Annotated in this window: 40 protein-coding genes and 2 pseudogenes; 13 read left to right on the top strand and 29 right to left on the bottom strand. The window is 70.0% G+C overall.

Going from position 1 to position 52,087, the window contains the following annotated elements:
• Positions 1-327: 327 nt before the first annotated feature.
• From ACWCQS_RS43940 to thyX, 3 genes are all read right to left on the bottom strand, one after another.
• Positions 328-2,013 carry a ribonuclease J gene (locus ACWCQS_RS43940; protein ID WP_451009718.1) on the bottom strand — a complete coding sequence of 562 codons (1,686 nt, stop codon included), beginning with the start codon at positions 2,011-2,013 and terminating at the stop codon, positions 328-330.
• Between the two features lie 155 nt (positions 2,014-2,168).
• Entirely contained in the window at positions 2,169-3,068 is a 900-nt protein-coding gene (gene dapA / locus ACWCQS_RS43935) for a 4-hydroxy-tetrahydrodipicolinate synthase (protein ID WP_451009717.1), read from the bottom strand.
• A 211-nt stretch (positions 3,069-3,279) separates the two neighbouring features.
• On the bottom strand, positions 3,280-4,029 hold the full coding sequence (thyX, locus tag ACWCQS_RS43930; protein ID WP_451009716.1) for an FAD-dependent thymidylate synthase: 750 nt from the start codon (positions 4,027-4,029) through the stop codon (positions 3,280-3,282).
• Positions 4,030-4,209: 180 nt separating this feature from the next.
• Here thyX and ACWCQS_RS43925 point away from each other — a divergent pair, with 180 nt between their 5' ends.
• Positions 4,210-4,446 carry a hypothetical protein gene (locus tag ACWCQS_RS43925; protein ID WP_450980257.1) on the top strand — a complete coding sequence of 79 codons (237 nt, stop codon included), beginning with the start codon at positions 4,210-4,212 and terminating at the stop codon, positions 4,444-4,446.
• A gap of 88 nt (positions 4,447-4,534) precedes the next feature.
• Complete coding sequence (locus ACWCQS_RS43920) at positions 4,535-5,095, top strand: hypothetical protein (protein ID WP_451009715.1); 561 nt, start codon at positions 4,535-4,537, stop codon at positions 5,093-5,095.
• Between the two features lie 130 nt (positions 5,096-5,225).
• On the opposite strand, the gene ACWCQS_RS43915 is transcribed toward ACWCQS_RS43920, so the two are convergent.
• The 6 genes from ACWCQS_RS43915 to ACWCQS_RS43890 all read right to left on the bottom strand — a co-directional run bounded on the left by ACWCQS_RS43915 (position 5,226) and on the right by ACWCQS_RS43890 (position 11,110).
• Positions 5,226-5,678 carry a tetratricopeptide repeat protein gene (locus ACWCQS_RS43915; RefSeq protein WP_388627758.1) on the bottom strand — a complete coding sequence of 151 codons (453 nt, stop codon included), beginning with the start codon at positions 5,676-5,678 and terminating at the stop codon, positions 5,226-5,228.
• Between the two features lie 13 nt (positions 5,679-5,691).
• On the bottom strand, positions 5,692-6,444 hold the full coding sequence (gene dapB / locus ACWCQS_RS43910) for a 4-hydroxy-tetrahydrodipicolinate reductase (protein WP_451009714.1): 753 nt from the start codon (positions 6,442-6,444) through the stop codon (positions 5,692-5,694).
• Positions 6,445-6,470: 26 nt separating this feature from the next.
• On the bottom strand, positions 6,471-7,850 hold the full coding sequence (locus ACWCQS_RS43905) for a M16 family metallopeptidase (protein WP_451009713.1): 1,380 nt from the start codon (positions 7,848-7,850) through the stop codon (positions 6,471-6,473).
• The gene (locus ACWCQS_RS43900; RefSeq protein ID WP_450980261.1) at positions 7,847-10,066 is read right to left on the bottom strand and encodes a polyribonucleotide nucleotidyltransferase; all 2,220 of its coding nucleotides are present in this window, start codon (positions 10,064-10,066) and stop codon (positions 7,847-7,849) included. The genes ACWCQS_RS43905 and ACWCQS_RS43900 overlap by 4 nt, the downstream gene beginning before the upstream one ends.
• A gap of 343 nt (positions 10,067-10,409) precedes the next feature.
• Positions 10,410-10,697: a 30S ribosomal protein S15 gene (rpsO, locus tag ACWCQS_RS43895; protein WP_031118350.1), complete on the bottom strand. Its 288-nt coding sequence runs from the start codon at positions 10,695-10,697 to the stop codon at positions 10,410-10,412.
• A gap of 182 nt (positions 10,698-10,879) precedes the next feature.
• Positions 10,880-11,110, bottom strand: coding sequence for a hypothetical protein (locus ACWCQS_RS43890; protein WP_451009712.1), 231 nt, complete (start codon positions 11,108-11,110; stop codon positions 10,880-10,882).
• A gap of 211 nt (positions 11,111-11,321) precedes the next feature.
• On the opposite strand from ACWCQS_RS43890, the gene ACWCQS_RS43885 reads away from it, so the two are divergent.
• Positions 11,322-11,651: a DUF397 domain-containing protein gene (locus ACWCQS_RS43885; protein ID WP_451009711.1), complete on the top strand. Its 330-nt coding sequence runs from the start codon at positions 11,322-11,324 to the stop codon at positions 11,649-11,651.
• A 69-nt stretch (positions 11,652-11,720) separates the two neighbouring features.
• On the opposite strand, the gene eccD is transcribed toward ACWCQS_RS43885, so the two are convergent.
• Entirely contained in the window at positions 11,721-13,229 is a 1,509-nt protein-coding gene (eccD, locus tag ACWCQS_RS43880) for a type VII secretion integral membrane protein EccD (protein WP_451009719.1), read from the bottom strand.
• Between the two features lie 335 nt (positions 13,230-13,564).
• Between eccD and eccCa the strand changes: the two genes are divergently transcribed.
• The 4 genes from eccCa (at position 13,565) to ACWCQS_RS43860 (ending at position 19,748) form a co-directional block, all read left to right on the top strand.
• Positions 13,565-17,530 (top strand): type VII secretion protein EccCa, encoded by a 3,966-nt coding sequence (gene eccCa / locus ACWCQS_RS43875; RefSeq protein WP_451009710.1) that lies wholly within the window; start codon positions 13,565-13,567, stop codon positions 17,528-17,530.
• 140 nt (positions 17,531-17,670) lie between these two features.
• On the top strand, positions 17,671-17,901 hold the full coding sequence (locus tag ACWCQS_RS43870; protein WP_451009709.1) for a hypothetical protein: 231 nt from the start codon (positions 17,671-17,673) through the stop codon (positions 17,899-17,901).
• A gap of 880 nt (positions 17,902-18,781) precedes the next feature.
• Positions 18,782-19,168 (top strand): hypothetical protein, encoded by a 387-nt coding sequence (locus ACWCQS_RS43865; protein ID WP_451009708.1) that lies wholly within the window; start codon positions 18,782-18,784, stop codon positions 19,166-19,168.
• Positions 19,169-19,379: 211 nt separating this feature from the next.
• A complete protein-coding gene (locus ACWCQS_RS43860) occupies positions 19,380-19,748 on the top strand; it encodes a hypothetical protein (RefSeq protein ID WP_451009707.1) in 369 nt (122 codons plus the stop codon).
• 29 nt (positions 19,749-19,777) lie between these two features.
• On the opposite strand, the gene ACWCQS_RS43855 is transcribed toward ACWCQS_RS43860, so the two are convergent.
• The 8 genes from ACWCQS_RS43855 to ACWCQS_RS43820 all read right to left on the bottom strand — a co-directional run bounded on the left by ACWCQS_RS43855 (position 19,778) and on the right by ACWCQS_RS43820 (position 29,728).
• Positions 19,778-21,925, bottom strand: coding sequence for a serine/threonine-protein kinase (locus ACWCQS_RS43855; RefSeq protein ID WP_451009706.1), 2,148 nt, complete (start codon positions 21,923-21,925; stop codon positions 19,778-19,780).
• 85 nt (positions 21,926-22,010) lie between these two features.
• Positions 22,011-24,191: a protein kinase domain-containing protein gene (locus ACWCQS_RS43850; RefSeq protein WP_451009705.1), complete on the bottom strand. Its 2,181-nt coding sequence runs from the start codon at positions 24,189-24,191 to the stop codon at positions 22,011-22,013.
• A gap of 13 nt (positions 24,192-24,204) precedes the next feature.
• Positions 24,205-25,191 carry a serine/threonine protein kinase gene (locus tag ACWCQS_RS43845; RefSeq protein ID WP_451009704.1) on the bottom strand — a complete coding sequence of 329 codons (987 nt, stop codon included), beginning with the start codon at positions 25,189-25,191 and terminating at the stop codon, positions 24,205-24,207.
• A 112-nt stretch (positions 25,192-25,303) separates the two neighbouring features.
• On the bottom strand, positions 25,304-25,603 hold the full coding sequence (locus ACWCQS_RS43840) for a WXG100 family type VII secretion target (RefSeq protein WP_388627778.1): 300 nt from the start codon (positions 25,601-25,603) through the stop codon (positions 25,304-25,306).
• A gap of 78 nt (positions 25,604-25,681) precedes the next feature.
• A complete protein-coding gene (locus ACWCQS_RS43835; RefSeq protein WP_450980271.1) occupies positions 25,682-25,975 on the bottom strand; it encodes a WXG100 family type VII secretion target in 294 nt (97 codons plus the stop codon).
• A 199-nt stretch (positions 25,976-26,174) separates the two neighbouring features.
• On the bottom strand, positions 26,175-27,407 hold the full coding sequence (locus tag ACWCQS_RS43830; protein ID WP_451009703.1) for a S8 family serine peptidase: 1,233 nt from the start codon (positions 27,405-27,407) through the stop codon (positions 26,175-26,177).
• A 99-nt stretch (positions 27,408-27,506) separates the two neighbouring features.
• Complete coding sequence (locus ACWCQS_RS43825; RefSeq protein ID WP_451009702.1) at positions 27,507-29,306, bottom strand: hypothetical protein; 1,800 nt, start codon at positions 29,304-29,306, stop codon at positions 27,507-27,509.
• Between the two features lie 2 nt (positions 29,307-29,308).
• Entirely contained in the window at positions 29,309-29,728 is a 420-nt protein-coding gene (locus ACWCQS_RS43820) for a hypothetical protein (RefSeq protein ID WP_451009701.1), read from the bottom strand.
• A gap of 408 nt (positions 29,729-30,136) precedes the next feature.
• Here ACWCQS_RS43820 and ACWCQS_RS43815 point away from each other — a divergent pair, with 408 nt between their 5' ends.
• Positions 30,137-30,856, top strand: a complete 720-nt coding sequence (locus tag ACWCQS_RS43815; RefSeq protein ID WP_451009700.1) for a hypothetical protein — start codon at positions 30,137-30,139, stop codon at positions 30,854-30,856.
• Positions 30,857-30,922: 66 nt separating this feature from the next.
• On the opposite strand, the gene ACWCQS_RS43810 is transcribed toward ACWCQS_RS43815, so the two are convergent.
• Genes ACWCQS_RS43810 through ACWCQS_RS43800 form a run of 3 tightly spaced genes read right to left on the bottom strand, consistent with a single transcriptional unit; the run spans position 30,923 to position 33,094 of the window.
• A complete protein-coding gene (locus ACWCQS_RS43810) occupies positions 30,923-31,435 on the bottom strand; it encodes a hypothetical protein (protein WP_451009699.1) in 513 nt (170 codons plus the stop codon).
• A 35-nt stretch (positions 31,436-31,470) separates the two neighbouring features.
• The gene (locus ACWCQS_RS43805; protein WP_451009698.1) at positions 31,471-32,769 is read right to left on the bottom strand and encodes a putative T7SS-secreted protein; all 1,299 of its coding nucleotides are present in this window, start codon (positions 32,767-32,769) and stop codon (positions 31,471-31,473) included.
• A gap of 19 nt (positions 32,770-32,788) precedes the next feature.
• The gene (locus ACWCQS_RS43800; RefSeq protein ID WP_451009697.1) at positions 32,789-33,094 is read right to left on the bottom strand and encodes a hypothetical protein; all 306 of its coding nucleotides are present in this window, start codon (positions 33,092-33,094) and stop codon (positions 32,789-32,791) included.
• 359 nt (positions 33,095-33,453) lie between these two features.
• Here ACWCQS_RS43800 and ACWCQS_RS43795 point away from each other — a divergent pair, with 359 nt between their 5' ends.
• Positions 33,454-33,792, top strand: a complete 339-nt coding sequence (locus tag ACWCQS_RS43795) for a DUF4333 domain-containing protein (protein ID WP_451009696.1) — start codon at positions 33,454-33,456, stop codon at positions 33,790-33,792.
• A gap of 28 nt (positions 33,793-33,820) precedes the next feature.
• Positions 33,821-34,333 (top strand): hypothetical protein, encoded by a 513-nt coding sequence (locus ACWCQS_RS43790; protein WP_451009695.1) that lies wholly within the window; start codon positions 33,821-33,823, stop codon positions 34,331-34,333.
• Positions 34,334-34,402: 69 nt separating this feature from the next.
• Here ACWCQS_RS43790 and mycP read toward each other — a convergent pair whose 3' ends face one another.
• Complete coding sequence (gene mycP, locus ACWCQS_RS43785) at positions 34,403-35,683, bottom strand: type VII secretion-associated serine protease mycosin (RefSeq protein WP_451009694.1); 1,281 nt, start codon at positions 35,681-35,683, stop codon at positions 34,403-34,405.
• 25 nt (positions 35,684-35,708) lie between these two features.
• Positions 35,709-37,229: a type VII secretion protein EccB gene (eccB, locus tag ACWCQS_RS43780; protein ID WP_451009693.1), complete on the bottom strand. Its 1,521-nt coding sequence runs from the start codon at positions 37,227-37,229 to the stop codon at positions 35,709-35,711.
• A 207-nt stretch (positions 37,230-37,436) separates the two neighbouring features.
• Here eccB and eccE point away from each other — a divergent pair, with 207 nt between their 5' ends.
• From eccE to ACWCQS_RS43765, 3 genes are all read left to right on the top strand, one after another.
• Entirely contained in the window at positions 37,437-38,798 is a 1,362-nt protein-coding gene (eccE, locus tag ACWCQS_RS43775; protein WP_451009692.1) for a type VII secretion protein EccE, read from the top strand.
• Positions 38,798-39,562, top strand: a complete 765-nt coding sequence (locus tag ACWCQS_RS43770) for a hypothetical protein (RefSeq protein ID WP_451009691.1) — start codon at positions 38,798-38,800, stop codon at positions 39,560-39,562. Before eccE ends, ACWCQS_RS43770 begins: the two co-directional genes overlap by 1 nt.
• Positions 39,563-39,844: 282 nt before the next feature.
• A complete protein-coding gene (locus ACWCQS_RS43765; protein WP_451009690.1) occupies positions 39,845-42,832 on the top strand; it encodes an SCO5717 family growth-regulating ATPase in 2,988 nt (995 codons plus the stop codon).
• An 85-nt stretch (positions 42,833-42,917) separates the two neighbouring features.
• On the opposite strand, the pseudogene ACWCQS_RS43760 reads toward ACWCQS_RS43765, so the two are convergent.
• The 6 genes and pseudogenes from ACWCQS_RS43760 to infB all read right to left on the bottom strand — a co-directional run.
• Positions 42,918-43,853, bottom strand: a pseudogene (locus tag ACWCQS_RS43760) (bifunctional riboflavin kinase/FAD synthetase); the annotation flags it as partial.
• Positions 43,854-43,993: 140 nt separating this feature from the next.
• On the bottom strand, positions 43,994-47,689 hold the full coding sequence (locus ACWCQS_RS43755; RefSeq protein ID WP_451009689.1) for a trypsin-like peptidase domain-containing protein: 3,696 nt from the start codon (positions 47,687-47,689) through the stop codon (positions 43,994-43,996).
• Between the two features lie 269 nt (positions 47,690-47,958).
• Positions 47,959-48,864, bottom strand: coding sequence for a tRNA pseudouridine(55) synthase TruB (truB, locus tag ACWCQS_RS43750; RefSeq protein ID WP_451009688.1), 906 nt, complete (start codon positions 48,862-48,864; stop codon positions 47,959-47,961).
• On the bottom strand, positions 48,861-49,313 hold the full coding sequence (rbfA, locus tag ACWCQS_RS43745) for a 30S ribosome-binding factor RbfA (protein WP_388627812.1): 453 nt from the start codon (positions 49,311-49,313) through the stop codon (positions 48,861-48,863). The genes truB and rbfA overlap by 4 nt, the downstream gene beginning before the upstream one ends.
• Before the next feature lie 51 nt (positions 49,314-49,364).
• Positions 49,365-49,658, bottom strand: coding sequence for a DUF503 domain-containing protein (locus ACWCQS_RS43740; protein ID WP_365718710.1), 294 nt, complete (start codon positions 49,656-49,658; stop codon positions 49,365-49,367).
• Between the two features lie 189 nt (positions 49,659-49,847).
• Positions 49,848-51,995: pseudogene (gene infB / locus ACWCQS_RS43735) on the bottom strand (translation initiation factor IF-2); the annotation flags it as partial.
• Positions 51,996-52,087: the final 92 nt, after the last annotated feature.

Raw genomic sequence — 52,087 nt, 5'->3', positions numbered from 1 at the left:
TGAGTTCTCAAGGAACGGTCGCTTCCTTTGTACTCACCCTCTCGGGCTTTCCTCCGGGCGCTTCCCTTCGGTGTTTCCGACTCTATCAGACCTTTCTCGATCCGATTTCCTCGGCGCTTTCCAGGTTCCCGCTTTTTCTCGCGGTTTCCTTTCCGGCGGTTCCGACTTTATCAGAAGTTCTGAGTCGGGTTTCCCGCCCCCTCCGGGCACCCGTGTCCAGCGCGTGAAGTGCTGGGGTTCCCGGTTGGGCGGAGCCGTAAACGTACTGGAGCGGGGCGCCTCGATGCAAATCGAGGCGCCCCGCTCGGGTGATGCTCCGACGGACCGTCAGACCTCCACGACCACAGGCAGGATCATCGGCCTGCGGCGATACGTGTCCGAGACCCACTTGCCGAGAGTGCGCCGAATGAGTTGCTGGAGCTGGTGCGGCTCCACGACACCGTCCTGGGCGGAGCGCTCCAGCACTTCCGTGATCTTCGGGATGACGTCGGCGAAGGCCGAGTCCTCGATGCCGGAGCCGCGCGCCTGGACGTGCGGGCCACCGGTGATCTTGCCGGTGGACGAGTCCACCACCACGAAGACCGAGATGATGCCCTCGTCGCCGAGGATCTTGCGGTCCTTCAGGGCCGGCTCGCCGACATCGCCGACGGAGAGGCCGTCGACGTAGACGTAGCCCGCCTGGACCTTGCCGGAGATCTTGGCCTTGCCCTGGACCAGGTCGACGACGACGCCGTCCTCGGCGATGACGATCCGGTCGTGCGGGACGCCGGTGAGTGCTCCGAGCTCGGCGTTGGCGCGCAGGTGGCGCCACTCGCCGTGGACCGGCATGAGGTTCTTCGGGCGGCAGATGTTGTAGAAGTACAGCAGCTCGCCCGCGGAGGCGTGGCCGGAAACATGCACCTTGGCGTTGCCCTTGTGGACGACGTTGGCGCCCCAGCGGGTCAGGCCGTTGATCACGCGGTAGACCGCGTTCTCGTTCCCGGGGATGAGCGAGGACGCCAGGATGACCGTGTCGCCCTCGACGATCCGGATCTGGTGATCCCTGTTCGCCATCCTCGACAGCGCCGCCATCGGCTCGCCCTGGGAGCCCGTGCAGACCAGGACCACCTCGTGGTCGGGCAGGTCGTCCAGTGTCTTGACGTCGACCACCAGGCCCGGCGGGACCTTCAGATAGCCGAGGTCACGGGCGATGCCCATGTTGCGGACCATGGAGCGGCCGACGAAGGCGACCCGGCGGCCGTACTCGTGGGCGGCGTCCAGGATCTGCTGGATGCGGTGGACGTGGCTGGCGAAGCTCGCCACGATGATCCGCTTACTGGCGCCGGCGAAGACCTGGCGCAGCACGTTGGAGATGTCGCGCTCGTGCGGAGTGAAGCCCGGGACCTCGGCGTTCGTGGAGTCGGTGAGCAGGAGGTCGATGCCCTCCTCGCTCAGCCGGGCAAAGGCGTGCAGGTCGGTGAGGCGGTTGTCCAGCGGGAGCTGGTCCATCTTGAAGTCGCCGGTGTGCACCGCCATGCCGGCGGGGGTGCGAATGGCGACGGCCAGCGCGTCCGGGATGGAGTGGTTGACGGCGACGAACTCGCAGTCGAAGGGGCCGATGCGTTCACGGTTCCCCTCGGCCACCTCAAGGGTGTACGGGCGGATCCGGTGTTCCTGGAGCTTGGCCTCGATCAGGGCGAGGGTCAGCTTGGAGCCGATCAGCGGGATGTCCGGCTTCTCGCGGAGCAGGAACGGGACACCGCCGATATGGTCCTCGTGGCCGTGTGTGAGGACGATGCCCTCGATGTCGTCGAGACGGTCCCGGACGGACGAGAAGTCCGGCAGGATCAGGTCGATTCCGGGCTGCTCCTCCTCGGGGAAGAGCACTCCGCAGTCGACGATCAACAGGCGGCCGCCGTACTCGAAGACCGTCATGTTTCGGCCGATCTCGCCGAGACCGCCGAGCGGGGTGACCCGAAGACCGCCCTCGGGGAGGGGCGGGGGCGGGCCGAGTTCAGGATGCGGATGACTCAAAAGACTCTCCTCACCACACGCGCCACGTACCGGTCGGGCACGTGGCGCGTGAGACGTTCGTGCAGAAGCAGTTGTCGTTGTGGGGTGCGGGCACCGGTGGCCCGTCTCTTCTGTTGATCTTCAGTTGTGAAGCCTGGGTGGTGCCAAGTCTGTTGTCAGAGCTGTACCCCGCCGGCAGCAAGATCGATCTTGAGCTGGGCGATCTCCTCGGGCGAGCACTCCACCATGGGTGAGCGCAGCGGGCCCGCGGGCAGTCCCTGGAGGGCGAGCGCGGCCTTGGTGGTCATGACGCCCTGGGTGCGGAACATGCCGGTGTAGACCGGGAGCAGCTTCTGGTGGATCTCGGTGGCCTTGACGACGTCGCCGGAGACGTACGCGTCGACGAGGGCGCGCAGGTCGGGGGTGACGACATGGCCGACGACCGAGACGAAGCCGACCGCGCCCACGGAGAGCAGGGGCAGGTTGAGCATGTCGTCGCCGGAGTACCAGGCGAGGCCGGACTGGGCGATGGCCCAGCTGGCACGGCCGAGGTCGCCCTTGGCGTCCTTGTTGGCGACGATCCGGGGGTGCTCGGCGAGCCGGACGAGGGTCTCGGTGTTGATCGGGACGCCGCTGCGGCCGGGGATGTCGTAGAGCATGACCGGCAGGCCGGTGGCGTCGGCGACGGCCGTGAAGTGCCGGTACAGGCCCTCCTGCGGGGGCTTGTTGTAGTACGGCGTGACGACCAGCAGGCCGTGCGCGCCGTCGCGCTCGGCCTGGCGGGCCAGCTCGATGCTGTGGTGGGTGTCGTTGGTGCCGACGCCGGCGACGACGTGGGCGCGGTCTCCGACGGCCTCCAGGACGGCTCGTACGAGGTCCGATTTCTCCGCATCGCTGGTGGTGGGGGACTCGCCGGTGGTGCCGTTGATGATCAGGCCGTCGTTGCCTGCGTCCACCAGGTGGGCGGCGAGCCGCTGCGCGCCGTCGAGGTCGAGTGCGCCGTCCGCCGTGAAGGGCGTGACCATGGCGGTGAGGACCCGCCCGAAGGGGGTCTGCGGAGTCGAGGTCGGAGCCATGGGTAACACGCTACTCGGTGCTCCCTGCGGGGTCTGCCCTCGGGGGGTCGGGAAAGTCAGGACAAATGCGGAGCCCGGCACTGCCTGCTCGGGGGTTCAAGCAGTGCCGGGTCCGTTTGATCAGGCTAGATGAACTTCTCTAAATGCCGCAATACGGACACTTCGCGAGGCTGATCCGTACATCCGTTCCGCGCGGGGGAACGGGGCTTCGCTACGGGGCCACCCGTCCGTTGGCATTGAAGGCTGCGTACGTCAGCGGCATGAGCTTCGCCCACTCCGCCTCCATCTTCTCGCCGACCATCTCGATCTCCCGCTGCGGGAAGGACGGCACCTTGGCCAGCTCGTGCTGGGTGCGCAGGCCGAGGAAGTGCATCAGGGAGCGGGCGTTGCAGGTGGCGTACATCGAGGAGTAGAGGCCGACGGGGAGGGCCGCGCGGGCGACCTCTCGGGCGACGCCTTCGGCGAGCATCTTCTGGTACGCCGCGTACGCCTGCTCGTACGACTCCCGCAGGGTGCCGGTGACCGCCTCGTGCTGGGCCGGGGTGCCCTCGACGAAGACGTACTTGCCGGGGCGGCCCTCCTGCACGAGCTTGCGCTCGGCGCCGGGGACGTAGAAGACGGGCTGGAGCTCCCGGTAGCGGCCGGACTCCTCGTTGTAGGACCAGCCGACCCGGTGCCGCATGAACTCGCGGAAGACGAAGATCGGGGCGCTGATGAAGAACGTCATCGAGTTGTGCTCGAACGGGCTGCCGTGCCGGTCGCGCATCAGGTAGTTGATCAGGCCCTTGGAGCGCTCGGGGTCCTTCTTCAGCTCGTCCAGGGACTGCTCGCCGGCGGTGGAGACCCGCGCGGCGAAGAGGACGTCGGCGTCCGAAGCACTGGACTTCACCAGCTCGACGGTGACGTCACTGCGGAACGTGAGCGACTCGGGGGTGGTCACGGGGGTTGGGGTCCTTCCCATCACAGCTGTGGTTCGCGCCCACCTTACGGGGCACCCGCCCGGGCCACGGCAGTACCTCGACGGTACCTGGCCTCAAAAATCGCACCATGGATTTTTTCCGACATGGGCACCTTTTGTGTCACTCGAGCGTCTGTATCGGTGAGGCCTACACGTTCGACCCCGAAAGGAGACGTTCCCCCGATGTTCCGTCGGCGCGAGCCCGTACCCTTCGCCTTCCTGGCCGAGGCGGACAGGTTCCGCAGCAATGTCACTCCCCCGCCCCGTCCGCGCGCTTCCCTCGGGGAGATAGCCGGGCGCTGGCTGCTGGGACTCACCCTCGTCGCCGGGCTGGTGGGAGCCCTGATCCTCGGCATGCCGGCGATGTCCACCCCGTCGAGTACGCCGACGCAGCAGTCCCAGGCCTCCCAGGGGCACTGACTCTTCCGGCCACCCAAGGGTGGTGAGCGGGCACAGCGGCGGATAGCCTCACCGGCACAGCCACGCATGCACCGAGTGAGGAACAGCCGTGCCCCTGTCCTTTCTGACGGCCGACCGCACCTTCGAGGCCGCTTCCGAGAGCGCGCTGCCGTACGACGACCGGGAGCGCTGGCGGCGCCCCTACCGTCCCGGTCCCTGGCGGGTGGCTGTGGCGGCGCTGGCGCTGCTGCTCGCCTCCTTCGTGCTGTTCGCCGCGGTGGCCATCGCCCTGACCGGCTCGGTGTCCTCGGCCGGGGCGATTTTCGTCGGGGCACTCCTCGTCATCGCGGGCTCGCTGCGGCTGCTGCGCATGGGCGTGTGGGTGAGCGGGCGCGGGCTGCGCCACGTCGGCTTCCTGGTGACGCGTACGGCGCCGTGGGCGCGGGTGCTCTCGGTGCGGACGGTGCAGCAGCCGGTGCGTTGGCTGGGGCTGCCGCGGACGGTGCAGGGGCAGGCGCTGACGCTCGTACGCAGGGAGCGGGCGGCCGAGGACACGTCTGAGTTGCTGACGACGCACACACTGGACTTCCTGGGCCGCCCGGCCGCGTTCGATCGCGCGGCGGACACGGTGGAGGCTTGGGCGGCGGAGTACGGCGGCAGGCGACGCTGACCGGACTGCGGCCCTGTGCTGGTGCGGGCCGGGGGTCGGGGCGGGGTGCCGCGCGCTGGGAGGTGCCGCCGTGCCGCCCCCAGCGGCACGCGACTGCCCGTAGCCAGGCGGGTACGGCCGCCGGCCGGCGTCAGGCCTCGACCGGCCTGCCGTCGTGCAGGGCGATGGCCCGCTGCATCGCCTTGCGGGCGCGCGGGGTGTCGCGGGCGTCGTGGTAGGCGACGGCGAGGCGGAACCAGCAGCGCCAGTCGTCGGGGGACGCCTCGGTCTCGGCCTTGCGCTTCGCGAAGACCTCATCGGCCGAGTCGCGGTCGATCCGGCCGCTGGGCAGGCGCTTCAGCTCGTCGACCGGCAGGCCGCCCTCGGCGTCGAGTTCGGCGGCTAGGGCGTTGGCCCTGCGGACGAACTGGGTGTTCTTCCACAGGAACCACAGGCCGATGACCGGCAGGATCAGTACTGCCACCCCGAAGGTGACGGTCAGGACCGTGCCGGACTGGATGAGCAGCACGCCGCGGCTGCCGACCAGGACGAAGTAGAAGACCAGGACGGCGGCCGTGACGAGGTAGGTGATCTTCGCGCGCATCGGGGAGTCTGTCTCAGCTCAGGTCCAGGAAGTGTTCCAGGCCGAAGGTCAGGCCCGGAGCGGTCACCACGCGGCGGGCGCCGAGCAGGATGCCCGGCATGAAGCTGCTGTGGTGCAGGGAGTCGTGGCGGATGGTCAGGGTCTCCCCCTCGCCGCCGAGCAGCACCTCCTGGTGGGCCAGCAGGCCGCGCAGGCGGACGGCGTGGACCGGGATCCCGTCGACGCTGGCGCCCCGCGCGCCGTCCAGGGCCGTCACCGTGGCGTCCGGCGCCGGGGCCGTACCGGCGGCCCTGCGGGCCTCGGCGATGAGCTGAGCCGTGCGCGTGGCCGTACCGCTCGGCGCGTCCACCTTCTTCGGGTGGTGCAGCTCGACGACCTCGACCGACTCGAACCACGGCGCGGCGATCTGCGCGAACTTCATCGTCAGCACGGCCCCGATGGAGAAGTTGGGCGCGATGAGCACACCGGTCTCGGGAGACTCGGCCAGCCAGCCCTTCAGCTGCGCGAGGCGCTCCTCGGTCCAGCCCGTCGTACCGACGACCGCGTGGATGCCGTGGTGCACGCAGAAGTCGAGGTTTTCCATGACGGAGTCGGGAGTGGTCAGCTCGACGGCGACCTGGGCGCCGGTCTCCGCCAGTGTCTGGAGCTTGTCGCCCCGGCCGAGGGCGGCGACCAGCTCCATGTCCTCGGCGGCCTCGACCGCCTTGACCGCCTCGGACCCGATCCGGCCCCTGGCACCGAGGACCGCCACGCGCAGCTTGCTCATCTCTTGTGCTTCCTTGTCAGGAGTGGTTAGGCGACGGCGTCGTGCAGCCGCGCGGCCTGCTTGTCCTTCAGCGGGCCGATGACCGACAGCGACGGGCGCTGTCCCAGGATGTCGCGGGCGACCGAGCGGACCTCGTCCGGGGTGACCGCGGCTATCCGGTCCAGCATGTCGTCGACGGACATCTGCTCGCCCCAGCACAGCTCGCTCTTGCCGATGCGGTTCATCAGCGCCCCGGTGTCCTCCAGGCCGAGGACGGTGGAGCCCTGGAGCTGGCCGATGGCGCGGGCGATCTCGTCGTCGGTGAGGCCGTTGACGGCGACGTGGTCGAGTTCGTCGCGGCAGATCTTCAGCACGTCGTGCACCTGGCTCGGCCGGCAGCCGGCGTACACCCCGAACAGGCCGCAGTCGGCGAAGCCGGAGGTGTACGAGTACACGCTGTAGGCGAGGCCGCGCTTCTCCCGGACCTCCTGGAAGAGACGGGAGGACATGCCGCCGCCGAGGGCGGTGTTGAGCACGCCCATGGCCCAGCGGCGGTCGTCGGTGCGGGCGAGGCCCGGCATGCCGAGGACGACGTGCGCCTGCTCGGTCTTGCGGCCGAGCAGCTCGACCTTGCCGGAGGTGCGGATCGTACGGCTGCCGTCGCGCGGGCCGATGGGCTGGGCTTCGAGGCCGTTGAACGCGCCCGCCTTCTCGAAGGCCGCGCGGACCTGTCGTACGACCTTGTTGTGGTCGATGTTGCCGGCGCAGGCGACCACCAGGTGGGTGGGGTCGTAGTGCTTCCGGTAGAAGCGGCGGATGCGGTCGGCGGTGAGGGCGTTGACCGTGTCGACCGTGCCGAGGACCGGGCGGCCGAGGGCGTTGTTGCCGAACATGGTGTGCGCGAACAGGTCGTGCACACAGTCGCCCGGGTCGTCCTCGGTCATGGCGATCTCTTCGAGGATCGCGCCGCGCTCGACGTCGACGTCCTCCTCCAGGATCAGCGAGCCGGTCAGCATGTCGCAGACGACGTCGATGGCCAGCGGCAGGTCGGTGTCGAGCACGCGCGCGTAATAGCACGTGTACTCCTTGGCCGTGAACGCGTTCATCTCGCCGCCGACGGCGTCGATGGCGGAGGAGATGTCCAGCGCGCTGCGCTTCTGCGTGCCCTTGAAGAGCAGGTGCTCCAGGTAGTGCGTGGCGCCGTTCAGAGCCGGGGTCTCGTCGCGGGAGCCGACGTGCGCCCAGATGCCGAAGGTCGCGGAGCGGACCGAGGGCAGGGTCTCGGTGACGATGCGCAGGCCCCCCGGGAGGGTGGTCTTGCGGACCGTGCCGATGCCGCCTGTGCCCTTGATGAGGGTTTGGGTACGGGCGACGGCCCGCGCCTCCGAAGAGGGGCGGGCCGTCACCTTGGGGCTACGGGACGTCACTGCTCGGCGTCGTCCTTGTTCTCGTCGTTGCCTTCCTCGCCCTCGATCACCGGAACAAGGGAGAGCTTGCCGCGGGAGTCGATCTCGGCGATCTCGACCTGGACCTTCTGGCCCACGCCGAGGACGTCCTCGACGTTCTCCACGCGCTTGCCGCCGGCCAGCTTGCGGATCTGCGAGATGTGCAGCAGACCGTCCTTGCCGGGCAGCAGGGAGACGAACGCACCGAAGGTGGTCGTCTTGACGACCGTACCGAGGTAGCGCTCGCCGACCTCGGGCATCGTCGGGTTGGCGATGCCGTTGATCGTGGCGCGGGCGGCCTCGGCGGAGGGGCCGTCGGCGGCACCGATGTAGATCGTGCCGTCGTCCTCGATGGTGATCTCGGCGCCCGTGTCCTCCTGGATCTGGTTGATCATCTTGCCCTTGGGGCCGATGACCTCGCCGATCTTGTCGACCGGGATCTTGACGGTGATGATCCGCGGGGCGTGCGGGCTCATCTCGTCGGGCCGGTCGATGGCCTCCATCATCACGTCGAGGATGTGCAGGCGGGCGTCGCGGGCCTGCTTGAGGGCCGCGGCCAGGACGGAGGCGGGGATGCCGTCCAGCTTGGTGTCGAGCTGGAGGGCGGTCACGAACTCCTTGGTGCCGGCGACCTTGAAGTCCATGTCGCCGAAGGCGTCCTCGGCACCGAGGATGTCGGTGAGGGTGACGTAGTGCGTCTCGCCGTCGATCTCCTGGGAGATCAGACCCATGGCGATACCGGCGACCGGGGCCTTCAGCGGCACACCGGCGTTCAGCAGCGACATGGTGGAGGCGCAGACCGAACCCATGGACGTCGATCCGTTGGAGCCGAGGGCCTCGGACACCTGGCGGATCGCGTACGGGAACTCCTCGCGCGTCGGCAGCACCGGCACGAGCGCGCGCTCGGCGAGGGCGCCGTGGCCGATCTCGCGGCGCTTCGGGGAGCCGACGCGGCCGGTCTCACCGGTGGAGTACGGCGGGAAGTTGTAGTTGTGCATGTAGCGCTTGCGGGTCACCGGGGAGAGGGTGTCCAGCTGCTGCTCCATGCGGAGCATGTTGAGGGTGGTGACGCCCAGGATCTGGGTCTCGCCACGCTCGAACAGCGCGGAACCGTGCACCCGCGGAATCGCCTCGACCTCGGCGGCGAGCGTACGGATGTCCGTCACGCCGCGGCCGTCGATGCGCTTCTTCTCCTTGATCACACGCTCGCGGACCAGCTGCTTGGTGAGCGAGCGGTACGCGGCGGAGATCTCCTTCTCGCGGCCCTCGAACTCCGGCAGGAGCTTCTCGGCGGCGAGACCCTTGACGCGGTCCAGCTCGGCCTCGCGCTCCTGCTTGCCGGCGATGGTGAGCGCCTGGGCGAGCTCGGGCTTGACCGCGGCGGTCAGGGCCTCCAGGACGTCGTCCTGGTAGTCCAGGAAGATCGGGAACTCGCCGACCGGCTTGGCGGCCTTGGCGGCGAGGTCGGACTGGGCGCGGCACAGGACCTTGATGAAGGGCTTGGCGGCCTCCAGACCGGCGGCGACGACCTCCTCGGTCGGCGCCTCGGAGCCACCCTCGACCAGCTTGATGGTCTTCTCGGTGGCCTCGGCCTCGACCATCATGATCGCGACGTCGCCGTCCTCCAGGACGCGACCGGCGACCACCATGTCGAAGACGGCGTCCTCGAGCTCGGTGTGCGTCGGGAAGGCGACCCACTGACCGCGGATCAGCGCGACGCGGACGCCGCCGATCGGGCCGGAGAAGGGCAGACCGGCCAGCTGCGTGGACGCGGACGCGGCGTTGATCGCGACGACGTCGTACAGGTGGTCGGGGTTGAGCGCCATGACCGTGCAGACGACCTGGATCTCGTTGCGCAGGCCCTTCTTGAAGGACGGGCGCAGCGGGCGGTCGATGAGGCGGCAGGTGAGGATGGCGTCCTCAGAGGGGCGGCCCTCACGGCGGAAGAAGGAACCGGGGATCTTCCCGGCCGCGTACATCCGCTCCTCGACGTCGACCGTCAGCGGGAAGAAGTCGAGCTGGTCCTTGGGGTTCTTGGAGGCGGTGGTGGCCGACAGCACCATGGTGTCGTCGTCCAGGTACGCCACGGCGGAACCGGCGGCCTGCTTGGCCAGGCGGCCCGTCTCGAAGCGGATCGTACGGGTGCCGAAGGCGCCATTGTCGATGACGGCCTCGGCGTAGTGGGTCTCGTTCTCCACTAGCGTTTTCTCCGTTACATATCGTCTTTCGTCCCTTGGCTGCCCGTGTGGCAGGGGGACGGCGGTGGAGAAGCGCGCCGTGCGGTGCGGGCCGGTCTTCGATCGAAGCACCCGGGGCTCGCTTCCCCCCGGGGGCCACTACCGAGGACCGGCGGCGGCTAGGTGCGCTTCTCCTCGTTCTGTGTCGTACGTCGTTCTGTGTCGTACGTATTGCGTTGTGCTACCACACTACAAAGCGTGAGTGACACTCCGCACGTTTCCGCACGTGCGAGGAAGGTTTCCGCACGTACGACGAAGGGAGCGGCCCCCGGGTCCTTCCGGGAACCGCTCCCTTCACGGCGTCTTACTTGGCGCCCGCCGCACCACGGCGGATGCCGAGGCGGTCGACCAGCGTACGGAAGCGCTGGATGTCCTTCTTCGCCAGGTACTGGAGAAGGCGGCGGCGCTGACCGACGAGGATCAGCAGGCCACGACGGGAGTGGTGGTCGTGCTTGTGGGTCTTGAGGTGCTCCGTCAGGTCGGAGATCCGACGGGAGAGCAGAGCGACCTGGACCTCGGGGGAGCCGGTGTCACCCTCCTTGGTACCGAACTCGGCCATGATCTGCTTCTTCGTAGCGGCGTCGAGCGACACGCGTACTCCTCATAGTCTGTTGAATGCCACCGAGTGCCCCCGGTCTACGTCTCGGGGGAGCTTCCGTTACTCGGGAGGCGGGGATCCGCTGGGCGCGGCCACCAGAGCCCTTTCAGTGGGCTCCGGAGGTGCGTACACAAACGGCCGTCACTCAGGGTACCAGTACGGTTCGGCCGTCCGTGTCACCCGTCGCGCCGGGCGTTCCAGATGAGGACGGCCACGATCACGAGGACCAGGACGATGACCGTGATCCACACGAAGCCGCCGCCACCGGATCCGTGGCTCCCGTAGTGGCGGTGGCCGCTGGAGTAGCTGCCGTGATAGATGCTGCGGTGACCGCCGCCCCGGCCGCGCCCCAGGGCGAGGGCATCGGTCGACGGGAGGGACCACGGGGCGGTGCCAGGCATGCTCATGCCCGGGAATTTACGTGCCCATGGCATGCCATGGGCACGCGCGTTGCGTGCCTGTGACGAAATCTCCGCTCTCCGGGCACAAGCGGCCGCCCGGTGAGATCGGCCGTCCCTCCTCCAGGCGTTGACCAGCCGGTTTCACGGTACGCGTGCGTGGTCTCCCAGTAGGGTGACGGCGCAACGCTGTCCGTATGCCGAAGGGGGCCGCTTCACCATGGCCGAGACACAGGGCACGAGCGCCGGGACACCGGCGCCGGAATCGCAGGAAGACGTCAAAGCGCGCAAGGAGCGGGAACGGGACGAGCTGTACGCGCTCGACATCTCCGGCGTGGAGTGGCAGTGCGCGCCCGGCACGGAGGAGCACGAGGAGCGGGTCGAGATCGCGTACCTGCCCGGCGGGGCGGTGGCGATGCGCTCCTCCCTCGACCACGACACCGTGCTGCGCTACACCGAGGCGGAGTGGCGTGCGTTCGTGCTGGGGGCGCGGGACGGGGAGTTCGATCTGGAGCCGTCGGAGCGCAACGGGGGGCTTTCGGCGCAGTGAGCGGAAGACGAGAAAGGGCGGCACGCATGCGTGCCGCCCTTTTTCCGTGGCTTTCCCCGGCGTCGGTCCTCAGCTGGTCATCGCCCGTGCACGCGCGTACACGTCGAACACGGCCAGCGCCAGCGGGATCAGCGTGAGCAGGACGAAGCTCTCGGCGATCTCCAGGAAGCGGCCCCAGAAGGGGGTGACACCGCGGCGCGGAGTGATCAGACCGATCGCGGTGACCAGGGCGGCGGCCGCGCCGACCGCCGCGGCGAGCCAGATGCTGCGGATGTCGAGCGCCGAGGTGTCGCCCTGGAAGGCGTCGATCAGGTAGCCCCGGGGCGGGTTCAGGGCGAGTCCGAGGCCGAGGAAGACGAGGGCGGCGAGGCCGGCCGCCAGGGTGGCACCGACCTGTGCGGTGTAGCGGAAGAGGTGGGCCCGCATCAGCATCGCCACGCCGGTCGCGAGGGCCAGGAGCTGGGCCCAGACGTTGCTGGAGAAGCCGAGGACGATCGACGCGCCCACGGCCACCAGGGCACATCCTCCGACGAGGCCGACGAGGAGTTCATGGCCGCGCCGGGCCTGGGCGGCCACCCGCTCGGCGTCCACGGGCTCCTGCGGGGCGGGCTCGCCGGTGTCGTAGCCGCCGCGGGAGGGGTTGGGCGGTTCGAAGCCGATGGGCAGCCGCGCGAAGCGCATGGACAGCCCCGGCAGGAAGGCCAGCGCCACGACGGACAGCGGGGCGCAGATGGCGGCCGTCTCGATGGGCTTCAGATCGGTGAGGGTCGCGATGAAGGTGGTGACCAGGCCGATGGTGGAGGCGAAGAGGAACGCCACGAAGGGTCCGTCACCGCCGGGCGAGACCAGGGTGAGCACCAGGGAGGCGACGAGGACCGCCGTGCAGGCGAGGAGGAACTGGAGCCGTCCGATGCCCTCGTGATGGGCGAGCGGCAGCAGTCCTGAACCGGCCACGCCGATGTTCGGCAGGGCGCCGAGTCCCAGCGCGACTGCGGAGCCCCGGTCGTCGTACACACGCGCGCGTACGCAGGCGATGGTGACCAGCAGGATGCCGGTGACGCCCGCGATGATGCCCTGCAGGCTGTGCATGTCGTGGTGGATCTGGGCGCTCCAGGCCACGAAGGCGAGCAGCGCGGGCAGGATGCCGCCCGCGACGAGACCGGCGGCGCGGGTGAGGTCGCCGCTCCACAGGGTGCGGTCGCGGGTGACGGCGGAGGCCACCGCCTCGGAGACGTCGTCGAGGACGGCGGGCGGCAGCGACTCGGCGAACGGGCGCAGGGTGAGCAGCTCGCCGTCGAGGATGCGCTGCGCCGTGAAGGACCGGGCGCCGTCGAGGACGGTGCCGTCGCGCCGTACGAGGTGATAGCCGACCGGAGCGCCCTCGGCGGGGCTCTGCTGGGACAGGCGCAGTATCTCCGGGTACAGGTCGGCGACCGGTACGTCGTCGGGCAGCGCCACGTCGATGCGGCTGTCGGGCGCCACGATGGTGACCCGGCAGAAGCCGAATCCCATGCCCGCCCCGGAAGGGGCTCCGGTGCCGTGTCCGCCGGTCGCGCCGGCCGGCGCGGAGGCCGTCATGCTCACCTGCTGTTCCCCCTCGTCGGTGGTGGGGCGGCCGCGGTACCGCCGCGCACCTTCCGCCCGTAAAAATCCTGTGTAGGTTGTGCGGCGCCACACGCTCCACCGGTCAACCGAGCGGTCGCATCCGGGGTTTGCGGGGAGGCGCCTCCTTCGAACCGTTGCGGATTGCCCGAGTTTTCCCGGAACGATTCGCAACTGCTCACGCGTCTCACCGGCACCCTACCGCCAGCCGTTGTCAGTGGTTGTCAGTAGGATCGCGCTTCGCGATCGACGTTCGCCTGACACGGGGCGGCGGACGAAAAATCTCGGTCCGGCAAGGGAATTGGTGCGTAGTGAGCCACATCGTCGTCAAGCGCCCACCGCGGGCACTGCCGAAGGAAGTGCCCACGGACGAGGTCCTGCTGCAAGCTCCGCCGGAACTTCCGCGCGGCCAGCAGGAGAGCGCTTGGATGCAGCTCCTGCCCATGCTCGGCATGGGCGGGTCGGTGGTGTTCTTCTTCAACCCGCAGGCCCAGCCCTTCATGAAGATCATGGGCCTGCTGATGGTGGCCTCCACGGTCGCCATGGGCATCTCGATGCTGGTCCGCTACCGGCGCGGCAACCAGGGGCAGATGGCCGACATGCGCCGTGACTACCTGCGTTATCTGTCGCAGACCCGGCGCGCCGCCCTGGACACCGCCAAGGCCCAGCGCGACGCGCAGTACTACCTGCACCCTTCGCCGGAGCAACTGTGGGCGCTGGTCGCCGAGGGCAGCCGGGTGTGGGAACGGCGCACCGGGGACGAGGACTTCGGACAGGTGCGCGTGGGTCTCGGTCCGCAGTCCCTGGCCACTCCCCTGATCCCACCGGAGACCGCTCCGGTGGACGAGCTGGAGCCGCTCACCGCGGGAGCCATGCAGCGCTTCCTGGCCACGCACAGCACCCTCGACGAGCTGCCGATGGCGGTCTCGCTGCGCGCCTTCTACCACGTGACGATCAGCGGCGAGCCCGGCACCGTGCGCGGCGCCGCCCGTGCCGTCACCGCCTCCCTCGCCTCGCTGCACTCCCCCGAGGACCTGGTCATCGCCGTCGTCGCCGAGCGCCAGTCGGCACCCGAGTGGGAGTGGGCCAAGTGGCTGCCGCACGTGCAGGCCCCTGGCCTCGCCGACGGCGCCGGCAGCATCCGTCTGATCACCACCGACCCGGTGGAGCTGGAGGACCGGCTCGCCTCCCGACTCCAGGGCCGCCCGCGCTTCCACCCCGGCGGCCCCCCGGTCCCCGAGCAGCCGCATGTGGTGGTCGTGCTCGACGGCGCCTCCCTGCCCCCGACCTCCTTGCTGGCCAGCCCCGAGGGCATGCAGGGAGTGACGGTCCTGGAGATCGTGCCGGGCGACCTCACCATCGGCCGCGGCGACCTGTCCGTCATCGTGCAGCCCAGGGAGCTGCGCCTGGAGTCGGCCCACGGCATGGTCTACGAGGGAACGCCGGACGTCCTGTCGTACGAGGCCGCCGAGGCGCTCGCCCGCCAACTGGCGCCCCTGCGGGTGGCGTCGGGCGGGGACGACGACGAACCGCTGCTCGCGAACCTGGAGTTCACCGACCTGCTGAACCTGGGCGACGCGGCCTCGGTCGACCCGAAGCGGACCTGGCGGCCGCGCTCGCAGTCGGAGCGGCTGCGGGTGCCGATCGGTGTCGGCGAGGACGGCCGGCCCGTCATGCTCGACCTCAAGGAGGCCGCGCAGGAGGGCATGGGCCCGCACGGCCTGTGCGTCGGCGCCACCGGTTCCGGCAAGTCGGAACTGCTGCGCACGCTGGTTCTCGGCCTCGCCGTGACCCACTCCTCCGAGACGCTGAACTTCGTCCTCGCCGACTTCAAGGGTGGTGCCACGTTCGCGGGCATGGCCCAACTGCCGCACGTGGCGGCCGTGATCACCAACCTGGCCGACGACCTGACCCTCGTCGACCGCATGGGCGACTCGATCCGCGGTGAACTGAACCGCCGCCAGGAGCTGCTGCGCGACGCGGGCAACTACGCCAACATCCACGACTACGAGAAGGCCCGCGCGGCCGGCGCCCCCCTGCAGCCGATCCCGTCCCTCGTGCTGGTGATCGACGAGTTCAGCGAGCTGCTGACCGCCAAGCCGGACTTCATCGAGATGTTCGTGCAGATCGGCCGTATCGGCCGTTCGCTGGGCGTGCACCTGCTGCTGGCCTCGCAGCGCCTGGAGGAGGGCCGGCTGCGCGGCCTGGAGACCTATCTGTCGTACCGCATCGGCCTGCGCACGTTCTCGGCGGCCGAGTCCCGCGCCGCGATCGGTGTCCCGGACGCCTACGAGCTGCCGAACGTGCCGGGTTCCGGTTTCCTGAAGTTCGGCACCGACGAAATGACGCGGTTCAAGGCGGCGTACGTCTCCGGCGTGTACCGCACGAGCTCTCAGCAGGCCGCGGCGTTCGGCGGCCCGCTGCCCGTCGACCGCAGGCCGGTCCTGTTCACCGCGGCGGAGGTGCCGGTGCAGTATGCGCCAATCCCGCAGCAGCGCAAGGAGGTGGCGACCGAGCAGCAGGACGACGCGCTCGCCGACACCGTCCTCGACGTGATCGTGCGGCGCCTGGAGGCGCAGGGGCCGGCCGCCCACCAGGTATGGCTGCCCCCGCTGGACAGCCCGCCGTCGCTCGACGCGCTGCTGCCGGGCCTCGCTCCGGTGCCCGGCCGTGGCATGACCCAGCCGGGCTACGAGGGCGCCGGCCGGCTCGTCGTCCCCGTCGGCCTCATCGACAAGCCCTACGAGCAGCGGCGCGACCCGCTGTGGCTCGACTTCGGCGGCGCGGCCGGCCATATGCAGATCATCGGCGGCCCGCAGTCCGGCAAGTCGACACTGCTGCGCTCGATCATCGCGTCGTTCGCCCTCACCCACACCCCTCGGGAAGTGCAGTTCTACGGCCTGGACTTCGGTGGTGGCGGTATGGCCGCGGTGTCCGGCCTGCCCCATGTGGGCGGCGTGGCCTCACGCCTCGACCCGGAGAAGGTGCGGCGTACGGCGGCCGAGGCGTACGGCGTCATGACCCGGCGCGAGGAGTACTTCCGCTCGGCGGGCATCTCCTCCATCGCGGAGTTCCGCTCCCGTCGGGCGCGCGGCGACATCTCGGTGACCGACCAGCCCTGGGGTGACGTCTTCCTCGTCATCGACGGCTGGGGCAACTTCCGCACGGACTACGAGGCGCTGGAGCCGCTGGTCCTGGACATGGCCCAGCGCGGTCTCGGCTACGGCATCCACGTGATCATCACCGCGTCGCGTTCGATGGAGGTCCGGTCGAACCTCAAGGACCACCTGATGAACCGCCTGGAGCTGCGGCTCGGTGACCCGATGGACTCGGACATCGACCGCAAGGTCGCGGCCAACGTGCCCACCGGGGTGCCGGGCCGCGGCCAGACCCCGCAGAAGCAGCACTTCATGGCGGCGGTCCCGCGCATCGACGGTCTCTCCTCCGACACGGACCTGGCGGAGGCCACGACCGCGCTGGCGGCCGAGGTCACCCGGCACTGGCAGGAGCCCGGCGCGCCCGAGGTGCGCCTGCTGCCCCGCGAGTTCCCGGCGGCCCAGCTCCCGCCCGGCGACCGGTTCCCGAACCGGGGTGTCTCCTTCGCCCTCGACGAGGACAACCTCGAGCCGGTGTTCGTGGACTTCGAGCAGGACCCGTTCTTCCTGGTGTTCGGCGAGAGCGAGTCCGGCAAGTCGAACCTGCTGAAGCTGCTGATCAAGCGCCTCACCGAGCGTTACGACGGCCAGAGCTGCAAGCTGTTCGTCGTCGACAACCGGCGCTCGCTGCTCGGGGTGACCCCGGACTCGCACCTGGCCGAGTACATCCCCATGTCGAACCAGATGCAGCACCACATGGACGCGCTGGCCGACCTGATGCAGCGCCGCACGCCGACGGCCGACGTGACCCCCGAGCAGCTGCGCAACCGCAGCTGGTGGCGGGGCCCCACGGTGTACGTCGTCATCGACGACTACGACCTCGTGTCCACATCGAGCGGCAACCCGCTGGCGGGCCTGACGGAACTCCTCCCCTTCGCCCGCGACGTCGGCGTCCGCTTCATCATCGCGCGCTCGACAGCGGGCGCCGGCCGCGCCGGCTACGAGTCCTTCATGCAGCGCATCAAGGAACTCGGCGCCCAGGGCGTGGTCCTCGCCGGCGACCCGGCGGAGGGCGAACTGCTCGGCGGAGTACGGCCGCGGCCGATGCCGGCGGGGCGGGGGATCTTCGTTTCTCGGAAGCGGGGGAAGCCTGTGGTGCAGGTGGGGTTGGTGGAGTCCTAGGAGGCCTTTGCTTTCGGAGTCGTTGTCGGGCTGCTGCTGTTGGCCCGACCTGGATGCCGCGGACCTTGCCGGTCCGCGGCATCCGGCGTTCTCGGGCAGCTGCGGGACCGAAGTGGAGGTTTCGGGGGTACTTGGGGTTGATGCTGCGCCTGTTCCAACGCTTCGACGAGTACGGCGGCCTCCAGCGCAACCTGAGTCTGACGCTCGCCGGCACCTCGCAGAGCGACTCGACCGCCATGACCGAGTGGAAGAGCAAGATGATCGTTCTCGGCAACCAGCCGATCGGCGGGCAGACCGGACCCATGGGCTTCCAGGCCATGAGCAACCTCATACGGGCGGGCGACTACGACGACCAGTTCCTCAAGAGCTAGGGCACCGCTCTCATGTCCACCGAGCGCAAGCTCACCGGCAACGGCGGGCATGGCAACCTGGCCTGGCAGCACATGGGCGTGGACCCGTGGCTCAACCGCATGGGCGACGACAGCGGCGACGACCCGTTGACGGGGTACCTGAAGGCACTGTCCAACAGCCCGGACGCGGCCACGGACTTCTTCAACGAGGAGTACCTGCCAAAGGGGAGAGACCACAAAGAGGCAGTCCCCACCTTCACGTACCTCTTCGAGGACCGTGAGTGGCCCAAGGAGACCGACGCCAAGGGCGACGACATCCACCCCGGGCAGAACAACCTGGCCATGGCGATCGAAGCAGCCACGACCGGGCACCCGGCAGGCGAACTGCCGACGGCGGACACCCCGGCACACAACGATCAGCAGGCCAAGCTCATGGCGAGCGTCGTCGCCTCCGTCAGCGACGACCCCGACCGCCTGACCAAGAACGGTTACATGTCCGACAGCATCGGCCAGATGGCGTCGGAATATCTCCCGGACATCAACCGTGCCTCGACCGGCGTCAAGCCGGATGCCAACTCCGAGGAATGGCAGCAGATCGAGAAACTCTTCCCCGTCGCCGGGGCGTCGGCACAGATGGACCACGCCGACGTGTCCCGATTCCTGATCGCGGTCGGGCAGAACCCCGAGGGCTACTCAGCGGTGGAGGTCGGCCAGAAGGCCCTCATGGGCTACCACTTGAATCCGGACCTGCCCGAGGACCAGCGGTACGGGCAGAGCATGGAGAACACAGTCACGGAGATCTCCCGGCGGTCGGCGGAAGTAAGGAGGCTGCCTGGCCATCGGGCGCCAAGAGGCCGTACTGGGTCCCGCGAAAGAAGCGGACGAGGACTACGACCACGCCGTGTCGCAGTGGCAGAACGTGGCGAACGGCGTCATCGGCACCGGTGTCGGAGTGGGGACGAGTTTCATCGCGTCCCCTGTCGCAGGTGCCGCTGTCGGTGGCGTCGTCGGCACTGTCAGCGGTGTCGTACTCGGCGAACTGTTCAACGGTGTCGAGGGCAGCAATCTGGAGGACAAAGGCGTCACCTCCGCCCAGCTCTGGGAGGACAGCCGCGAGCGCAATATCGCGCTGGCGCAGAAAGCCGCCATCGAGGCGGCCAAAGCGCATCACTCCCCGTATGCGGGCCAGGTGAGCGAGTGGGCACGCTACGGCACCCAGGACGGCTTCAACGACGCTTCCACGGACGGGCGACGCATGGCCGACGACCTCCATCCGGAAATCTCCTGACGAGGAAACGAATCCGATGTCGCGCGTCCGTCCTCATTCCCTCTCGGCCCGCGTCGCAGGCCTCTTTGCCGTCAGCCTGACACTGGCGAGCTGCTCTTCGCGATCTTCGGAGGGCAACCGGGAGTACACCGTTCCCTCGTCGCTGTGCGGAACGGCCGTGTCCGCATCGGCTCTCCAGCCGCTTCTGCCGGCGGGGAAAAGGATCTCATCCGTGAAGAGCGGCCCTATCGGCTTGACCCGTTGCCGACTGATGCTCGACGGACAGGTCGTCGTCACCAGCGTCACCGAACAATGGGAGCCGGGGACGACGCTCAGCGACGTGGCCTACACCGCTTACCACCTGCCCGCCGGGAGTGTGAAGAAGGAGAGCGCCCGGTACGTCGTGTCCGACTCGGTGGGAGTGGGGCATGCCTCGTGCGGCAGGCTGCAGAAGGAAGGCCATGAGATCTTCACCATGATCCGCGAGGAGCACGGCACGGTCGGCACGGCGGCCATGGAGAAGGCCATCACGAAGTTCACCGAGGCGGTGTCCTCGTCCAGGCAGTGCGCCGGGTCCACCCACGCGAGCGGGGATGGGTGAGGGGCGGGAACACCGCCGCGGGGTGCCGCTCAGAACGTCGTCAGGGCCTCGACCCCGCTGTCGTGCATGAGGAAGACGCGGTTGGCGGCGGAGGCCAAGTGACCATAGGTGAATTGGTCGACGTCGTACGCCCATCCCTGGCTGCCGTCGGTCGCCTTCGCTGTCTTGAGCTCCATCGGGTCCGTCTCGGAGTAACCGTTGTCCAACGCCCAGACGCCGTGACCGCTCAGCACCACGCGGCTGTTGGTCAGCGCGGTCATCGGTGAGGTGTACGACCCCGTGCGCTCGGGCGTCCACATGTCACTGCCGTCGCGCTTGTCCAGGCGCGTGCAGTAGCTGCCTCTGGTGGCGTAAACCGCGTCCGCGGAGACCGCCGGCGCGCCGAAACCGTCTTCCTCGCCGGGCTTGGCGGCCCACGTGACCTGTCCGTCGCTGAGCCGACGGGCTTCCAGCGTTTTGCCGTTGAGATACACGGTGTCGCCGTCGGCCGCCGGGCGGACCGCGAAGTCATCGCTGTTGAGGTGAGCCGTCCGGCTCCACACCGTGCGGCCGTCGCTCGTCCGTACGGCGAGGACGCTTCCGTTCGTCGACGCGGGGATGATGAGCCTGCCCTGGCTGACGGCGCCGGGCGGGATGACCTTCTGACGGAAGTCAGTGGGGACGGTGGCCGTCCAGCGGACCTTCGCATCCGCGCGGCCGATGCTGCGCACTCTGCCCTCCTTCGTGAGGACGTACACCGCCTCCGCGTCGGCGGCGAGCAGCGTCATGGCTTCGGCGCCGGGGCATGTCCACTTGGGCTCTCCGGTGGACGGGACGAAGGTCCGCAGCACCCCCTGGCTGTCCGCACCGACGACGAGCCGGTCCGACAGGGACAGATAGCCGGCCTTCGCCACGATGCCAGGCGCCGTCCAGCGCTTCCTACCGTCCCTGACGTCGTACGCGGCGATGCCGCCACTCGCGGCGCCGAAGACGAGGACATCGCGTACAGGCAGCAGCTGGGGCGAGTAGACGTCCGCCACGTCGCCCAGTGACCAGATGTTGGCCGGTTCCCCGGTTTTGCTCGGATCCTTGTCGGGGTCGGCGTTCAACGGCTGCACGGGGGTACGCACGGCCGGCGGGATGTCGAAGGGGTCCCTCTTCTTGATGGTCCGGGACGTGGTGCCTCCTCGGGTACCGAACCACCAGGCCGTCGTACCGCCCCCGGCCGCGACGACGACGCCCGCCGTGGAGAGTCCGACGAGCAGGCGCCGCCGACCGACGGACGGTGCTCCGGCCATCGAGTGCGCCGTGATCTGCGTGGTCAGGCGATGAGCTTCGGCTTCCCGCTTCTTGATCGCATCGGCGACCTTCCCGCGCCGCCACGCCCGGTCCGCCCCCCTCGGCGCCGACATGGCCTGCGCGATCTGAGCGGGCAGCGGGCGGGCGGCCGGGTCCTTCGCGAGGCATGGGGCGATGAGCTCCTGCAACTGCGGTGGCATGTCACCGAGCCGGGGCTCACCGTGCACCACCTCGTACTGCAGCGCCGCCACGTGCCCGCCGTCGAAGGCTCGTCGGCCGGTGGCGGCGTACACGAGCACGGCGCCGAGCGAGAACACGTCCGCGGGCGGGGCGACTCGTCGCCCGAGTACCTGCTCGGGTGCGCCGTAGCCCGGCGTGACCGGGATCTGTCCTGTGGTCGTGAGAGTGAGCCCGTGTTCCGGCCGGGCGATGCCGAAGTCAATGACGCGCGGCCCGTTCGAGGTGAGCACGATGTTCGGAGGCTTGAGATCCCGGTGGATGAAGCCCGCCGCGTGGATGTCGGCGAGGGTGAGCGCCAGGGAGGTGGCCAGCGCCCGCAGCGTGGGCTCGGCAAGCGGGCCGTAGGTGTCGACCACCTGGTCCAGGGTGAGTCCCGCGAGGAACTCGGTGGCGATCCACGGCCGCGCGCCCTCGGTGTGTGCCCCGAGCACGGCAGCAACGCCCTTGCTGCGCACGGCCCGTGCGGCCTGTGCCTCGCGCACGAAGCGCTGGGCCAGGTCGGTGTCGTGGGCGAGTTCGGGACGCAGCACCTTGACGGCGGCCAGGGTGCCGGCGCCGTCCTGCCCGACGTAGACCTTGCCCATGCCGCCCTCGCCGAGGACGCCGAGCAGGCGGTAGGGGCCGAGGCGGATCGGGTCACCGGTGCCGAGCGGTTTCATCGTGGGTTTGTCTTTCTGCCGAGAAGGACGGGACGGTTTCCGGGCGGCTGTCCGGATGGTGACCCGCTCCGCGGTCTGCCTGCGGTCAGTTGAGCGGGTAGGCGGAGATGTAGTCGGTGTCCATACCGAGGACGAGTTCCGACTGGGTGTCCGCGTGGAACTGCACAGCAGTCGTCTTGTACGTCAGGGCAATGGCGTGAGTCGCCAGCGAAACGGCCCGCAGCTGCAGCCCGTTCTTGTAGTACGCGCAGCGGGTGCCGATGATCGGCTGCCAGCCGGTGTACGCCTCGTCCACTTCCGCGGTCGCCTCGGTCCACAGGACCTTGCCGTGTGCCGTGTCCACCGCCGTCAGTCCGATGCCCTCTCCCACGGCGTACAGCACACCCTTCCCCAGCGCCGGCGGACTGTACCGTTGCCCGTTCTTGGTCGCCCACACCTGGGCCCCGTCGCTCAGTCGCAGCGCCCGGAGTTGCGCACCACCGACGTAGATGTGATCGTCGTCCGCGGCGATCTCGCTCCTGAGGGAGTCGACATCCTCGATGTCGTAGGGCTTGTCCCACAGCACGGCTCCGCTGCGGATGTCCCGTACGACGATGTGCGGTTTCTTGTCCTCCACCTCCTGGAAGGTCACCAGGCGCTCGCCGACCACCTTGGCGGCGAGGAAGTGCAGCCGCTTGCTCTTGTTCGACCGCTTCGGCAACGGCTTCGTCCAGAGAGTCCTGCCCGTCTTGAGGTCGGCCGCGCGCAGGGTCCAGGTCTGCGAGGGCTGGAATCCCGCTCCCTCGTTCTCTGCCTTCTTTCCTGCCCCCAGCGCCACGTACACGACGTTGTCCGCCAGGCAGAGCAACTGGTTGGGCAGGATGCTGAAATCAGCGTCCGCCAGACGGGTGGAGCTCGGCTTCACGTAGTCCTGGCCCTCGTCCCATGTGGAGATCGCCATGGCGGTTCCGCTTCCGTGGTGGTCCCAGTCCCGATCGAGCATGTACAGCCGACCGTCGGCCGCCGTTGCCTGCCACCAGTTCCCGTCCATCGCCATTTGGCGATTCGTCCCGTTCGACGGGTTGATGCGCTGAAACTCCGCGTTCAGCGCAAGCCAGATCGATCCGTTGGCGTGGTAGGGAACGACAATCCCCCAGTTGTCGTATTCCATGCCGCCCTTACCGCCGTAGTTCCACAACGCGGAGAGGTTGCGTGTCTGCCGGGGCGCCTTCTTGGCCGGAGCCGTGGCATGCCCGCGGTACCACCACACGCCCCCGCCCGCTGCGGCGGTCACCGCCAGCGCTCCACCCGCCGCCAGGAACCCGCGGCGCGAGAGCCCTCGCTTGGACGGCGAGGTGACCGTGGTGGGGCCCGCCTCATCGACCGGCGCCGGCAGCCGCTGTGGCGTCAGCCGCCAGACGTCGGCGGCCCGGCGCCCGATGTCCGCGAGCAGCCCGGGCGGCAGATGATCGGCGAACTCGCCGCTGCCGTCGTGGAGTTGGGCGACGAGTTGGGCCGTGGTCGGCCGGGCCGCCGGATCCTTGGCCAGGCACTGGGTCAGCACCGGAGCGAGGGAGGCCGGTACGCCGCTGAGGTCCGCCTCCGCGTATCGCACCCGGTACAGCAGGTCCGCGGCCTGCCCGTGCCCGAACGGACCGCGTCCGGTGGCCGCGTACACCAGCACTCCGGCGAGCGCGAACACATCGCCGGCCGCGTCGTGGTCCTGCCCGGTGGCCTGTTCCGGGGACATGAAGGCCGGTGTGCCGACGGCGGCACCGGCCCGGGTCAGGTGGTCGTCACCGATCGCCCGCGCAACGCCGAAGTCGATGACCTTGGGCCCGTAGGCCGTGAGGAGGATGTTGGACGGCTTGAGGTCGCGGTGCACGACGTCCGACCGGTGCAACTGGCCGAGTGCCGAGCACAGGGCGGCGCCCAGGGCCCGTACAGACTGTTCGGGCAGCGGCCCACCGGCTTCGACGGCCTCGTCGAGCGGGGGTCCGAGTACGTACTCCGTGGCCAGCCAGGGCGTCTCCGCGAGCGGATCGGCGTCCATCACCCGCGCCCCGAACTGCTCGCCGATGACCCGGGCCGCGTCCACCTCCAGCCGGAAACGGGTGCGGGCCGCGGGATCGGTGGCGATGGCGGCGTGCATGGTCTTCAGGGCGACGGTACGACCGCCGGCGGAGCGTGCCGCATAGACGGTACCCATGCCTCCGCTGCCGAGCCGGGCGATGAGCCGGAAGGGGCCGAGGGCAACGGGATCGTCATGGTTGAGGGGAGTCGGCATGGGGTTCTTGTCGTCAGTGGCTGGGGTGGGTGACGGGGGCCGGGCGTGGCGCTGCGCCGGGCGGCCCGGACACGTGCGCCGGTGCCGGCGTGGGCAACTGCACCTCGGCGGCCAGGACGGAGGCCGACTGGTGGACGACGGCGGCGATGAGCCGCGCGGGCAGCCAGCCGGGGGCGAGGAGGGCGTCCGCACGCGAGGGCGGAGCGAAACCGGCCGGAGTGTCCGGTGGGGCGCCTCCCGCCAACTCGTCGATGACCTCGGTGAGTTGTGGGCGATGGGCTGGGTCGCGGGTCAGGCACCGCGAGACCAGCGAGCGCAAGGCGGGCGGAAGTTCCTCCCGTTCCGGCATCGTGTACCCGGTGGCGGCGTAGGCCAGTGTCGCCCCGAGGGCGTACACGTCCCCCAGCGGGCGCGGCTGCCCGCCGGCTGCCTGCTCGGGCGACAGGGAACCGGGGTCGAGCCCGGGCACCTCCTGCCGCGAGGCACCGTCCGGCGCAGCGGCCCGTACCGCCCCGAAGCAGGTGAGCCGGGGCCCGTCCGCGGCGATCAGCACGGCGGCCGGGCAGAGCCCAGCGTGGGTGAGGTTCTGCCCGTGGATGACAGCGAGGTTCTCGGCCAGCGCGATGCCGAGCGCCCGGACCGTCCGCTCGGGCAGCGGGCCGCCGTGGACGGCGAGGGCGACGGGCAGCGGAAGCGCGGGCAAGTACGGACGCGCATGCCACGCCGGCTCACCCGGGGCGGCGAGTTCGGCGGCCGGGAGGACCCAGGACCCCAGGAGATAGCGGGAGACATCGGCTTCGGCCATGAAGCGCTGCGGGTCGACCGTAGCCAAAGGGCTGCTGAGCAGTACCGTGCGGTCACCGTCGGCGCTGCGGGCGATGAAGCGGTGCTCGGGTACGGGTGTGTGCGCGGGAAGGCCGGAGTCGAGCCGTGTGACAACCGTGTACGGGCCGATCTGCCGAGTGCTTCGGGCACTCGGTCCGGTGGCTGACGCGCGCATGCTCACTCTTCGTTCCTCTGATTCAACCGCTCGGCCTGCGTCGCTCGGCACAACAGCAGGGTGGGCGCCTCCCGCGCGCGCCCACCCTGGAGTTGCTTCTGCGAGCCGTGTCCTACTGGAAGTAGGAGGCCGCCTTCTTGTCGCCTTCCATGTACGTACCGCCGGACTGACGGACGACGTGACCGATGCCCTGCAGTGCCTGGTGGATGTCGTTCGCCGCCTTGTCCCAGTGCTGCAGCTTCTCGTGGAAGGTGCCCTGGGCCTGGCCCTCCCAGTACTGCAGGCTGTTCACCACCAGGCCGCGCAGGTCCTGCAGATCCTGCTCGAGCTGGCTCGCCTGGTTACCGATGCTGGTAGCCGCGGTGTCGAGCCCGTCGTAAGTGACGGAAAGCCCCTCAGCGTTGTTGGCCATGCCTGTTTACCTCGTCTCGCTGGTGTGTAGCTGATGAGTGCGCCGGTTGCCCGGCAGATGTCCTGCGTCTCGCTCGACTCAGTAGGAGCTCAGGGACGACGTCGGAACGGTGGAAGCGCCGTCCTGGAGGCTGATCTTGTTGACGGCCGCGCGCACCTCGTCTTCCTTGCTGTCCTTGATGTTGCGCGTCGTGGTCATGGCCTCGATGACGTCGCCCAGGATGTTGCCGATGTTGCGCAGCGACAGGTTGATCTCGTACTGCTTCTTGTCGAACGCGGCACGGCCGATGCCCTGCCACTGGCCCTCGAGGCTGTCGATGACGCCCTGAAGCGCGTGCACGCGCTTCTGGATGTTCTCGTACTTCTCGAGCATCTGCTTCTCGAGACGGATTACTGCATCATCGTGGAGCTTCTGCGTTCCGCCGGCCATGATCGGCCCTGCCTTTCGTGTGTCCGATGTTGATCTGATGGGTTCGGCTCACCGTTGTTGCTTGTCACTTCCGGCGGTGAGCACGCAGTGCCTGTCCTGTTCGAACTGCACAGGGCTGCTACGGCTGTTGATGCCGAGGAACTCACCTGGCGCGTCGTGCCCGCGCGATGGCCAGAGCGCCGCCACCGATCACGACGACCGCGCCAACGGCGCCCAGTGCGATCCAAGTGGTGTTGCTGCTACCGCCGCTTGACGACTCCGCGCTCGATCCTGCCGCTGAAGTTCCACCGGTAGAACCCTTTTCCGGGGCTTGTGACGGGGTTGATGCAGAGTCAGAGGAGGACGAAGCGGCAACCGGGGAACCGGACTTGGCCAGCAGGTCGCCACCATTGTCCTTGGCGAGCGGGTCGACGTGCGCCGGTCCTGGGTTGTAGTTCGGATTCGCGAGAACCAGACGAGGACGAATGAGCCCGTAGCCGGCGTACTTGCTCGGGTTGTTCTTCGGCCACGTGCGACCGGCCGTGTCGATCAGGGCGCGGGTTACCTGGTTCACCGTCCAGTCGGGGTGGGCGGACCAGATCAGGGCGGCAGCTCCCGAGGTGATGGCTGCTGCCGAGCTCGTGCCGTTCATGTTGTCGCAGTACGAGTGGAAGGTCGCGTCACACCAGCCGGGGAATCCCTGGCCTGGGGCCGAGAGATCGACGTAGTTTCCAGAGGAGGAGAACTTCGATACGGTGAGGGACTTATCCGCTGCCGCTACGCCGACTACATAAGGGAAAGCAGCCGGATAACCGATCGTGTCACCCGATTTCTGACCGTCATTACCGACTGCAGCGATCAGCAACTTCCCCTTCGAGGCAGCGTATTCGACCGCAGCCTTTTCCTCGGAGCTCGGCCCCTCTGCACCAAAGGACATGTTGATGATCTTTGCGTCGGTGTCGGCCGCAGCCCTGATCGCCTGCGTGGGGTCAGGCGTTTTCTTCAACTCGGACGCACTGCCCTTGAGGTCATCGAACTTGACCCGGAACGGGATGATCCTGGCTCCAGGCGCCAGGCCCTTCAGGCCGCCACCTGCTCCCGTCCCGGCGATCAACTCTGCAATGGTTGTGCCGTGGCCGTCGTAATCGTCGGTGGTCCGATAGTCGACCGATTCCGGGACCTCGTCTGTCAGGACCTGCCCCTTGAGCGACGAGGTGTTCACGTTCACTCCGCTGTCAATGACAGCGACTTTCACGCCTTTCCCCGTGCTGGCCTTCCACATCTTCTCGGCCTGCATTGGCCCCAGGTACCACTGCTTCGACTGGGCGTCGGCAGCGGACACACTCGGGGCCAGGCCCACAGTCGTGGCGGCCAGGGCGCCGACGGCCGCGGCCACAGCACACACTCGTCTACCGCGGCGTGTTCTGAGAACCGTGGCCTGCTCGGCTCGTCGGCTGATCCCTGACTTCATCGTCTTTTCTGTCCTCGCTCGCGCTCAGTTGACCACCGGCGGCACATCACGCCGGGGTTTGTCGGGCAGGTGTGTCTCTTCGTCCTCGACGAGGTAGTCGGGCCGCGGCGATCCCTCCGTCTTTCGTTCGTCGCCGGGCTTTCCGTTGTGGCCGGCGCCGCGAGTGAGACCGGCACCACCACGGGTCATGCCGTTGCGCTCAGCACCTGCCGCGGAGTTGCGCGAGGTGGGGCTGCCGGTGACGGGCTCGGATGTTCCCTCACCAAGTCGGGAGCCGGTCGCTCTCGCACCGGGTCGCGCCGTGGACTCGGGCGCTCCGATGACACCGCGCTGGCCGAGCCGACCGGTCGTGGACCGGGAGTTGGCCTCCTCCTCCCCCCCAATGACCGTGCCTCGTGGCAGCCGGGACCCGTTCTTCGACGACGGATTCGTGGCGGAGGGCCGCCCCCCGACGACTCCGTTGGACCGTCCGGCGCCGGTGGCCGGCCCTCTGCTCGTGCGTGCTGCCTCGGCACCTCCGGGCCGTGGCGTACCGCCTGTGACCCCTCGGCCCATCGGCGACGACGGCCTCGGCCCGGAAGCGGTGCCCTTGACAGTTGACTGGCCCTCCGACGCCGCGCGGCCCATCTCGTCCACGGGCCCTCTCGCGGTGGCACGCCCGGATCCCGGGTTGGTCAAACGGGACGTTCCCGTTCGCCCCTGGGCGGACGACGGCGTACGGAACCCGCCGGCGCCGCTCAGACCGCGGCCCGAGGTGGCATTGGGCATCGGAAGCCGGTATCCACCACCGTCGAACGCATTGGGCTGACCACCAGTCGTGGGAGGAGTGCCCGTGACCGGCGGAGTATGGCTGGGCCCAGGGGCGTTGGTCGTGGGCGGAGGCAGCGTGCCGGTGTGGTCGATGTGTGTGCCCACAGGCTGGTCGGGATGCGACGGAATCCGGTCGGGTATGTGCTGGGCAGGTGTCGGGCCGTCACTGGTGACGTGCCTGGGAGCGTCACTGTTCGGAACCGTCGCCGTCGCGTGATCACCGCCACCGGATACCGGTCCGGTGCCTCTGTGAGCGCCTGACCCCACAGACGAGACCGGCTGGTCAACGCCATACCTCTTCGAGGGCTGTGGAACACCCACGTCGGGCATCGACGTGAACGACGGAGTCTTGTCCTTCTCAGGAAGGAGCGACAGCACCTCTTCGGACACCGCGTAGTACGACGCCAACCGGTTCATCTGGTTGATCGCCTCTTGACGGTCCTTCTCCACCTTTACGGCAGTGGCGTACCCCTCTTTGTCCGCCGCCTTCTCGGCCGCCGTGAACTTGTCGGGCCGCGTCCGGTTCGCCTCCGTGTCACGAGGCGGCATGGCACCACGAACGGCGGCAAGACCGACGGCGGCGGCCGTGATCTGGTCACCCGCAGCTCCGGCGAACTCACTCAAATAATGAGTATGTGTGACGAGCTTGCCACCCCATTCACGGAAAGAGTCACCCGACTTTCCGACCCAATGGACCTTCTGGATGTGACCGTCGAGCTCATCTGCTGCCGCCTTGATGGCGTCGCGCGCGTCCCACAACGCCTTGCCGGAGGACTCGAGGTCCTCAGAGTCGGTCTGCTCAACCAGGTCGATCATCTTGTTGAGAGGGAGGTCGAGGTGGCCGAAGTCTGTCCGAGCGGCGACCCCTGCCCCGACAGGCGTGGCCCTGATTGCTGTGTCAACCCAACCGAGAAGCAACCCGCTGTGTGGGCTGCTCTCGTAGCCCCGAACCCAGTCAGTGGCTTTGTTCTGATCGCCGACTCGCTGCAGATCGGCATCATGCTTGTCGGTCATCGTCACGCCTTCATCTTTGTGCCGGTGCCGGTGCGCTGCTTGCCGTCATTGGTGTCCTGCGTGCCCTGGATGTGCTGCTGGATCGCCCAGAACCGCTGACGCTGTTCCTCTTCGAGGTTGTCGAAGCCAACGCGCGCCCCCTGCACCGCGATACCGATCGCCTCGATCTGCAGATGCAGATCCCTGGACAGCTTCGTCAGCTCGCCGTGGACCCGCGTGTACTGGTAGTACAGGCCGTGCGCCTCAGGGAAGATGTCGGCCCCGCCCGAGGTGAGAGACGTCTGCCTGATCTTCTGCGCCTCGACCTTCGCCGGGTTGCCCGCGGACCCCTCAAGTGTCTTCAGGACGTTGTCCACCCGCTTCACGAACACATCCAGCGCCTCACCGCTGGCTTCCAGGTTCGCCGCCCTGGTCGCCGACACGCCCCCCACCATGTCTGCCGGAAGCACGACGCTCCTCCCCGTTTCCCCGTACATCCATCGGTCGCGACCGGATCGAGACCGACCAACCGCTCGCCGTACGATCGCAAAGCGAGCCGCGCCTCACAACGCCTTTACCACTGTAGTCATCCCGTACAACGGGTCCAACCGGCCTGTGTGTTAACTGAGTTACGGTGGCGGACCCGATGCCGCGCTTTGCCCGTTTTGCCCAGCCGAGGAGAGGGGTTCGCCAGCTCCTGGCCAGCGACGCCAGAGGGGGTGCCACTCCATCTTGGCCGCGGCCGGCTGCGCCAACACCGCATCGTTTGCGATCTTCATCGAACTTCTACACAAGCATCAACCGGATTGATCCGTTCCCGGCGCCATCCGCGTCCGCCATACCCTGGGGCCATGTCGCAATGGGCTGGGATTCTGGTGCTGGCGTTGCTGTTCGCCGTCATCGTGGGCGTGTTCACCCTCGTGTTCGCGGTTTCCGCGCACGGACGCAAGAGGGATGCGCAAATCAAGGAGGACTACGCACAGCTCGCCCGGATCGCTCTGGAGCGCGGCTGGACGTACGAGACACGTACGCAGGGACGTATCGACCAGCACTGCGGCCTGCGTCCGTTTCCTGTCCGTGGGAGCAATCTGCGTGCCTGGCACTACACCACGGGAGAGTTCCGAGGTCGCCAGTTCACGTACTTCGAGTACCGGTACATGAGTGTGCCATCGGGCGCCGACACCGGAGAACGCAAGCAGCCAACCATCGAGTCCGTCTTCGTCGTCACGACTCCCGGTCCGGGGCCGTTCCTGCAGATACTGCGTCCGAACGTGCTGGACACCCTGTTCGACCGCCGGCACAAGATGAAGCTTGGGGTACCGGAGTTCGATCAGGACTTCCGGATCATCACGGAGGACGAGGAATTCGTCCGCAACGCCCTGTGCGACACGGTGGTGCCCTACCTGCTGGCGGGCACCAGGACCAAGAATTCCCCGCTCCAACTGCGCAACAGCGAACTGTTCACGTGGTATAGGGGCACCTTGTCTCCGCAGACCGTCGACGAGAAGCTCAACTACCTGTGCGATGTCCTGGACCGGATTCCGAAACAGGCGTGGAGGACTGCCGTCTGAGCAATCGGAGTGCCTCTGGCCCGAGGTCATAGAATCGTTGGGGCGAGGGGCACGGCACCTTCACGTTCAACCAGGGTCTTCCTCGGCCGGGCGTACCGTCCGCAGGAAGGTCTTGAAGTCATCGAGCACCGCGTCGAGTTGGGTCGGCTTCGCGGTCAGCACGAATGCGAGGACGGCACGCTGCGCCGGATTCCTTACGTCCTCCATGCCGAGGTACACCTGGGTCTGTAGCAGTTCCAGCGGCTCTCCCTGCAAGGTGGTGTGAAGGCGAAGCTTCTGAACCACACCAGGGGAGTCCGTGAGGCCCGGAATGTCCGGCGTGCCGATTTCCGCCTTCTTGACGACCTCCACGGTGCCGCCCTGCTCCAGCCGCCGTACCGACTCTTCGGCGATCTTCCACATCGTGGCGCTGTCGTTGCGCATCCGCCCGGCGATGGTGATGTTCGCCGTGAAGTCATCGATGGAGGCGGGGTGGAGTGCGACGAAGGCGACGCCGGGTGCCCCCACCTCGTCCGGCGGCGCCGCCTGCCAACCGTCCGGCAGTGAGAAGGAGATCTTGACCGGCAGCGCGGTCGTCATGGTGAATCCACTTCCTTGATGAGCTTCGGTTGGGACTAGAGCCAACTGCCGACGCTGTCGTCCCAGGTGTCGCCCACCCAGTCGGCTGCATCACCGACCGAATCGACCATCTTGTGGGGATCGACGGTGACGTCGCAAGAGAGCTTGCCGCCCACACCGAGACCGACTCCTAGCTCGCCACCAATGGTGAACTTGCCGTCCTTCATGCCCAGGTCGGCATCGGCGGAGGCACCAACCCCCGCCCAGGCCTCGCCGCTCGCACCGGCACCGACACCGCCGACATCGGCGGAGAGCGACCCTGTGGCCTTGGCTCCGGCGAACGCCTCAGCGCCGGCGTGCAGGCCGTCCTTGCCGACGCCGACGGTCGCTGAGGCATCGGCTCCCGCGTACGCCTTCGCCTCGCCCTGGACCGCGGCCATTCCGTACTCCGCATTGCCACTCGAGGACACCTGGGCCAGATAGGCACTAGCCGAAACGCCAGCCTGCAGCCGACCGTTGGTGACGCTCGCGCCTGCGCTCCCGTCCACCCCGAGAGCGGCAAAGCCCATTGAACCCTTGATCTTGCCGTCACCCAGGAATGAGGTTTCCCAATCGTCCCCTGTAGACCATGCGTTGGCCCCACCCGACCACTCGGCAAGCTTGATGTTCGTGTTGGTCTTCTTGCCGGGCGTGGCCCTTTCTTCCCCGTCCTCCCCTGTATCCGCAGGCTTGTCCCGGACAAACCAGTTGCCGTTCTCGTCCTTGCCCCAGACTTTCTCGGTGCGGTGCTCACCGTCACCCTTGGGCGCCCAGTGCTCCGTCTCCCAATTCCACCGGTTCTGACTGGTCCTGCCGACAGAATGATCCTGGAGCCACTTCCAGTCGTCGACCTGTTGTCTGGCTTCCTTGAGCCAGGCAGGACTATGGGCGGTACCTCCCGCCAGGTCATCCAGCTTCTTCGTCAGCGCCTCAACCTCAGGCTTGAGCTGCTTCTGCGCCGCCTTCAGCGTCGTCTCCGCCGCGGCGTGATCCCCGGAACTCCACTGCTTGATCGCCGCGGAGGCCTGCCCCTGAGCCCATCCCAGGGTCGAGGAGTACGAGGAGATCTGCTTGGCCGCGCCCGACATCGCGTCGGCCGCGAGGTACCAGTTGGTCTTCTCCTTGCCCAAGGTGGGCCAGAACGCGTCGCTGGCCTGACCGGTCCAGCCCGGGATTTTCAGGTCGCGCAGGCTGTCACCGATCTTCTCGAACTTCTTGGACCAGCCGTTGAGCGTGGTGGCGAGATCATGCAGCTTTCCAGGGTCGCCCGGAATAAGGTCCTTTGGGTCGCTCGTGGACCCCAGCTCGCTTGCCATGGCTGCGAATTCCCCACCCTTACCTCAAATCCGACTTGACCGATTTCACAGCGTCACGGATCGCCTCGTCCGTCTCCGCGTAGTTGCTGTTGGCCTTGTTAAGACCGCCCGCCAGGGTTGCCGCGGAATCCGCGAGAAACTGTGCTCCCAACTGCCAAGTGCCGCAGAAAGTGACCAGCGCGGCAGTCGCCGAATCGTCCCCGAAAGACGACCCTTGCTCGGCAGGATCCTTCAGATCCACCTTCTGGACCGGTGTAAGGCATTCCAGAATGGCCGATGCGCCTTTCTTGAGGACCCCTGGCCCCACACCAAGTTCAGCCGACACGAGGCCCCGTCCCCTTTTCCTTCAACTCAGCCTGCTCATTGGCGCCTTGACGGCCGCCGCCCGTTCACGCTAGCAGCAACATCATCATGCGATGGTGGGAGATTCGGCGCAGTTACCGTCCCCGACCAACGCCGAATTCACCCTCTTGAGTGAAACCATGGATCTCGTTGACCAGTCGGGTGGGTTTCGGGGCAGCGAGGATTGACTGGGAAGAAAGTGAAGGAAACCTGAAGCATCGGTTGGTGACCGCAAATACCCTGATGCGACTTCGGTATGACCACAGGGCCTCGCCAAGTATGCTCTCCAGGCCTTCTTTTCATCACCAGTCAACGCGGGGTGTCACAATGTCCCAAGCCCGGATGAGCACAGCTGTTTCGATTCTCTCGGCCGTGGCCGCCGGCACGCTTCTCGCCGGCTGCTCGGCTTCCGTGAGCGTCGGGAAGTCCGAGCCGAAGGTGTCCGCCGGCAAGCTGGCCACCACGGTTTCCGAGCGGCTCGCCGAGCAGTCGGGCCGGCCCAAGCCGCACATCACCTGCCCCGAGGACCTCACCGGAAAGGTAGGGAGCAGCACCCGCTGCAAGCTGACCGCGGATGACGGCAGCACGCTGGGCGTGACCATCACCGTCACCTCCGTCAAGGGAACCCAGGTCAACTTCGGCATCGAGGCCGACGACAAAGCCTCCCCGGCCCCGAACTGACCGCGGCGTCCTTCGTAGGGTTGACCCCATGGGCCTCTTCGACAAGCTCACCGGCACCCAGCACCCCCCGGAGGGGGTTACACCCCTCCCGGGCGAGGAGCTGCGGGCGGCGCTCCTCGGACTCAGTCAGCCCGATGTGCCGTACGTCATCCGCTACGGCGGCGGTGAGGGGTGTGACCTGCTGGCGGAGTGGCGGTTGACGGAGCCCGCCTGGCAGCACGTCTTCGTCCAGTCCCAGACGAGTCATGCGGTGCGGATCCGGATGCGGCTCGACCACAAGGGGCACGAGGTGCGTGCTCTCGAGGAGCAGTGGGAGGTCAAGCGCGTCGGGCACCCGACGAGGCTCGAGGTGACGTCCGCATACACGCGCGGGCCCAGCCGGACCGTCAGCCGCTCGGGGACCATCAGGCGGGGAGAGAACGGTCGGCTGGAAGTGACCGAGACCTTCCGCTTCGACAGCTCCCAGCTCCGCGCCCCTCTCCGCGACACCGTCCTCAAGTCCGGCTGGACCTGGCGAGGAGTGGTCTTCGGCAAGCTGTGACGTCAGCCGGTCCGTCTTCGCCCGCACCCCATGGCCGGCAGCACGGCGGACCGGAACAGGCCAGGGCGTTCAGCGCCCCGTCTGCAGCCTGCCGCGCCTGCGCCGCGCGTCCCGTACCGCCACCGCCGTACCGCTCAGGCCCGCCACCAGGACCAGGGCGCCCACGATCACGTAGGTGGCCATGCGGCTGTCGCGCTGCTCCGCCGTCTCGCCGAAGTGCAGGGGCGTGACGTCCGGGGCCTCCGCCTTGGACACGCCGCCCTCGGGTTGCGGGGACTGGACGGGGTGCTCCGGATCCACGTCCGACAGGGCCTTCACCGGGTCCACCACGCCCCAGCCCACGAGCCGGTCGTGCCCCGGGATCGAGCGTTCCGCGGTCTGTTCGATCTGGGCGACAACCTCCTGGGCCGTCCAGTTGGGGTACTTCGCCTTCAACAGGGCTGCCACGCCCGCCACATAGGGGGCCGAGAAACTCGTGCCGTTGTCCGAGCAGTGGCCGCCGCCCGGGACGGTGGAGATCATGTCGACACCGGGAGCGGCGACTCCCACGAAATAGCCCGACTGTGAAAAGGGCGCCCGTTCGTTGTTGCGGTCCGACGCCGCCACCGCCAGGACGCCCGGGTACGACGCCGGGTACGTCACCTTGACGTTGCCGCCGAGACCGTCGTTGCCGGCCGAGGCCACCACCACGACCTTCTGCCGCAGGGCGTAGTCGATGGCGTCCTTCAGCTTCGAGTCCTGCGGGTCGAGCGCGTTGGCCGTGTCCTGGGAGATGTTGATGACGCCGGCGCCGGCCTGCACCGCGTAGGTCACCGCATGGGCCAGTGTGTCCGCCGTGCCGTCGCCTTCGGCGTCGTTCTGCTTGATCGGGATGATCGTCGCGTCCGGGGCCAGGCCGACGAAGCCCGTTCCCTTCAGCGGGCGGGCCGCGATGATGCCCGCCACGCGGGTGCCGTGGCCGACCGTGTCCGTGGTGCCGGAGCTGTTGCCGCGGTCGATCTTCTCGCCCTTGGAGTTCGTGGGCGGCAGCAGGTTCTTGCCCTTGGCGGCGTCCACGGCCTTGGTGAGCTGCCGGTTCTTGACGTCCACCCCGGTGTCGATCACGGCCACCCGGACGCCCTTGCCGGTCGACAGCGCCCACAGCTCGTCCAGGTTGACGCGCTGCAGCGCCCACGGCCGGCCCGTGTAGGGCTTCGACGGGAACGTGCACTGGCCGTCGTCCGCCAGGGCCGGGGCGGCGGGAAGGGCGAGCACCGTGGTCGTGGCGGTGAGGGCCAGCGCGGCGGCCAGGGCCGCCGTTCTGGCCGCGGTGCCCGAGGTCCTGGTCACCGGCGTCCTTGCCTTCAGCATGATTCCGTTCTCCTCCACCCCGCCGCTAGGAGCCCTGCGGCTGCCGCGCCGCCGCCTCCGACAGGCGCGGGCCCGTCGGCAGGAACGTCGACCACTCCATGGGGACGGGGGTGGGAGACACCTTCTCGTAGCCGAGATGGGTCTGGGCGATCCTCGCCTCCTGCAGTTCCTCCTTGCGCTGCTTGGCGGAGGTGCCGATGCCCTCGTTGTTGCTGTCGCTGTCGCTGTTGGACTGCAGGGCGTAGCGCAGTCCGGTGTCGGTCACCAGGAAGACGCCGCCGACCGAGGTCTCCGTGCCCTGGAACTGGCGGTAGAGCTGGCCGGAGCCCGGGGTGACGTAGCCGCTGGAGGAGCCGGTGGGCAGCTGGGCGGGGAAGTCATCGCCCGCCCAGGTCGACAGGGTGGTGCTGCCCTGGGCGCCGACCGAGCGCAGGACGTTGCAGACCGTGTTGCGGCCGCTGGTGGCGCTGGAGCCGTCGTTCACCGTCCTCGGCTTGTACGCCGGCCAGTTCTTGTCGCCCTCGAACGTGCTGCTGTCGGCGATCGCCCCCGGGGCGACCTGCTGCGCCTCACCGGCCTGGCCGACGTCGACGAGCTGTCCGCTGTTGAGCAGGAGCGTGGCGGTGAACTCGGAGATGCGGGCCACCTTGCCCTGCAGCACGACGTAGTACCGGAGCATATGGCCGTCGTACGCCTTGATGACCTCGCCGACCTTGTCGTACTGCGCCGGCAACCCGGCACCGGCCTTCGCGCCGGGAGTGCCCTGGATGCGGGGGATCGAGACCGGGCTGCCCTTGTGCAGGGTGGCGAGCCACTCCTGGGAGACGCGCTGCGGGGCGCGGCCCTGGGTGTCGAGGGCCTTGAGCAGTTCCTTGTCGTCCGGTTTCCCGATCGGGTACGCCGTGCCCTGTGCGTCGACGACGTACTGGGTCTTGCCGTCCGGGGCGACGACGTACATCAGGTCGCCGCCGGTGAGCCGGTCGGGTCCCTCCGTCTTGGGCCATTCCTTCTTCGCGAGGACGAAGGCCGACTTCTGGATGGCCCGGCCGCCGGCGCCGGGCCGTTCGCAGACCGCCCAGCGCTTGGCGGCCGAGGCCTCGCCCGCGGAGGGAAGGCGGTCGGGGGCGTAGGGGATGCCGATGGTGACGCCGTGCGGGGGCTTGCCGCTGTCCAGGACCTTCTCGTCGACGGTGATGACGCTGTCGTTCTCGGGGCTCAGCAGCAGCTTGGCGGAGGCCATGTTGAGGACCGGGTGCAACTGCACCTGCCTGCCCGTCTTCAGGACGACGTACCGCGTCGTCGACTCGCTGGCGACGATGACGTGTTTCCCCGGGTCGTCCCAGCCCTTGGGCGCCGTCGGACTGAACATGCCGATCCCGCCGAACACCGCGAGGACCACGGCGCCGACGACGAGACCGGGCACCAGTGCGCCCAGCGGCTTGGGGGCGCCCTCCTCCGAGCCGGAGGGCGAAGGCTGAAGGAATGCTGCGAGCGTGCGGCGCTTCGCGAAGGTGTAGGCGTTGAGTTCGTCCCGCCGTGATGCCATCTGTGTCCGCTCTCTCCCCGTTGCGGAGCCGTGGGGGACCTGTGAAGATCCGTCCCCCGCCCTCGGTTGCCTCTGGTGCCTCGACTGTCAGACCCGCCCCCTACTATGCCTGTTGCGTGGGTGTGGTTGTGGCACGGGTAGGGTGCTCACGGCTTGAAGGGACCGGAGCTCAAAGGGTTTCCGGGTGAGTTCGGGGGTTTTGGAGTGATGGCTTCCGCAACGCGGACCCGGTCGCGATCGCAATCGGGATCACGACCTGGTCGCACACGCCGGTCGGGTGCCCGCGGTTCGTCCGCCTCTCAGCCCACCACCCAGCAGGCACCGACCGTTTACCAGGGTTCCTTCGCGCCGCATCTGGAGTCCCGCTCGGGCCGTGGCGGTTCGCTCGTGCTGCAGCGGCTGGTGCTGCTGGAGATCGCGGGCGCGCTCGTGCTGTGCGGGTGGCTCGTCGGGACGGTCGCGCTGATCGCCGTCGCCCCGGTGGCCGTGCTGTTCGTGGTGCTCGCGGTCGTACGCCGCCGGGGACGCTCCCTGCCGGAATGGCTCAGCACCCTCCTGGCGCTGCGGGCCCGCAATCGGCGGGCGGCGGGGACACCGGTGCCGGCGGGCACCGACGCCGGACTCGCGCCGGCCGTGGAGTGCGACCCGACCCTGCGCACCTACAGCTACAGCCGCGGCGACGACCGCGACCAGCGGCCGATCGGCATGGTCGGCGACGGCGGCTTCCTGACCGCGGTCCTCCAGGTGGAGTCGGACGCCGGCGCGCTGCGTGCGGAGCGCGGCCGCAGACCGCTGCCGGTGGGCCTGGTACGGGACGCCCTCGAAGTCGACGGAATCCGGCTGGAGTCGGCGCAGATCGTCGTGCACACCCAGCCCGCGCCCGCACTGCACCTGCCCCAGCAGTCGGTGGTCGTCAGCAACTACGCCCCGCTGCAGGCCCAGACCGGCTCCCCCGCGGTCCGCATCACCTGGATCGCGCTGAAGCTGGATCCCGAGCTGTGCCCGGAGGCGGTGGCCGCGCGCGGCGGCGGGCTGCAGGGCGCCCAGAAGTGCCTGACCCGCTCGGCCGAGCATCTGTCGAGCCGGCTGACCGGTGCCGGCTTCCGGGCGAGCGTGCTCACCGAGGAGGAGCTGACGGCCGCCATCGCGACGTCCGCGTGCGCCAACCCCATGGTGACGGCGCAGGCCGGGCGCGGCGAGGCGCCGCAGCGCCGCACCGAGGAGTCCAGCCGCAGCTGGCGCTGCGACAACCGCCGGCACACCACCTACTGGGTGCGCCGCTGGCCCCAACTGGGCGGATCCGGCGGCTCGCTGGCGCAGTTGGTCGCGCAGCTGACGGAGGTGCCCGCCCTGGCGACGACCTTCAGCCTGACCCTGGCCAAGGGCGCGCAGCAGGATGTGGCTCTCACCGGCCATGTCCGCATCACCGGCCGCAACAACCAGGAACTGACCGACGCCCGGCGCAGTCTGGAGCAGGCGGCTCGGCAGACGCGGACCGGACTCGCCCGCCTGGACCGTGAACAACTCCCCGGCGTTCTGGCCACTCTGCCGCTCGGAGGTGCCCGCTGATGGCCCTGTCCACCTCTCCCACGCCGTCGCGCACGGCCTCGCCGACGCCCGGCCTCGGCGAACGGCTGCGCACCGGCTTCGGCCTCCTCGGCCCACGCCACCCGCGGCACGTGCTGCCCGTGGAGCAGGCCGACGCGCTGTCGTTGCCCATCGGCGACGACGGCGTGGTGGTCGGCGTCAACGCCGAGGGCCAGCCCGCCGTGCTCGGCGTGAACCGCCCCACGCCGTACGACATCGTGCTCATCGGCGGCCTGTGGACCGCGCAGGTCATGGCGCTGCGGGCGGCGGCGACGGGGGCGCGCGTGGCCGTCGAGACGGGGCGCGCGCAGGCCTGGATGCCCATGGTGCACGCGATGGGCGGCGGGCAGAACGGCCTCGCGGTGTACGACGTCGGCCGGGTGCCCCCGCAGGGCGCCTCGGCCGGCACGCCCGTGCTGGTGGTGCGGGACTGCGGCATGCGGCCGCCGCGCGGACGCGTGGTGTCGGCTCCCTGGCAGTCGGTGCTGACGCTGCTGCCGTATCTGAGCCCGGTCGCGCCGCGGTTGATGCGTCAGGCGCGCCTGGTGGGCGTGCAGCGGGTGTCGCCGGACGAAGCGGTGGAGATCGGGCGGGTGATGGGGCTCCCGCGCCCCGAACTCGACACGCTGCCCACACTTCCGGACGGGGTGACCCTCTGGTGCACCGAGCGGGACCGGCAGTACGTGGTGACCCGGGCGACCGACGCCGAGACGGGACTGCTGGGCGTGGCGCGCCGGATGGACTGACACGTCCAACTTGCCTGGTTTTTCACGAGCGCTGTTGTCACGGTTTGGTGTACGTCCGCATGCGCCGTGGCCGTCTCGGGCCCGGTGTGACGCGTCGGACGGGCAGGAAGGGGCAGCCGGACCTGCCAGTTGCGTCGCTTTGGTGATTAGGCTGGGGTCGGGCGGTGCGCGCGCTGCGACGCAGGGGTCCGTCGACCCAAGGGGGAAGCCCGGCGAATCGTACGACAGGAACGGTCGCCCCCAAGCACGGCATGAGGGTGTTCGACCACACCAGGAGGAACTGTGAACAGCGATCGGGACGGGATCCGCGGGGGCTGGGACACACCCGACGACGATCAGACCGACGCGGAGTCCGCCATCGAGATGACGGGCGAGTTCACCATCGACTATGCGCCGCCCGCCTGGTACACGCAGAACGCGCAGGGTTCGTCCGGTGCGCCCGCGACGGCTCCGGTCCCCCCGCCGCCCCCGCAGGGCGCTCCGTTCACGCCGCCCCAGGGGACTTCGTACGCGCCGCCACCGCCCCCGCAGGCCCAGGGCGCTCCCTACGCCGCGCCCATACCGCCCGCGCCGCCGGCGCCGCCCGTCGGAACTCCTGTCCCGATGCCGCGGTTGCCGGAGGGTTACGAGGCGCAGCAGCCGCAGGCCGCGCAGCCGGCTCAGCAGGCTCAGCCTGAGCCGCCGGTGCCCGCGGTCGAGCCGGAGACGAGCAACGGGGACCTGGAGAGCGGGGCCACCATGCGGTTCTCCGCCGTGGCCCTGAAGCGCGAGATGGCCGAGATCGCCGAGCGTGCGGCCGCGATGCGGGACGGCGCGGGCGACGAGGGCGCGACGGAGGGTACGGACACGGGCTGCGCCGGTGCCGAGAGCGACGCGGTCGAAGCATCCGCGCCGGAGGGCTCGGCCGAGGACGCCGAGGGTGCCGAGGAGCGGTCGGGTACGGAGCCCGCGGAGGTGGTCTCCGCGGAGGCCGGGTCCGGGGCGGACGCGGCTGTCTCCGATGCCGACACCGATGAGGACGAGGGCGAAGGCGAGAGCAAGGCCGAGGTCGAGGACACGACCGAGGGCGACGCCGGTGCCGAGGCCGGAGCCGGGGACACCGACGGTGCCCGGCACGCATCCGTCGACGATGCCGACGCCAAGTCCGACGACGCCGAGGCCGACGCCTCCGCGTCCGTGGACGCCGCCGTGCCGCAGGACGCCGCGCCCCAGCCCGGCGTACCGGAGAGCGGCGCCCAGCCGGACGGCTCGCCGCAGACCGGCGCGCCCCAGGCCGCCATACCGCCCGCTCCCGCCCAGGACGCCCAGCCCGGCTGGACGCCGCCGCCCGCGCCGCAGAGCGGGGTGCCCCCACTGCCGCCGTCCTACCAACCCGCGGCGCCCGCTCCGGCCGCCCAGTGGCCCGCGCAGCAGCAGCCCGGCCCGATGCCCGGCCAGCAGCCGCCGTTCCAGCCGCAGGCTCCGCAGCCCGCGCCCGCCGCCTGGCACCAGCCCAACCAGGGGAACGAGGCGAACCAGCCCGGCGTGCCCGCCGCACCACAGCCCGGTCAGCCGAACCCGACGGGCCCCGCCGCGGCGGGTGGTTACGGCTTCCCGCAGCCCCCCGCGCCGCAGCCGAGCCCCAACCACCCCAACGCGGCAGGCGGTTACGGCTTCCCCCAACCCAGCGCCCCCACCCCCCAGCCCCAGCCGGGTGGTTACGGCTTCCCGCAACCGCCCGCGCCGCAGCCGAACCCCAACGACCCCAACACGGCAGGCGGTTACGGCTTCCCCCAACCCAGCACCCCCGCCCCCCAGCCCCAGCCCCAGCCCGGCGGTTACGGCTTCCCGCAGCCGCCGCAGAACCCGCAGGGTCCGGACGGCGCGCCGGCGGCCGGGGCCCCGCAGACACCCGCACCGCATGCCCCGCAGGCACCCGCACCGCAGCCCCCGCAGGCGCCGGTCGATCCGCGGTCCGGTGCCGCGTGGCCGCAGCCCGTCCAGCACGACCAGCGCCAGCCGACCAACCCCGGTGCCGCGCCGCTCGGTTACACGGCCGCCGTGGAGCTGTCCTCGGACCGGCTGCTGAACAACAAGAGGCAGAAGGCGAAGAGCGGACGGCCCGCGGCGGCGGGCGGCCGGTTCAAGCTCGGCGGCAAGAAGGAGGAGGCCGAGCGGCAGCGCAAGCTGGAGCTGATCCGCACGCCGGTGCTGTCCTGCTACCGGATCGCGGTCATCAGCCTCAAGGGCGGCGTCGGCAAGACGACCACGACCACCGCGCTGGGCTCCACTCTCGCCACCGAGCGGCAGGACAAGATCCTCGCGATCGACGCGAACCCGGACGCCGGTACGCTCGGGCGGCGCGTGCGCCGGGAGACGGGTGCGACGATCCGTGACCTCGTGCAGGCGATCCCGTACCTCAACTCCTACATGGACATCCGGCGGTTCACCTCGCAGGCGTCCTCCGGTCTGGAGATCATCGCCAACGACGTGGACCCGGCCGTCTCGACCACGTTCAACGACGAGGACTACCGGCGCGCGATCGACGTCCTCGGCCGGCAGTACCCGATCATCCTGACCGACTCGGGCACGGGTCTGCTGTACAGCGCCATGCGCGGGGTGCTCGACCTCGCCGACCAGCTGATCATCATCTCCACGCCGTCCGTGGACGGCGCGAGCAGCGCCAGTACGACGCTGGACTGGCTTGGCGCGCACGGCTACGCCGACCTGGTCTCCCGCTCGCTCACGGTGATCTCCGGTGTCCGGGAGACCGGCAAGATGATCAAGGTCGAGGACATCGTGGCGCACTTCGAGACGCGCACGCGCGCGGTCGTGGTCGTGCCCTTCGACGAGCATCTGGCCGCCGGTGCCGAGGTCGACCTCGACATGATGCGGCCGAAGACGCGCGAGGCGTACTTCAACCTCGCCGCGCTGGTGGCCGAGGACTTCGTACGGCACCAGCAGGCGCACGGCCTGTGGACCAGCGACGGCAACCCGCCGCCGGTGGCCGCCCCGCCGATGCCGGGCCAGCCGATGCCGGGCCAGCCCTATCCGCCCCAGCAGGGCCAGCCGTACCCGCAGGCACCGGGCCAGCAGCCGTACCCCCAGGCCGCCCCCGGCCAGCAGCCCTACCCGCAGGCCGCGCCGGGTCAGCCGCCGTACCCGCAGGCCGCGCCGGGTCAGCAGCCGTACCCGCCGCAGCAGCCCGGCCAGCCGTACGGCTACCCGCAGCCGCCGCAGCCCGGCTACCCGCAGCAGCAGCCGCCGCAGGGCCCGCCCCCGCAGCAGTAGCAGCGGTGAACGAGAGGGGGGGCGGGGGGGTGAGCACCGGCCCCCCGCTCGTGGGGTTTATCCCGCCCAAGGGCGAGACCAACCCCGCCACGATCTCCCGGGCCCCCGTAAAATACGCGGCGGTATTCTCCAGCAGGGCCTCCAGCGAGTCGAACTTCGCCTGGCCGCGCACGTAGGCGAGGAAGTCGACGGCGACGTGCAGGCCGTACAGGTCGAGGCCGACGCGGTCGATGGCGTACGCCTCCACCGTGCGCTCGGTGCCGTCGAACTGCGGGTTCGTGCCGACGGAGATCGCGGCCGGCATGGCCTCGCCCTCGACGTGCAGATAGCCGGCGTACACGCCGTCGGCGGGGATCGCGGTGTGCGGGAGCGTCTCGACGTTGGCCGTCGGGAAGCCCATGTCGCGGCCGCGCTGGGCACCGCGGACGACCACGCCCTCCACGCGGTGGGGGCGGCCCAGGATCTCGCGGGCGCCCTCCACGTCGCCCTCGGCGACCAGGCGGCGGGTCAGGGTCGAGGAGAACGGCAGGCCGCCGCCCGCCTCGCCGGTGACGTACAGGTCGACGACCTCGACCTCGAAGTCGTAGGTCTTGCCCTGCTCGGCGAGGAACTCGACGTTGCCGGCGGCCTTGTGGCCGAAGCGGAAGTTCGGGCCCTCCACGACCGCCTTCGCGTGCAGCTTGTCCACCAGGACCTTCACCACGAAATCCGCGGGCGAGAGCTTCGAGAACTCGGTGGTGAAGGGGAGGATGAGGACCGCGTCCACGCCCAGGTCCGCCATCAGCTCGGCGCGGCGGTGGTGCGGGGCGAGCAGCGGCGGGTGGCTGCCGGGGCGGACGACCTCGCTCGGGTGCGGGTCGAAGGTGACCACGACGGCCGGGACGCCCAGCTCGCGGGCGCGGTCGACGGCGTGCTTGATGATCAGCTGGTGGCCGCGGTGGACGCCGTCGTAGGAACCGATGGTGACGACGCTGCGCCCCCAGTCCTGGGGGATGTCCTCCAAGCCACGCCAGCGCTGCACTGTGACCGCTCCTCGAACCCGTGTCCATATCGACGCCTAAGACTTGCGCAGGTCTAAGGGTGCCATGCCGGGTGCCCCGGACCCTCATCGGTATCGGGGCTGTGACCGGGCGCACGTTCCCGGCGACGCCCTGTGGCCGCTCACGCCGGTACGCGGACGCCGGCGAGGTTCTCCAGCATGCGGCGGGTGCTGGGTCCCACGACGGCGGCCCATTCGTCCGGGGTGGCGGCGAGCCAGCCGGCCATCCGCACGGCGAAGCCGGGCACGTGCCGGCCCAGGTCGACCAGGCCGCGGTCGAATCGGGTGGCGCCCTCGGGGGTGCGGACGAGGAGCAGACCGGTGCGGTGGACGAGCCCGCGAACCTCCTCCTCCCGGCCGTCACCGTAGTCGTCACCGTGCTCGGCGGCCGCGTGCAGGACGGCGTCCAGCACGGACGGCTCCTGTTCCCGGGCGAGCAGCAACTCCAGGAGCTCGCGGCGCAGCGGACGGGAGGCGGGGGTACCGGCGGCGGCGAGGACGGTGGCGAGGGCGGCACGGAGCTGTTCGGGGGCGTCGTCGAGCAGGCCGGTGACCAGGGGCAGCAGAACGGCGCGGGCGGTGGCGCCCTCGGCGAGGCGGCGGTCGACATGGGCGGCGAGGTGGCCGGCGGCCTGGGGGTGATGCCGTACCGCCTCCTGGAGCAGGGGCGCGATGCGGCGGGCCAGGGCCGGGGTGGTGGCCTCGGCGAGGGTGCGCAGCGCCTCCCCCGCGTGCGGGCCGCGCAGCCGGGCGCGGAAGGCCTCCAGGACCGGTTCCGGGTGGCCGGCCAGGGCGGGGACCAGGGCGCTCGGCGGGAGCTGCGGGTCGCCGTCGGCAAAGTGCCGCAGGGCCGCGGCGAGGTGCCGGTCGCGGGTGTGCGGGTCGCGGACCAGCAGGGCGAGGGCGCCGCCGTGCAGGGCGCGGTCGGCGGGGCGGGCGAGCAGGGCGAGGGCGGCGTAGCGCAGCAGCTCGCGGTCGGCCTCCGCATGGGCGTGCGGCGCCGCGCGCAGGCCGTGGGCCACGGCCGCGGCCCGGCGGGCGGGGCGCTCGTCGTGCGCCCAGCGGTCGACCGCCCGGCAGATCGCCGACGGCTCGTCCTCGGCGAGGGTCGCGAGCAGTTCGTCGGCGCGCCGGTGCGCACTGGCCACCAGGTTCTCGATGAGCTCGTCCAGCGCGCCGTGCCGGTGGGTGTGCAGCAGCGCCTGCGCGGCGGTCGCGACCGTGGCGTGCGGGGTCGCGGGCAGCGGCCGTTCGTCGTCGAACCAGCGGGTCAGCTGCGGCTGTACGACGGTGGGCGCGGCCGCGAGCAGCCGGGCGACGGCGTCCAGGTAGCGCTCGCCGGTCTCCGGGGGCGCCGGGTCGGCCAGTACGAGCCGGCGCAGCAGATCGAGCCGCTCGGTGTCGTGGACCGGCAGCTCGGTCCAGAAGCCGGGGCCGAACTCGGCGGGCACGGGCCGCTGAGCGCGGCGCCAGGCGACGATCCGGTCGGCGAGCAGCCGCAGCACGTCGGTGTACGGCGTCGCGTCCGGGATCTGCAGCAGGGTGCGGGCGAGCAGCCGGGCAGCCCACCAGGAGCCGGTGTCGCGGTCCAGGGCGTCCGTCAAGTCCCGTAGCCGGGCCGCGAGTTGGCGGTCGCCGTGGTGCCGGGCGAGGAGCAGCAGGGCCTGGACGACGGGGCCGACGCGATGGTGTGGCACCGGCACGGGTGCGGTTTCCCGGTCGGTACGGGGGCGGTGGACCAGGGCGCGCAGGGCCTCGTCGAGGTCGAGATGCATGCCCTGGATCCAGTCGGCCAGCTCCTCGTGCGCGAAGCGGTAGCCCCGGCCGGCCGGGACGAGCAGACCCTCGGTCAGTACGGCGGACGCCCAGCCGGTGCCGCCGCCGAGCCGGGCCGGGGCGGGCCCCCAGGGGAACACCGCCTCGAACGACGCCCGGTCCAGCTCGCCCTGCCCCGCGCCGAGGCTCCGCCGGGCGGCCTCGTGCACCTGCCCGGCCACGCGAGCGGCGAGCCGGCGTACGGCGGTGCCGCGCAGGCCGCTCTCCGCGGCGAGCCGGACCGCGATCCGCAGGCACATCAGATCCAGGTGGGCGGCGAACACCTCGTGCCGGTCGACGGGTCCGGCGCCGGTCTGGACGTCCGGAGCGGCGGCCCGCACCTCGGACAGCAGCCGGAGGGTGAGCGGATGCCGGGCGTCGCGGTCGGAGAGGGCACCGTCGGGGACGGCATACCGGCCCCGGGCCAGCCGGGCCTCGTCCGGTGTGAGGTCGGGGAGGCGGAGGCAAGGCGGGAGGAGGGTGGAGGGAGCCGCCGGAGCCTCCGGAGCCGCCGATGCCGTCGGAGCCGCCGCGGCTGCCGGAGCAGCCGGAGCCGCCGGAGCGTGCAGCAGGTCGGCGGGGAATTCCGCCCCCGCTCGCTCCCAGTACTCCTCCCGGCAGGCCACCACCAGTCGTGCCCCGGTCCGGCGCAGCCACGCGGCCGTTCCCCTGGTCCAGTCAGGAAGGCGGTGGGCGAGCACGGGGGGCATCTCCTCGGGGCCGTCCAGCAGGAGCAGGAGCGGGCCGCCGGCCCGGGCGGCGAGGTGGGCCAGGTGTTCGGGGCTGACGTCCCCGAGGGATTCCGGCTGGACGGAGCGGGCGGCGGCGACGATCCTGGCGGCCCGTTCCAGGGTGCGGCGGGCCGCGTCGGCCACGGAGTCGTCGGCATCCTCCAGGTCGGCGCCGCGCAGCCAGAGCGTCGGGGCGGGCCGCTCGCCGGCCCGGCGGGCGGCGAGGGCCGCGAGTGCCGTCGTACGGCCGCTGCCGGGGGCGCCGACGAGCCCGAGCACGGCCCGGTCGCCGGCCGTGAAGGCGACCAACTCCCGGGCGACACCGTGGCGTTCGACCGGCTCCACGACGCCGGCGAGAAAGCCCTGCGGGCCGTCCTGGCCGACCGAGGTGGCGGTCAGCTGCAGCATGCCGGCCGGGTTGAGGTCGGGGCCGTAGACGGGCACGGTGGCCGCGTTGCGGGCGAGCAGCTCGCCGAGGGGGCCATCGGCCGGCCGGAGCGGCACCGCGAAGCCCGTGTCACGCTGCGCGCAGTGCAGGGCGGTGCCGAGGACGCCGATCACCGCGCCGGTCTCCGCGTCGAGCACCGGTCCCCCGGCCGCCCCGCCGCCCAGCCGCAGCGCGTCCCGTCCTGCGGTGCCGATCGCCAGCTCCAGCGCGTCCGGGAGGAGGTGGAAGCGGTCGGTGGCGGTGTACGTCACCTCGGTGGCGGCCAGCACCCGTGCCTCCCGCCAGCAGCCCGCGGGGATCCGTACATAGGTTCCGGCGTCGATCCGCTCCCGCACGGACAGCGGCAGTGGGTCGAGCCCCAGGCCCTCGGTGCGGACCACGGCCAGACCGCGCTCGGGCAGCGGGGTGACGGCGTCGGCGGCGACGACACAGGTGCGGTCGCCGCCGGCGATCTGCAGCACGAGCCGGGGCAGGCCGTCGACCGCCTCGTGGCTGGTGAGCAGGGTGCCCTGGTGATCGGCGAGGAAGCCGACGCCCCGGGGTCGCCCGGCGAGGTCGCGGATCTGGACGAGGGCCGGGTCAAGGCCGGGGCCGTCGTGGTGCGGGCCTGGGATGACCGAGGGGTTCGAGAGGCCTGCTGCGGGGTCCGAGAGGCCCGTGGGGCCGCCGATACCTGTGGTACCGGTGGTGTATCCGGTGGCGCCGGCGGCGCCCATGCCGTCCGTACGGTTCCGGTGCCCCCGCCGGAAGCCGTCCGCCGTCTCCCGCGTACGGTCCGCCGCTGCCCGGCGACCGCTTCCGGTGTGCGGGCCCCGTCCCGCCATGGCCGTACCTCCCCGCCCTTGCCCATGTGCCCTGTTGACGACGGTAGGCGCGCGATGATCGGCGGGACAGATCGAGTGGCGAACGCGCCCCCTTCCGCTCCCCCGGTTCACTCCGAGCGCCTGCCCGGTCGGGTGAATAGGCGGGAGCCGATGGATAACCCTAGAGGTGGGGGAACCGAGGGGGGATCGTGGAGCGGCGGCAGGGGCCCACCCCGTGGCCGGCCGCCGCTCCACGGGCAGCGCCCACGGCGGGTGTCTCGGCGGATGTGTCAGCCGAAGACGGCCACGCTCTTGGCCTTGCCCTTGTGCTGTTCGACCAGCGCGAGGAAGCGGCCCTCGGGGTCGAAGACGGCGACGGGACCGGCGCCCGCGTACTCGTCGGGCATCTCCAGCCGGACGCCGTTCAGCAGCAGCCGGGCGCGCCGGGCGTCCACCTCCCAGCGCGGGAACGCGGCCGCGGCGGCGTCCGCGATCGGCATCACGGTCAGCTCCTGCTGGAGCTGGTCCAGCGTCTTCGCCGTATCGATCTTGTACGGTCCGACGCGCGTCCGGCGCAGCGCGGTGAGGTGGCCGCCGACGCCGAGGTCGGCGCCCAGGTCACGGGCGAGGGCGCGGATGTAGGTGCCGGAGGAGCAGACGACGGAGACGACCAGGTCGAGGACCTGGGTGCCGTCGGCGGCGACGGCGTCCCGGACGTCGTACACCGTGAAGGAGGAGACGGTCACCGGACGGGCCGGGATCTCGAAGTCCTCGCCCTCGCGGGCCCGCTTGTACGACCGCACGCCGTCGATCTTGATGGCGCTGACCTTGGACGGCACCTGCATGATGTCGCCGGTCAGCTTGGCGATGCCGGCGTCGATGGCGTCCCGGGTCACCTTCGAGGCGTCGGTGGACGAGGTGACCTCACCCTCGGCGTCGTCGGTGATCGTGTTCTGGCCCAGGCGGACGGTGCCCAGGTACTCCTTCTCCGTGAGGGCGAGGTGCCCAAGGAGCTTGGTGGCGCGCTCGACACCGAGGACCAGGACGCCGGTCGCCATCGGGTCGAGGGTGCCGGCGTGGCCGACGCGGCGGGTGCGTGCGATGCCGCGCATCTTGGCGACCACGTCGTGCGAAGTGAAGCCCGACGGCTTGTCGACGATGACGAGGCCGTCGGGCGTGGTGTGCTTCTGGGTCATTCCGCGGCGTCGCCGTCCGTCTCGTCGTCCGCCGGCTTCTTGTACGGGTCCGCGCCGCCCGCGTAGCTGGCGCCCGCGGAGGCCTCGCGGACCTTCTCGTCGGACTGCCGTGCCTTGTCGAGGAGGTCCTCGATGGTCCGGGCGGTGTCCGGAAGGGCGTCCGCGACGAAGGTCAGGGTCGGCGTGAACTTCACACCGGCCGCGCGGCCCACCTCGGAGCGCAGGATGCCCTTGGCGCTCTCCAGGCCCGCGGCCGCGGCCTTCCGCTCCTCGTCGTCGCCGTAGACCGTGTAGAAGACGGTCGCCTCCCGCAGGTCACCCGTGACCCGGGTGTCCGTGATGGTGACGTGCGAGCCGAGCCGCGGGTCCTTGATCCCGCGCTGCAGTTTCTGGGCCACCACCTCCCGGATGAGGTCCGCCAGCCTTTTCGCCCGCGCGTTGTCGGCCACTGGTCCGTCTCCCGTTCTTTCTTCTGCTTGCTCTGGTGTTGGGTCTGGTCGTCAGTCGTCCTCGCCGTGGAAGCGCCGTCGCACGGACAGCAGCTCGACCTCGGGGCGGCCGGCGACCAGCCGTTCGCACCGGTCCAGTACGTCGGTGAGGTGCGCCGCGTCGCCGGAGACCATGGCGAGGCCGATGACCGCTCGCCGATGGAGGTCCACGTGGTCCACCTCGGCCGCGCTCACCGCGTACTTCCGCTGGAGCTCGGCGACGATCGGGCGGACGACGGAGCGCTTCTCCTTCAGCGAGTGGACGTCGCCGAGGAGGAGGTCGAAGGACAGAGTCCCCACGTACATGTGTAACCGGTTCACCCGCCGGTACGGGATCGATGGCCCCGGGCCCGTGTGGGCCGGGGACACCAAAAGGTTACGCGAACCCGCGCGGTCACTCGACGGGGTTTCCATGGCCCCCGCAACAGCTCCCGCAACGGCAAGCTGGCCGGCAGGACCGTGGTCCCGCCGGCCAGCTTCAGAATCCGTGGGCCGTTACGCCCGCGGCTTCTCCCGCATCTCGTACGTCGCGATGACGTCGTCGACCTTGATGTCGTTGAAGTTTCCGAGGTTGATACCACCCTCGAAGCCTTCGCGGATCTCGGTGACGTCGTCCTTGAAGCGACGCAGACCCTCGATGTTGAGGTTCTCCGCGACCACCTTGCCGTCTCGGATGAGGCGGGCCTTGGTGTTGCGGCGCACCTCGCCCGAGCGGATGAGGACACCGGCGATGTTGCCCAGCTTGGACGACTTGAAGACCTCGCGGATCTCCGCCGTACCCAGCTCGACCTCTTCGAACTCCGGCTTGAGCATGCCCTTGAGGGCCGCCTCGATCTCCTCGATCGCCTGGTAGATGACCGAGTAGTACCGGACGTCCACACCCTCGCGCTCGGCCATCTGCGCCGCGCGGCCGGCCGCGCGGACGTTGAAGCCGATCACGATGGCGTCGGAGCCCATCGCCAGGTCGATGTCGGACTCCGTGACCGCACCGACGCCGCGGTGCAGGACGCGGATGTCGACCTCTTCGCCGACGTCCAGCTGGAGCAGGGAGGACTCCAGGGCCTCGACGGAACCAGAAGCGTCACCCTTGATGATCAGGTTCAGCTGCTGGACCTCGCCGGCCTTGAGCACCTTGTCCAGGTCCTCCAGGGACACGCGGCGCGTGCGCTTGGCGAAGGCTGCGTTGCGCTCACGGGCGGCGCGCTTCTCGGCGATCTGACGGGCCGTACGGTCCTCGTCGACCACCAGGAAGTTGTCACCCGCACCCGGGACGTTGGTCAGGCCCAGGACCTGGACCGGCGTCGACGGGCCGGCCTCGGCGACGTTGTTGCCGTTGTCGTCGAGCATGGCGCGGACCCGGCCGTAGGCGTCGCCCACGACCATCGTGTCGCCGACCCGCAGCGTGCCTCGCTGGACGAGGACCGTCGCCACGGCACCACGGCCGCGGTCGAGGCGGGACTCGATCGAGATGCCCTGCGCGTCCTGGGCCGGGTTGGCCCGCAGGTCGAGCGAGGCGTCGGCCGTGAGGATCACGGCCTCCAGCAGCGAGTCGATGTGCAGACCCTGCTTGGCGGAGATGTCGACGAACATGGTGTCGCCGCCGTACTCCTCGGCCACCAGGCCGTACTCGGTCAGCTGACCGCGCACCTTGGTCGGGTCGGCACCCTCGACGTCGATCTTGTTGACCGCGACCACGATCGGCACGTCGGCCGCCTTGGCGTGGTTGAGCGCCTCGACCGTCTGCGGCATGACGCCGTCGTTGGCCGCGACGACCAGGATCGCGATGTCGGTCGACTTCGCACCACGGGCACGCATGGCGGTGAACGCCTCGTGACCCGGGGTGTCGATGAAGGTGATCTTGCGCTCTTCGTCGTTGACCTCGGTCGCGACCTGGTAGGCACCGATGTGCTGGGTGATGCCGCCGGCCTCGCCCGCGATGACGTTCGTCTTGCGGATCGCGTCCAGCAGCCGGGTCTTACCGTGGTCGACGTGACCCATGACGGTGACGACCGGCGGACGGACCACCAGGTCCTCCTCGTCGCCCTCGTCCTCGCCGAACTCGATGTCGAAGGACTCGAGCAGCTCGCGGTCCTCCTCCTCCGGGCTGACGATCTGAACCGCGTAGTTCATCTCGTCGGCGAGGAGCTGCAGCGTCTCGTCGGAGACGGACTGCGTCGCGGTGACCATCTCGCCGAGGTTCATCATGACCGCGACGAGCGACGCCGGGTTGGCGTTGATCTTCTCCGCGAAGTCGGTGAGCGACGCGCCGCGGGAGAGACGGATGGTCTCGCCGTTGCCGCGCGGCAGCATCACGCCGCCGACGCTCGGGGCCTGCATGGCCTCGTACTCCTGGCGCCTCTGCCGCTTCGACTTGCGGCCACGACGCGCGGGACCGCCGGGACGGCCGAAGGCGCCCTGCGTGCCACCGCGGCCACCGGGACCGCCGGGACGGCCGCCGAAGCCGGGACGGCCACCGCCGCCACCGCCGGGGCCGCCGCCGAAGCCGCCGCCACCGCCGCCGGGACGACCGGCGAAACCGCCGCCACCGCCCGGACGGGCGCCGCCGCCACCACCAGGACGACCGGCGAAACCGCCGCCGGGACGACCGCCGCCGCCGCCGGGACGACCGGCACCGGCCGGACCTGCTCGCTAGAAAACACATGCCGGGGGCACCCCCAAAGGGAGTGCCCCCGGCTCTTTGCTCAAACGACCGGAAGACTCATGCCAGCCGTGCC

The organism is Streptomyces sp. NPDC002076, from assembly GCF_053593835.1.
Note: the sequence above shows the minus strand (reverse complement) of the source record. Positions and strands in the feature narration are given on the sequence as shown.

Bases quoted from the DNA above. Each gene is read 5' to 3' on its own strand.
- dapA (WP_451009717.1), bottom strand. From the start codon at position 3,068: ATGGCTCCGACCTCGACTCCGCAGACCCCCTTCGGGCGGGTCCTCACC.
- thyX (WP_451009716.1), bottom strand. From the start codon at position 4,029: ATGGGAAGGACCCCAACCCCCGTGACCACCCCCGAGTCGCTCACGTTC.
- ACWCQS_RS43925 (WP_450980257.1), top strand. From the start codon at position 4,210: ATGTTCCGTCGGCGCGAGCCCGTACCCTTCGCCTTCCTGGCCGAGGCG.
- ACWCQS_RS43915 (WP_388627758.1), bottom strand. From the start codon at position 5,678: ATGCGCGCGAAGATCACCTACCTCGTCACGGCCGCCGTCCTGGTCTTC.
- dapB (WP_451009714.1), bottom strand. From the start codon at position 6,444: ATGAGCAAGCTGCGCGTGGCGGTCCTCGGTGCCAGGGGCCGGATCGGG.
- ACWCQS_RS43890 (WP_451009712.1), bottom strand. From the start codon at position 11,110: ATGAGCATGCCTGGCACCGCCCCGTGGTCCCTCCCGTCGACCGATGCC.
- ACWCQS_RS43885 (WP_451009711.1), top strand. From the start codon at position 11,322: ATGGCCGAGACACAGGGCACGAGCGCCGGGACACCGGCGCCGGAATCG.
- eccD (WP_451009719.1), bottom strand. From the start codon at position 13,229: ATGACGGCCTCCGCGCCGGCCGGCGCGACCGGCGGACACGGCACCGGA.
- ACWCQS_RS43870 (WP_451009709.1), top strand. From the start codon at position 17,671: ATGCTGCGCCTGTTCCAACGCTTCGACGAGTACGGCGGCCTCCAGCGC.
- ACWCQS_RS43855 (WP_451009706.1), bottom strand. From the start codon at position 21,925: ATGAAACCGCTCGGCACCGGTGACCCGATCCGCCTCGGCCCCTACCGC.
- ACWCQS_RS43850 (WP_451009705.1), bottom strand. From the start codon at position 24,191: ATGCCGACTCCCCTCAACCATGACGATCCCGTTGCCCTCGGCCCCTTC.
- ACWCQS_RS43845 (WP_451009704.1), bottom strand. From the start codon at position 25,191: ATGCGCGCGTCAGCCACCGGACCGAGTGCCCGAAGCACTCGGCAGATC.
- ACWCQS_RS43840 (WP_388627778.1), bottom strand. From the start codon at position 25,603: ATGGCCAACAACGCTGAGGGGCTTTCCGTCACTTACGACGGGCTCGAC.
- ACWCQS_RS43835 (WP_450980271.1), bottom strand. From the start codon at position 25,975: ATGCTCGAGAAGTACGAGAACATCCAGAAGCGCGTGCACGCGCTTCAG.
- ACWCQS_RS43825 (WP_451009702.1), bottom strand. From the start codon at position 29,306: ATGACCGACAAGCATGATGCCGATCTGCAGCGAGTCGGCGATCAGAAC.
- ACWCQS_RS43815 (WP_451009700.1), top strand. From the start codon at position 30,137: ATGTCGCAATGGGCTGGGATTCTGGTGCTGGCGTTGCTGTTCGCCGTC.
- ACWCQS_RS43810 (WP_451009699.1), bottom strand. From the start codon at position 31,435: ATGACGACCGCGCTGCCGGTCAAGATCTCCTTCTCACTGCCGGACGGT.
- ACWCQS_RS43805 (WP_451009698.1), bottom strand. From the start codon at position 32,769: ATGGCAAGCGAGCTGGGGTCCACGAGCGACCCAAAGGACCTTATTCCG.
- ACWCQS_RS43795 (WP_451009696.1), top strand. From the start codon at position 33,454: ATGAGCACAGCTGTTTCGATTCTCTCGGCCGTGGCCGCCGGCACGCTT.
- ACWCQS_RS43790 (WP_451009695.1), top strand. From the start codon at position 33,821: ATGGGCCTCTTCGACAAGCTCACCGGCACCCAGCACCCCCCGGAGGGG.
- mycP (WP_451009694.1), bottom strand. From the start codon at position 35,683: ATGCTGAAGGCAAGGACGCCGGTGACCAGGACCTCGGGCACCGCGGCC.
- eccB (WP_451009693.1), bottom strand. From the start codon at position 37,229: ATGGCATCACGGCGGGACGAACTCAACGCCTACACCTTCGCGAAGCGC.
- eccE (WP_451009692.1), top strand. From the start codon at position 37,437: ATGGCTTCCGCAACGCGGACCCGGTCGCGATCGCAATCGGGATCACGA.
- ACWCQS_RS43770 (WP_451009691.1), top strand. From the start codon at position 38,798: ATGGCCCTGTCCACCTCTCCCACGCCGTCGCGCACGGCCTCGCCGACG.
- ACWCQS_RS43755 (WP_451009689.1), bottom strand. From the start codon at position 47,689: ATGGCGGGACGGGGCCCGCACACCGGAAGCGGTCGCCGGGCAGCGGCG.
- truB (WP_451009688.1), bottom strand. From the start codon at position 48,864: ATGACCCAGAAGCACACCACGCCCGACGGCCTCGTCATCGTCGACAAG.
- ACWCQS_RS43740 (WP_365718710.1), bottom strand. From the start codon at position 49,658: ATGTACGTGGGGACTCTGTCCTTCGACCTCCTCCTCGGCGACGTCCAC.